At 70.2% G+C, this 57,671-nt stretch carries 41 protein-coding genes, 1 tRNA gene and 3 pseudogenes (1 of these 45 running past the window's edge); 29 read left to right on the plus strand and 16 right to left on the minus strand.

The annotated features are described in order from the left end of the window. Positions 1-177 precede the first annotated feature (177 nt). A complete protein-coding gene (locus ACFT7S_RS18510) occupies positions 178-1,518 on the minus strand; it encodes a LysR family transcriptional regulator (RefSeq protein WP_382732876.1) in 1,341 nt (446 codons plus the stop codon). Positions 1,519-1,799: 281 nt separating this feature from the next. Here ACFT7S_RS18510 and ACFT7S_RS18515 point away from each other — a divergent pair, with 281 nt between their 5' ends. The 6 genes and pseudogenes from ACFT7S_RS18515 to ACFT7S_RS18540 all read left to right on the plus strand — a co-directional run bounded on the left by ACFT7S_RS18515 (position 1,800) and on the right by ACFT7S_RS18540 (position 8,941). Further along, a complete protein-coding gene (locus tag ACFT7S_RS18515) occupies positions 1,800-3,518 on the plus strand; it encodes a thiamine pyrophosphate-binding protein (RefSeq protein WP_382732879.1) in 1,719 nt (572 codons plus the stop codon). 2 nt (positions 3,519-3,520) lie between these two features. Next, positions 3,521-5,035 (plus strand): annotated as a pseudogene (locus tag ACFT7S_RS18520) (asparagine synthase-related protein); the annotation flags it as partial. A 115-nt stretch (positions 5,036-5,150) separates the two neighbouring features. Next, on the plus strand, positions 5,151-6,110 hold the full coding sequence (gene speB / locus ACFT7S_RS18525; protein WP_382732881.1) for an agmatinase: 960 nt from the start codon (positions 5,151-5,153) through the stop codon (positions 6,108-6,110). Next, positions 6,107-7,087 (plus strand): clavaminate synthase Cs1, encoded by a 981-nt coding sequence (gene cs1, locus ACFT7S_RS18530; protein WP_382732884.1) that lies wholly within the window; start codon positions 6,107-6,109, stop codon positions 7,085-7,087. Before speB ends, cs1 begins: the two co-directional genes overlap by 4 nt. An 88-nt stretch (positions 7,088-7,175) precedes the next feature. Next, a complete protein-coding gene (locus ACFT7S_RS18535; RefSeq protein ID WP_382732887.1) occupies positions 7,176-8,150 on the plus strand; it encodes an RCC1 domain-containing protein in 975 nt (324 codons plus the stop codon). A 101-nt stretch (positions 8,151-8,251) separates the two neighbouring features. Further along, positions 8,252-8,941, plus strand: a complete 690-nt coding sequence (locus ACFT7S_RS18540) for a hypothetical protein (protein ID WP_382732890.1) — start codon at positions 8,252-8,254, stop codon at positions 8,939-8,941. A gap of 55 nt (positions 8,942-8,996) precedes the next feature. Here ACFT7S_RS18540 and ACFT7S_RS18545 read toward each other — a convergent pair whose 3' ends face one another. Continuing rightward, a complete protein-coding gene (locus ACFT7S_RS18545) occupies positions 8,997-13,151 on the minus strand; it encodes a NocE (protein WP_382732892.1) in 4,155 nt (1,384 codons plus the stop codon). A gap of 295 nt (positions 13,152-13,446) precedes the next feature. On the opposite strand from ACFT7S_RS18545, the gene ACFT7S_RS18550 reads away from it, so the two are divergent. Both ACFT7S_RS18550 and ACFT7S_RS18555 read left to right on the plus strand, forming a co-directional pair. Then, positions 13,447-14,028: a hypothetical protein gene (locus tag ACFT7S_RS18550; RefSeq protein WP_382732895.1), complete on the plus strand. Its 582-nt coding sequence runs from the start codon at positions 13,447-13,449 to the stop codon at positions 14,026-14,028. A gap of 204 nt (positions 14,029-14,232) precedes the next feature. Beyond that, positions 14,233-14,305 (plus strand) — tRNA-Arg (locus ACFT7S_RS18555). Between the two features lie 405 nt (positions 14,306-14,710). On the opposite strand, the gene ACFT7S_RS18560 is transcribed toward ACFT7S_RS18555, so the two are convergent. Further along, positions 14,711-18,073 (minus strand): BTAD domain-containing putative transcriptional regulator, encoded by a 3,363-nt coding sequence (locus tag ACFT7S_RS18560; protein ID WP_382732898.1) that lies wholly within the window; start codon positions 18,071-18,073, stop codon positions 14,711-14,713. A 169-nt stretch (positions 18,074-18,242) separates the two neighbouring features. On the opposite strand from ACFT7S_RS18560, the gene ACFT7S_RS18565 reads away from it, so the two are divergent. The 5 genes from ACFT7S_RS18565 (at position 18,243) to ACFT7S_RS18585 (ending at position 23,828) form a co-directional block, all read left to right on the plus strand. Then, positions 18,243-19,004, plus strand: a complete 762-nt coding sequence (locus ACFT7S_RS18565) for an SDR family oxidoreductase (RefSeq protein WP_382732901.1) — start codon at positions 18,243-18,245, stop codon at positions 19,002-19,004. Between the two features lie 405 nt (positions 19,005-19,409). Beyond that, on the plus strand, positions 19,410-21,119 hold the full coding sequence (locus ACFT7S_RS18570; protein WP_382732903.1) for a right-handed parallel beta-helix repeat-containing protein: 1,710 nt from the start codon (positions 19,410-19,412) through the stop codon (positions 21,117-21,119). Then, complete coding sequence (locus tag ACFT7S_RS18575; protein WP_382732905.1) at positions 21,116-21,523, plus strand: hypothetical protein; 408 nt, start codon at positions 21,116-21,118, stop codon at positions 21,521-21,523. The genes ACFT7S_RS18570 and ACFT7S_RS18575 overlap by 4 nt, the downstream gene beginning before the upstream one ends. A 124-nt stretch (positions 21,524-21,647) precedes the next feature. Further along, positions 21,648-22,544: an alpha/beta hydrolase gene (locus ACFT7S_RS18580; protein WP_382732908.1), complete on the plus strand. Its 897-nt coding sequence runs from the start codon at positions 21,648-21,650 to the stop codon at positions 22,542-22,544. Positions 22,545-22,736: 192 nt separating this feature from the next. Beyond that, complete coding sequence (locus ACFT7S_RS18585; protein WP_382733229.1) at positions 22,737-23,828, plus strand: serine hydrolase domain-containing protein; 1,092 nt, start codon at positions 22,737-22,739, stop codon at positions 23,826-23,828. A 74-nt stretch (positions 23,829-23,902) separates the two neighbouring features. On the opposite strand, the gene ACFT7S_RS18590 is transcribed toward ACFT7S_RS18585, so the two are convergent. Continuing rightward, positions 23,903-24,784, minus strand: coding sequence for a (2Fe-2S)-binding protein (locus tag ACFT7S_RS18590; protein WP_382732911.1), 882 nt, complete (start codon positions 24,782-24,784; stop codon positions 23,903-23,905). Between the two features lie 163 nt (positions 24,785-24,947). On the opposite strand from ACFT7S_RS18590, the gene ACFT7S_RS18595 reads away from it, so the two are divergent. The 7 genes and pseudogenes from ACFT7S_RS18595 to ACFT7S_RS18625 all read left to right on the plus strand — a co-directional run bounded on the left by ACFT7S_RS18595 (position 24,948) and on the right by ACFT7S_RS18625 (position 32,413). After that, positions 24,948-25,178: a hypothetical protein gene (locus ACFT7S_RS18595; RefSeq protein WP_382732914.1), complete on the plus strand. Its 231-nt coding sequence runs from the start codon at positions 24,948-24,950 to the stop codon at positions 25,176-25,178. Positions 25,179-25,274: 96 nt separating this feature from the next. Continuing rightward, entirely contained in the window at positions 25,275-26,462 is a 1,188-nt protein-coding gene (locus tag ACFT7S_RS18600) for an acetyl-CoA carboxylase biotin carboxylase subunit family protein (RefSeq protein ID WP_382732916.1), read from the plus strand. Beyond that, positions 26,459-28,264 carry an IucA/IucC family protein gene (locus tag ACFT7S_RS18605; RefSeq protein ID WP_382732919.1) on the plus strand — a complete coding sequence of 602 codons (1,806 nt, stop codon included), beginning with the start codon at positions 26,459-26,461 and terminating at the stop codon, positions 28,262-28,264. Before ACFT7S_RS18600 ends, ACFT7S_RS18605 begins: the two co-directional genes overlap by 4 nt. Before the next feature lie 6 nt (positions 28,265-28,270). Beyond that, positions 28,271-28,468: pseudogene (locus ACFT7S_RS18610) on the plus strand (hypothetical protein); the annotation flags it as partial. Between the two features lie 163 nt (positions 28,469-28,631). Next, complete coding sequence (locus ACFT7S_RS18615) at positions 28,632-30,392, plus strand: IucA/IucC family protein (protein ID WP_382732921.1); 1,761 nt, start codon at positions 28,632-28,634, stop codon at positions 30,390-30,392. Then, complete coding sequence (locus ACFT7S_RS18620; protein ID WP_382732924.1) at positions 30,389-31,591, plus strand: type III PLP-dependent enzyme; 1,203 nt, start codon at positions 30,389-30,391, stop codon at positions 31,589-31,591. The genes ACFT7S_RS18615 and ACFT7S_RS18620 overlap by 4 nt, the downstream gene beginning before the upstream one ends. A gap of 24 nt (positions 31,592-31,615) precedes the next feature. Next, a complete protein-coding gene (locus tag ACFT7S_RS18625) occupies positions 31,616-32,413 on the plus strand; it encodes a helix-turn-helix domain-containing protein (protein ID WP_382732927.1) in 798 nt (265 codons plus the stop codon). Here the strand turns inward: ACFT7S_RS18625 and ACFT7S_RS18630 are convergent. The 5 genes and pseudogenes from ACFT7S_RS18630 to ACFT7S_RS18650 all read right to left on the minus strand — a co-directional run bounded on the left by ACFT7S_RS18630 (position 32,403) and on the right by ACFT7S_RS18650 (position 38,675). Then, positions 32,403-32,816, minus strand: a complete 414-nt coding sequence (locus tag ACFT7S_RS18630; protein WP_382732930.1) for a hypothetical protein — start codon at positions 32,814-32,816, stop codon at positions 32,403-32,405. The genes ACFT7S_RS18625 and ACFT7S_RS18630 overlap by 11 nt on opposite strands. A gap of 177 nt (positions 32,817-32,993) precedes the next feature. Next, positions 32,994-33,077: pseudogene (locus tag ACFT7S_RS18635) on the minus strand (transcriptional regulator); the annotation flags it as partial. Positions 33,078-33,155: 78 nt separating this feature from the next. Then, a complete protein-coding gene (locus ACFT7S_RS18640) occupies positions 33,156-34,103 on the minus strand; it encodes an adhesin (protein ID WP_382732933.1) in 948 nt (315 codons plus the stop codon). A 116-nt stretch (positions 34,104-34,219) separates the two neighbouring features. Continuing rightward, positions 34,220-36,091 carry an MFS transporter gene (locus ACFT7S_RS18645; protein ID WP_382732935.1) on the minus strand — a complete coding sequence of 624 codons (1,872 nt, stop codon included), beginning with the start codon at positions 36,089-36,091 and terminating at the stop codon, positions 34,220-34,222. A 169-nt stretch (positions 36,092-36,260) separates the two neighbouring features. Then, complete coding sequence (locus tag ACFT7S_RS18650) at positions 36,261-38,675, minus strand: serine hydrolase (protein ID WP_382732938.1); 2,415 nt, start codon at positions 38,673-38,675, stop codon at positions 36,261-36,263. Between the two features lie 194 nt (positions 38,676-38,869). On the opposite strand from ACFT7S_RS18650, the gene ACFT7S_RS18655 reads away from it, so the two are divergent. The 3 genes from ACFT7S_RS18655 (at position 38,870) to ACFT7S_RS18665 (ending at position 41,087) form a co-directional block, all read left to right on the plus strand. Beyond that, positions 38,870-39,589 carry a GPP34 family phosphoprotein gene (locus ACFT7S_RS18655; RefSeq protein ID WP_382732941.1) on the plus strand — a complete coding sequence of 240 codons (720 nt, stop codon included), beginning with the start codon at positions 38,870-38,872 and terminating at the stop codon, positions 39,587-39,589. Positions 39,590-39,798: 209 nt separating this feature from the next. Then, positions 39,799-40,656, plus strand: coding sequence for a helix-turn-helix domain-containing protein (locus ACFT7S_RS18660; protein ID WP_382732943.1), 858 nt, complete (start codon positions 39,799-39,801; stop codon positions 40,654-40,656). A gap of 224 nt (positions 40,657-40,880) precedes the next feature. After that, entirely contained in the window at positions 40,881-41,087 is a 207-nt protein-coding gene (locus ACFT7S_RS18665; RefSeq protein WP_382732946.1) for a DUF397 domain-containing protein, read from the plus strand. 136 nt (positions 41,088-41,223) lie between these two features. On the opposite strand, the gene ACFT7S_RS18670 is transcribed toward ACFT7S_RS18665, so the two are convergent. After that, a complete protein-coding gene (locus ACFT7S_RS18670) occupies positions 41,224-42,063 on the minus strand; it encodes a hypothetical protein (RefSeq protein ID WP_382732949.1) in 840 nt (279 codons plus the stop codon). Positions 42,064-42,142: 79 nt separating this feature from the next. Between ACFT7S_RS18670 and ACFT7S_RS18675 the strand changes: the two genes are divergently transcribed. Together ACFT7S_RS18675 and ACFT7S_RS18680 are read left to right on the plus strand one after the other, a co-directional pair. Beyond that, entirely contained in the window at positions 42,143-42,925 is a 783-nt protein-coding gene (locus ACFT7S_RS18675) for an SDR family oxidoreductase (RefSeq protein ID WP_382732951.1), read from the plus strand. Positions 42,926-43,276: 351 nt separating this feature from the next. Beyond that, positions 43,277-44,851 carry a sodium:solute symporter family protein gene (locus ACFT7S_RS18680; protein WP_382732954.1) on the plus strand — a complete coding sequence of 525 codons (1,575 nt, stop codon included), beginning with the start codon at positions 43,277-43,279 and terminating at the stop codon, positions 44,849-44,851. Positions 44,852-44,941: 90 nt separating this feature from the next. Here the strand turns inward: ACFT7S_RS18680 and ACFT7S_RS18685 are convergent, their stop codons facing one another. The 3 genes from ACFT7S_RS18685 to ACFT7S_RS18695 form a co-directional block, all read right to left on the minus strand. Then, positions 44,942-46,057 (minus strand): ADP-ribosylglycohydrolase family protein, encoded by a 1,116-nt coding sequence (locus ACFT7S_RS18685; protein ID WP_382732957.1) that lies wholly within the window; start codon positions 46,055-46,057, stop codon positions 44,942-44,944. Between the two features lie 239 nt (positions 46,058-46,296). After that, positions 46,297-46,770, minus strand: a complete 474-nt coding sequence (locus ACFT7S_RS18690) for a carboxymuconolactone decarboxylase family protein (protein ID WP_382732959.1) — start codon at positions 46,768-46,770, stop codon at positions 46,297-46,299. A 105-nt stretch (positions 46,771-46,875) separates the two neighbouring features. Next, complete coding sequence (locus ACFT7S_RS18695) at positions 46,876-49,458, minus strand: bifunctional FO biosynthesis protein CofGH (RefSeq protein ID WP_382732962.1); 2,583 nt, start codon at positions 49,456-49,458, stop codon at positions 46,876-46,878. Positions 49,459-49,576: 118 nt separating this feature from the next. Here ACFT7S_RS18695 and ACFT7S_RS18700 point away from each other — a divergent pair, with 118 nt between their 5' ends. Continuing rightward, positions 49,577-50,263 carry an HAD family hydrolase gene (locus ACFT7S_RS18700; RefSeq protein WP_382732965.1) on the plus strand — a complete coding sequence of 229 codons (687 nt, stop codon included), beginning with the start codon at positions 49,577-49,579 and terminating at the stop codon, positions 50,261-50,263. Between the two features lie 302 nt (positions 50,264-50,565). Here the strand turns inward: ACFT7S_RS18700 and ACFT7S_RS18705 are convergent, their stop codons facing one another. Beyond that, entirely contained in the window at positions 50,566-51,294 is a 729-nt protein-coding gene (locus tag ACFT7S_RS18705) for a class I SAM-dependent methyltransferase (RefSeq protein WP_382732968.1), read from the minus strand. A gap of 278 nt (positions 51,295-51,572) precedes the next feature. On the opposite strand from ACFT7S_RS18705, the gene ACFT7S_RS18710 reads away from it, so the two are divergent. Then, positions 51,573-52,421: a GNAT family N-acetyltransferase gene (locus tag ACFT7S_RS18710; protein ID WP_382732971.1), complete on the plus strand. Its 849-nt coding sequence runs from the start codon at positions 51,573-51,575 to the stop codon at positions 52,419-52,421. Positions 52,422-52,441: 20 nt separating this feature from the next. Here the strand turns inward: ACFT7S_RS18710 and ACFT7S_RS18715 are convergent, their stop codons facing one another. Further along, positions 52,442-53,035 carry a TetR/AcrR family transcriptional regulator gene (locus tag ACFT7S_RS18715; protein ID WP_382732973.1) on the minus strand — a complete coding sequence of 198 codons (594 nt, stop codon included), beginning with the start codon at positions 53,033-53,035 and terminating at the stop codon, positions 52,442-52,444. A 63-nt stretch (positions 53,036-53,098) separates the two neighbouring features. Between ACFT7S_RS18715 and ACFT7S_RS18720 the strand changes: the two genes are divergently transcribed. After that, positions 53,099-54,952 carry a protein kinase gene (locus ACFT7S_RS18720; protein WP_382732976.1) on the plus strand — a complete coding sequence of 618 codons (1,854 nt, stop codon included), beginning with the start codon at positions 53,099-53,101 and terminating at the stop codon, positions 54,950-54,952. A 158-nt stretch (positions 54,953-55,110) separates the two neighbouring features. Here the strand turns inward: ACFT7S_RS18720 and ACFT7S_RS18725 are convergent, their stop codons facing one another. Next, positions 55,111-56,595 carry a peptidoglycan D,D-transpeptidase FtsI family protein gene (locus ACFT7S_RS18725; RefSeq protein WP_382732978.1) on the minus strand — a complete coding sequence of 495 codons (1,485 nt, stop codon included), beginning with the start codon at positions 56,593-56,595 and terminating at the stop codon, positions 55,111-55,113. A 297-nt stretch (positions 56,596-56,892) separates the two neighbouring features. Between ACFT7S_RS18725 and ACFT7S_RS18730 the strand changes: the two genes are divergently transcribed. Then, positions 56,893-57,671: the 5' portion of a M4 family metallopeptidase gene (locus ACFT7S_RS18730; protein ID WP_382733231.1), read on the plus strand. The gene runs 733 nt beyond the window's last position; only the first 779 of its 1,512 coding nucleotides appear in the window; the start codon lies at positions 56,893-56,895; its stop codon lies off the right edge, out of view.

Below are 57,671 nucleotides of genomic sequence, written 5' to 3' on the forward strand. Positions count from 1 at the left end.
TCGAGCAGGGGAGGCCCCATTCGCCATGCCTCAATCCTCCGCCTTGCAGCTGCACGCACCAGACCCCGCTCCCTGATCCGGCCTGATCCAAACGAAAGACCCGAGCTGTGACGGCCGGCCGCGGCGGGGGAGGCTCCGCCGCGGCCGGCCCGTATCTCAGCGGCCGCCGGACAGGCCCTAGCCCGCCTTCGTCCACCGGCGGTGCGGCACCGGCCGGCCCGTGCTCCGGCGGGCCGCGATGCCCGCCCCGTGGAACTCCGTCTCGAACGCGTCCAGTTGGCGCAGGAACTGCCGGGTGGAGCTGGTCAGCGAAGTCCCACGGGAACTGCGCAGCAGCAGCCTGGCGCCCAGCCGGAATTCCAGCCGATGAATCCGGCGGGTCAGGGCGGACTGGCTGATGGACAGCACCGCCGCCGCCCGGTTGATGCTGCCGTGCTGGGCGACCGCGCGCAGCAGATGCAGATCCTCGACATCGAGCTGCCCGGATTCGGACCCGGATTCCGGCCCTGATTCCGCCCCGGCTTCCGACGACGACGCAGCGCCCGGTGACGTTTGCGCGGCCGGGGCGGCGCCCGCGTCCTGGCGGTCCAGCTGCGCCCCGTACCACTGGGCCCACCAGGGGTCGCGGAGCATGTCCTGATGGTGCTCGGCGAACCGCCCCAGATAGCGGGCCGTGAGCAGCGTGGCCAGTTGCTCGGCCAGCGCCCCCGGCACCACGGCCGGGTCGACGATCAGCGAGCAGGTGCGGCGGGGGCGTTCGACGACGGACCGGCGCACCAGGTTCGGCGTATGCAGGGCCGGTCCCGTGGGCGAACCGAGGCCGACGGCATCCCCCCGGTGCAGCATGCCCCGCACGACCGAGGCCCCGGCCACCTGGAGCCGCGCAGGCTTGGGCAGACCCGCGGCGTGGAAGACGCGCTCGACCAGCACCTCCGACCCGGGCCCCGCCTCGCTCACCCAGTTCTCGTCCAGCAGATCGGCCAGCGCGAGCGATTCCCGGTCGGCCAGCGGGTGACCGGACGGCAGCGTGACCCACAGCGCGTCGTCGAGCACGTCGTACACCCGTACCGCCCGGTCGACCGAGGCGTGCGGGGCGTGCGGGGCGTCGAAACCCCAGGTGTGCACGGCGTCCACGGAGAAGTCGGCCAGCTGCCGCAGCGCCCCGTGCGGGGTGTCGTGGCTGATGGACAGCAGCACCCCCAGCGTGGCCGCCGCGTCCTCGACCACGTCCTCCAGCAGCGGTTCGGCGGAGGCGATCGACAGTACGTCCGGGGCGTCCAGGGCCTCCGGTCCGCTGCCGAATATCTCCGTACGGGCGGCCAGGTCGACTTGTCGGAAGAAGCGGCGCCCGGCCACGAGCAGCCGGGAACCGGCCGCGGTCAGCTGCGCGGAATGACAGCCGCGCCGGGTCAGCGCCAGGTCCACGTCCTTGTCCAGCCGGTCCAGCCTCCGCTCGACCGATCCCTGGCGCAGACCGAGCCTCCGGGCCACCTCGGCGAGGTCTCCGCATCCCGCCACCGTGTCCAGAAGCCGCAGGTCCGCACGGGAAAAGGGAAACTGCGCCGGCGGAACGGGAACAGACGCCAAAACTCGCTCAAAAGGCACCGTGGACATCCTTTTTGATTGAGACCGACCGGCTCAGGGGGGCCGGCTTTCCGCATCAGAGTTCGGGGCGCGTCACTCCCGCCCGTCTCCGCCCTCTCTCCGTCCCCTCCTCGGATATCTGGAAGAGAGCGGGCGAAGAGCGGCGACCGTCACGGTTCTCAGGTCTTACCCATCGCTGAACGACCAGGAGACCCATGTCCCGCGTATCGACCGGCCCCAAGAACGAACCGACAGCTGCCCACGCACTGCTGACCCGGCTGCACGAGCACGGTGTGGACAAGGTCTTCGGCGTCGTCGGCCGCGAGGCCGCCTCGATCCTCTTCGACGAGGTCGAGGGGATCGAGTTCGTGCTCACCCGGCACGAGTTCACCGCCGGTGTCGCCGCCGATGTGCTCGCCCGTATCAGCGGCCGCCCGCAGGCATGCTGGGCGACGCTCGGCCCCGGAATGACGAACCTCTCCACGGGCATCGCCACATCGATCCTGGACCGCTCGCCGGTCATCGCGCTGGCCGCCCAGTCCGAGTCCCACGACATCTTCCCCAACGACACCCACCAGTGCCTCGACCTGGTCGCCATCGCGAAGCCGATGACGAAGTACGCCGTTGAGCTGGAGCGCCCGCACGAGATCACCGACCTGGTGGACTCCGCGGTGTCGGCGGCCATGACCGAGCCGGTCGGCCCCTCCTTCATCTCCCTGCCGGTCGACCTGCTGGGCTCCAGCGAGGGCATCGACCTCGAAGGCCGCCCGCCGGCCCGCACCCCGGCCAAGCCCACCGGCATGGTCGACGCCGACTGGAAGAGCGCCGCCGACGAGGCCGTCGAGCTGCTGCGCGGTGCCAAGCACCCGGTCCTGGCCGTCGGTGCTGCGGCCATCCGCTCCGGCGCCGTGGACGCCATCCGCGCCCTGGCCGAGCGGCTGAACATCCCGGTCATCACGACGTACATCGCCAAGGGCATCCTGCCGCACGAGCACGAGCTCAACTACGGTGCCGTCACCGGCTACATGGACGGCATCCTCGGCTTCCCGGCCCTGGAGACCCTGTTCGCCCCGGTGGACGTCGTCCTCACCGTCGGCTACGACTACGCCGAGGACCTGCGGCCCTCGATGTGGGCCCGCGGCCAGGAGAAGAAGACCGTCCGCATCTCCCCCACCCCGAACCCGATCCCCCGGGTGTACCGCCCGACCATCGACGTCGTCACCGACGTGCTGGCCTTCGTCGAGCACGTCGACGCGGCCACAGCCGACCTCGCCGCGAAGGACCGGCACGACATCGCCCCGCTGCGCGCACGGATCGCGGAGTTCCTCGCCGACCCGAGCGAGTACGAGGACGGCATGCGCGTCCACCAGGTCATGGACTCCATGAACGAGGTCATGGCCGAGGCAGCGGGTCCGGGCCGCGGCACGATCGTCTCCGACATCGGCTTCTTCCGTCACTACGGGGTGCTGTTCGCCCGCGCGGACCAGCCGTTCGGCTTCCTCACCTCGGCCGGCTGCTCCAGCTTCGGCTACGGCATCCCGGCGGCCATCGGCGCCCAGATGGCCCGCCCCGGCGAGCCCACCTTCCTCATCGCGGGCGACGGCGGCTTCCACTCCAACAGCGCCGACCTGGAGACGATCGCCCGTCTCAACCTGCCGATCGTCACCGTCGTCGTGAACAACGACACCAACGGTCTCATCGAGCTCTACCAGAACCTCGGCCACCGCCGCAGCCACGACCCGGCGGTCAAGTTCGGCAGCGTCGACTTCGTCGCCCTCGCGGAGGCGAACGGTGTCGACGCGACCCGTGCGACCTCGCGCGAGGAACTGCTCGCCGCGCTGCGCAAGGGAGCCGAGCTGGGCCGTCCCTTCCTCATCGAAGTACCGGTCAACTATGACTTCACGACCGGTGGCTTCGGGGCACTGAGCATCTGATCATGTCAGCGCAGGAGTCTCCTGCCGCCTACGGATTCCTGGTCTCCGCCCAGCTGGACGGAGACCGGGTCCTCGGTGCGGCCCACGCCACCCAGGGCACGAGCACCGGCGTCCGCGAACGTCTGCAGACGCAGACCGTCACCGCGTCGCTGGTCCATGCCCCCGCCATCTCCCCCGAGCCCGCGGTCGCCCGCGACACGGACATCGCCGTGCTGGCCGTCGGTGAGATCTACAACGGGGACGACCTCCGGTCCGTACTCCCGTCACTCCCGTCCTCCGAAGCCGACACCGGCGACGCGCAACTGCTGCTCCAACTGTTCCACCGGTACGGAATCCACGCGTTCCGCCTCGTCAACGGCCGGTTCGCCGCAGTCGTCGCCACCGGACAGTGCGTCTACCTGGCGACCGACCACGCCGGCTCCGTCCCCCTGTACATCCGGCCGGGACGCGGCGAGGTCTTCGCCTCGACCGAGGCCAAGACGCTGGCCGGACACGGCGGACCGATGGGCCTGCCGGTCCCGTCCGCCCGCCGGGTACGGCGTCTTGCCGGGGTCTACCAGGTACCGGCCGGCACGGTGCTGGCCATCGACCTCAAGACCGGCACCACCGACGCCCACCGCACATGGGCACCGACGCTGTCCCGCCGCATCGTCGACGAGGACGAGGCGGTCCAGTCGCTGCGCGACGTCCTGGACACCGCCGTCCGCTCCCGGCTGGGCCCGGACGGGCCTCCGCTCGTGGTGCTCTCCGGCGGCATCGACTCCTCCGGGGTCGCGGCGCTCGCGCACCGGGCCGCCGGCGCCCTGGACACGGTGTCGATGGGGACCGAGACCTCGGACGAGTTCCCGCAGGCCCGCGTCGTGGCGAACCACCTCGGCTCGCACCACCGCGAACTGACGCTGCAGACCTCGGACCTGCTCGGCCGGCTGCCGCACACCGTCTGGTCCGCGGAGTCGCTCGACCCGGACATCATCGAGTACCTGCTGCCCCTCAACTCCCTCTACGGGACGCTCAAGGGACCGCAGCGCCGCATCCTCACCGGGTACGGGGCCGACATCCCGCTCGCCGGAATGCACCGCGAGGACCGGCTGCCGGACCTGGACTCGGCGGTGGCGTACGACATGGCCACCTTCGACGGTCTCAACGAGATGTCGCCGGTGCTGTCGACGATGTACGGGCACTGGACCACGCACCCGTACTGGGACCGTGAGGTGCTCGACCACCTGGTCTCCCTGGAGGCCGGGCTCAAGCGCCGATACGGGCGTGACAAGTGGGTGCTGCGTGCCGCGATGACCGAGCTGCTGCCGCACGAGACCGTCACCCGGCCCAAGCTCGGTGTGCACGAGGGGTCCGGCACCACCTCCGCCTTCAGCCTGATCCTCACGGAGCACGGCGTACCGGAGGAGTCCATACCCAGCGCCAAACGGCAGGTCGTGCAGGAGCTGTTCGACCGCACCGTCGTCAACGGCGAGCACCCGGACCACGTCTCCACTTGGGACGTGGTCGGCGAGGTGGCGGCCCAGCTCGAGGAGCGCCGCTCCGTACCGTCCGCGCGACGGCCCGCGGGCTCTCCGCAGCTGCACGCCGCGCCCGTCCCCGGTCACCGGCCGGCTCCGGAAGGGGAGTGAACCAGTGCAGCGCATCGATTCGCATGTCTCGCCCCGTTACGCACAGATCCCCACCTTCATGCGGCTCCCGCACGACACCGAGCCGAGCGGTTACGACGTGGTGGTCATCGGCGCCCCCTACGACGGAGGCACCAGCTACCGTCCGGGCGCCCGCTTCGGCCCGCGCGCCATCCGCAACGAGTCGGGGCTCATCCACGGTGTCGGCATCGACCGGGGCCCGGGGACCTTCGATCTCATCCGGTGCGCGGACGCCGGGGACATCGACCTGACGCCGTTCAACATGCATATCGCCATGGAGACGGCCGAGCAGCACCTCAAGGCGGTGCTGGCGGACAACGCGGCGTTCCTGATGCTCGGCGGCGACCACTCGCTGACCCTGGCCGCACTCCGGGCGGTCGCCGACCAGCACGGTCCGGTGGCGGTGGTGCACCTGGACGCGCACTCCGACACCAACCCGGCGTTCTACGGCGGCGAGTTCCATCACGGGACCCCGTTCCGGCACGCCATCGACGAGAAGATCATCGATCCGTCGGCGATGGTCCAGATCGGCATCCGCGGCCACAACCCGAAGCCGGACTCGCTCGACTACGCCCGCGGGCACGGCGTCCGGATCGTCACCGCCGACGAGTTCGCCGACAACCCCGTGGCCCGGACGGCCGACCTCGTACGCGAACGGGTCGGCAAGCGTCCTGTGTACGTCTCGGTGGACATCGACGTACTCGACCCGGCGTTCGCCCCGGGCACCGGCACCCCGGCCCCGGGAGGACTGACCTCCCGCGAGGTCCTCGCGCTGCTGCGCTGCATCGGGGACCTCAAACCGGTCGGCTTCGACGTCATGGAGGTCTCCCCGCTCTACGACCACGCGGGGATCACCTCCGTCCTGGCCACCGAGATCGGCGCGGAACTGCTCTACCAGTACGCCCGCGCCCATCGCCCCAGAAGCGAAGGAGACAACGCACCATGACCGAACCGATCATCGACTGCACACGGGACGGCGATCAGCTCCGCGCGCTCGCCGCGCGGCTGCCGAAGGTCCCGCGCGCCGATCTGTACGCCTTCCTGGACACCGCGAAGCAGCATTCGGTGGAGCTGCCCCAGCATCTGGGCGCCACGCTCGACGCGTTCAACGCCGACGGCAACAACGACGGCTATCTGCTGCTGCGCGGGCTTCCGGTGGACCAGGGCGACGCCCTGCCCGCCACCCCGACCAGCACCCCCGCCCCGGTGGACCGTGGGCTGCTGTCCATGGAGGCGATGCTCGCGCTCGTCGGGCGCAGGCTCGGACTCCACACGGGCTACCAGGAGCTCCGCTCGGGCACCGTCTACCACGACGTGTATCCGTCGCCGGGTGCCCATCACCTGTCCTCGGAGACCTCCGAGACACTGTTGGAGTTCCACACGGAGATGGCGTACCACATCCTCCAGCCCAACTACGTGATGCTCGCCTGCTCCCGCGCCGACCACGAGCGCAAGGCCAAGACCCTGGTCGGTTCGGTCCGCAAGGCGCTGCCGCTGCTCTCGGACGAGGTGCGCACGCGCCTCTTCGACCGCAAGATGCCGTGCATGGTCGACGTGGCGTTCCGCGGCGGGGTGGAGGACCCGGGGGCCATCGCCGAGGTCAAGCCGCTGTACGGCGACGAGAAGGACCCGCTGCTGGGCTACGACCGTGAGCTCCTCGCCCCGGAGGACCCCGCGGACAAGGAAGCCGTGGCGGCGCTGTCCGCGGCTCTCGACGACGTGACCGAGGAAGTCAGCCTGGTCCCCGGTGACGTACTCATCATCGACAACTTCCGTACGACGCACGCCCGTACACCGTTCTCGCCGCGGTGGGACGGCAAGGACCGGTGGCTGCACCGCGTCTACATCCGCACCGACCGCAACGGCCAGCTCTCCGGCGGTGAGCGGGCGGGCGATGTGATCTCGTTCAGCCCGCGCCGCTGACCGAACCCCCCACGGGACGGGCCGGCCCCTTCTCCGGGGGCCGGCCTTCGCCACTTTTTGACACCCTTTATCTGACAAGGACCTTGATATGCCGAGTACTTCGCGCCCGCGCACGGGCGTCTCGCTGCGACTGGCGGCCGCCGTCGGGGCGGGCCTGCTGATCACCCTGGGCGCCGCACCGGCCCACGCGACGACCGGGAGCGCCGCCGCGACCGGCACCGTCCTGGCCTGGACCGCCGGCGAGAACAACTGGGGGGAGGCCACCGTTCCCGCCGAGGCGCAGTCGGGGGTCTCCGCCATCGACGCGGGCGATTACCACAGCCTCGCGATCAAGAACGGCAAGGTGCTCATGTGGGGCACCTGGGTCTGCTGGCAGGTCACCGACTGCACGACGAACAAGATCTACGTCCCCACCGAGGCCCAGTCCGGCGTGACCGCCGTCGCGGGCGGCTACGACCACAGCCTCGCGCTCAAGGACGGCAAGGTCATCGCCTGGGGCAGCAACGCCCGCGGCCAGCTGAACGTCCCGGTCGAGGCCCAGTCCGGTGTGACGTCCATCGCCGCCAGCGGTGACCGGAGCCTGGCACTGAAGAACGGCAAGGTCATCGCCTGGGGCGGCTCGAATCTTGGGGGCGACCTCAATGTGCCGGTGGAGGCCCAGTCCGGAGTGACCGCGATGTCCGCCGGGAACTTCCACAATCTGGCGGTCAAGAACGGCAAGGTCATCGCCTGGGGCGGTGACAACTACGCCGGTCAGAACACGGTCCCCACGGCGGCCACCACCGGGGTGACCGCTGTCGCGGCCGGGTTCTCGCAGAGCCTGGCACTCAAGAACGGCCAGGTCATCGCCTGGGGCGACAGCGACCACGTCGCCGTGCCGACCGCGGCCCAGTCGGGCGTGACAGCCATCGCCGCCGCCATGTCCCACAGCCTCGCGCTGAAGAACGGCAAGGTCATCGCCTGGGGCGGCACCGCGCCCGGAGCCAACTCCGTGCCGACCGCCGCCACTTCGGGCGTGACCGCGATCGCCACCGGATCGAACCACAGCCTGGCACTCAAGTAGCGGACACCCCACCCCGAACCCAGGGCGGCGGACCGGCCACCGGACCGGTCCGCCGCCCTGTCATGTTCCGGCCTGTTCCGGCCTTGGAGGAGACTCGTCTTATGACTTCACGCTTACGCCGGCGGTCCGGCCAGGCCGCATCCCTGCTCTTCGTGTTCCTGCTGGCCGGCGTCGGCGCCTGCTCCGGCGGCCCGAGCCAGAGCAAGCTCAAGGGAATCGCCACCTCCGACGAGGTACGCCAGAAGCGCGAGCGCACCGAGCGCGAACTGCGTGCCAGGGCCGAGGAGATCGGCAAGGCATCCCCATGGGGCCCCGCTCTGCGTACCACCGTGGTGGACACGTGCGCGCGGGGCGCGGGCAAGAACTACTTCGACCCGAATCCGCCGGAGCGGACCGCCATGAACTGTCTGATGCGGCTGCACCTGTACTTCGTCGTGGACCGCCCCGTACAGGAGGTGCTGCGGGAGCTGGGGACCATGAAGACCCCCACCGTCTGGAACTCGGAATCCATCCGGGGCGCCCTGCGCTACTACGAGGAGAAGACCTACGAGAGCCCGCACGCCTACCGGCCGTCGATCGCAAGCCTCACGGGTGGGGAGCAGCTGTCCTGGGACGTGGCCGGCAACAGCGAGAAGCTGAAGCACCCGGACCCCTGTGCCACGCGCCCGACGGTCTACAGCCGCTGTGTCTCGGAGCCCGCCGACGTCACCCTGCCCGACCTCCGGAAGCGCGGGGGCACGCTGTTCGAGTGGACGCTGAACGCGGGCTACCACACCGTCCCGGGCAAGTAGCCGCACGGAGAAGCCGACCGGGGACATCCCCGGCCGGCTCCCTTCAACTACTGGGCTAGACCCAGCCGTCGATCGTCCACTCCATGGCGTCCGCGTACAGCCGGGCGCCCCCGATCTTCGGGTGGAAGGACTGCGCGGAGAGGCCGTAGTCCCGCAGGATCGGCCAGTCCTTGATCGTGTTGTCGCTGTCGGTCAGCGTCTTGACCATGCCGTGAATGCTCTCCGGATCGCCGCAGACTCCCTTGCCCTCGAAGTTCGTCGTGGGGTCGGAGAACCGTGCGTCGATGCCCCTGCCCCGGGCCAGCAGCGCGGCGTCCTTCATCTCGCTGGTGAGATGCGCGGCGATGAAGTTGAGCCAGTCGTTGGACTCCTTGGAGAGTCCGAGCGGGCCGAGCCGCAAGCAGCCGGCGTCGGCCGAGATCAGCTTCGGGTAGCCCATGAGCATGATCTTGGCGTTGGGCGCCTTGCTGTGAATGCGGTCCATGACGGCGCCGATGTCCGTCTTCACCACCTGGGTGATCAGCAGAGGCAGCGCCTCCTGCATCTCGCGCCCCTGGTAGGGGCCGTCCCTGTTGGTCTCGATCGTGCCGTTCCCGTCGACGTCACGGTCGATCTTCGGCTCGTGCGACTCGAACGCCTTCGTCTCGCAGCTGCCCGATCCGAACGAGATCAGGCACTTCTGGATGACATCGGAGAACCGCGAGTCGTTACCGCCGATGGAGATCGTGACCAGGCTCGTGTTCTGGTCCAGATACCCCTTGTCGATCTGCGGCAGCTCGCCGTTCTCCGGGTGCTTCAGGATGTTGTACGTCCGCGCACCCGAGCAGGCGATCAGGTGGTAGTCCATGCTCGCGTCCCAGCTGTCCGCGAGCTCACCGACGGATGCGAACGCCCCCGGTGTCTTGGCCTGGCGCGACCACGCCTTCTTGGAGCGGTGGCAGGCGTTGCGGGTCTCCTCGTTCTGGGAGTCCCGGTAGTTGGTCTCCTTGTAGTAGTCCGCGTTGCCGTCGGATGCGCCCTCGCCCGAGGAGAAGGAGTCGCCCATGGCCACGATCTGGTGCTTCGGCTTTCCGGGCAGCTTCTGGAACGCGACGGAGTCCCAGGCCACGTCCTCCCCGCTGCCGCCGTCCGCGGTGTGCGTGGACAGGGAGACCGTGGGCGTGCCGGTGAAGCGGAAGACTCCCAGGCTCACCCAGCGGTTCTCACGGGTGCGCTGTGGCACCACGCGTACCGGCGAATCGGAGTCCGTACCGCCCACGACGTAGGCGGCCTGGCGGGTGTGCGCGCCATGGTCGGGCATATGGACCAGGACCCTGGTCCAGCCGATGGCCGACTCGTCCAGCGTCCACTTGCCGGTGGTGAACAGCCGGCTGCCGTCGGCGGTGGTCTTGTCCCTGGTGTGGGAGAACCAGAAGTGGTTGTTGTCGCCCGCCCCGATCTGGTGCAGGTCCATCTTTCCTGGATACGTGCCGTTCCACCCGGTGAAGCTGAACTCGAACTTCCCGGCCGATGTGGAGGCACCGCACGATCTGCTCGCACTCCCCGCCGGCATGGCGCCGTAGGGGATGTCCTCGACGATCTTGACCCCGGCCGGCAGACCGCCCATCCCGCACTGCGGCGGGTAGGAGTTCGCGTCCGGTTGTTCGACATACGTGTCGTTGAACCGATGGACGGCGTTGCCGCACATCGCGAAGGTGGTGCAGTCCTTCCACTCCACCGAGGTGTTCCACCAGCAGTGCAGCCAGTGCGGGTTGGTGTCCTTGTTCCCCTCGTCGAGGGTGCAGGCGCCCTGACCGGGGTCGTTGGAGTCACCGTCACCGATACGGCCCGCGTAGCAGTCGTTGTTCTCCATGGTGCAGAACAGGTCGATCGGCGGCTTGGCGGCCGTGCGGTAACCGTTGTTGGTCCACCACGCGGGGCGGTAGCCGGCCTGGATGTCACCGGGGCCGAACATCGCCGCGATGGGACGGGCGGCCCAGCCGATGACCTTCTCCTGGTACGGCCAGTCCTGCGGGTGCGCGGCGTGCGAGTAGTCGTCCGCGCCGTCCGCGTTCTCCAGGAACGGAGTCCGGTTGTACTTCCAGATCGGGTTGGCCGGGTTGTTGGTGAAGCCGACGCCCCAGTGCTCGTCGCCGCCCGCCGGGTCGCCGCCCTTCTCGTAGAAGCCCGAGTTGTAGGCCCACAGGGCGAAGAACCAGTTCTCGATGTACCGCGGGTGGCCGTTGTTGACGGTCAGCCCGGTCTTCGCGGTCTGGTTCCACTTGTCGATGAGGATGTTCGCACCGGCGGCGATGTTCGCCGTGTAGTCGAGCGCGACGGCCTCCTGCTGGGTCTTGCTCAGCTTGACGCCCTGGTCGGCGAGGCGCATGCCGTCGGTGACCTGGGAGATGCCGTAACCGCAGTCCGCGTCGGCCCAGTTGATGAGCCACGGGTCCGTCTGCTCCCCGTCGGGGGCGTAGTCGACACCGTAGAAGTTCCCGATCAGGGAGTTCGCTGTGACACCCGGAACGGCGAAGCGGGTGGCCTGCCACATGTTGGATTCCTGCGCGGTGATACCGAGCAGGACCTGCGACGGGACGTGCCAGTCGTCGGTACGGTCCGGTACGCCGTTGGTGTCCCCGTACATCAGGTCCAGCGGGAACAGGGACTGCGGCTGGTAGGCCGCCATGCCCGTGTTCTTCCAGTTGGACGCACGCGAGACGTGCTTGTTGAGCGTTCCGGCGACCGTCTGGTTCACGGCCCACTCCACCTGTCGCGGAGTCGGCTGGAACGCCTGCTTGCGGATGTCGTTACGCGGTACGGCGCAGGTGCGCTCGGCCTCGACCGGGTCGGTGGGCGAACCGGCGAGCACCGTGGCCGACGCCTTGGCCGCACCCGCGGTCTTCGCGCCGGACTTCGCGGCCTTTGCGCCCCCGGGCAGCGCGGGCGACGTGGCGGTCCCCGCGGCCTGCTCCTTCACACCTCCGAGCGGCTTGCCGCCCGGCAGCGCCTCCAGCTCCGCCGTCTTCCCCGTGCCGATCACGCGCAGCTCGGTGCGGACCGTACGGGCTTCGCCCTCGGCCTCGGCGCGCAGCGGCGCCTTCTTCCCCGCCGCCCAGGCGGTACCCACGGCGGCCTCGCCGCGGGTGGAGATCCGGGCGTCCTTGCCCAGGTCGCCCCGGTTCTTGACGCTGCCCGGCAGCTTGCCCTCGGTCCTGGCCTCGCCCGTGACGTAGACGGTACCGTCGGCGGAGGACGCCAGGTCCCAGTCCGTCAGGCCGCCGCGGACCAGGGTGGCCGGTTGGGCGCCGCCGTTCCTGATCTGCCCGGCGGTCACCCGCCGGGCCCGGCTGTCGCCCTCGTCGGACTTCTTCTTCGCGGAGCCCGGTATCCGTTCGATGAACGTGACGCCGCCGTTGCCGTCGGCCCGGAGCTGGAAGGGGACGCTGCCCGTGCGGGCGATCGTCTTCTTCTTGCCGTCCTTGCCGATCCTGATCAGCCGCGCCCCGTCGGCCGCCACGATGCCCTGCGCCGTCGGCACCGCGGAGGTCACCTGGCCGCCGAACAGCACCGGCTTCTCGGCCTTGCCACTGGCGAGGTCGACGGAGACGAGACGGGTCCCGGACTGCTTGTCCCCGTCGTGGGAGAGCTGAGTGAAGACCGCGTCCTCACCCGTACCGCAGCCGGGCGAGAAGTACGCCAGTGCCGCCTGGTACGGAAGCTTGGTGACCTTCCCCGACTCCAGGTCCACGACGGCGGTGAACGCCCCGCGCACCATCAGCTCGGGCTTGTTCGTGAACGTACGGGGCGCATAGGCCACCGCCGCCAGCTTCCCGGACTCCGAGACGCAGGCGTTCCCGATCCAGGCGTCGGCCTCGAAGCCGGGCTCCGACAGGGTGGCGGCGGTCTTCCACTCGTACCCCTTGGCCGCGTCGGCCACGAGCACATGGAAGCCCTCCGCGTCCCCGGAGGTGGTCCACGCCACGTCCTTGGAAGCGGCGAACCCCTTGCCCTGCACGGCGGCGCGCCGCTCCGGGGGAATGGCCGCGGCCGGCTGCTCGCCGTCCTTCGCGGCCTTGCCCGCCTGGTCGGCCGACCAGCCCTGGGCAGCGCCCTTCGGGATCTTGGGATCTACGGCAGCGGCCTGTGAGGGCAGGGTCGCCAGGAGCGCGACGGCGGTCGCGACGACCACCGGCCCCCGCGCCCGCCGCTGTCTGAGACTTCGTTTCAAGGTGCGTTCCTACTCTGCTCGGCAAGAGCCGGAGCACACACCGATCGCGGCCCCGGCCCGGCGGCGCACGAGGGCCGCCGCGGGCCAGTGCACACCTGCGATCTCTCTCCCAACTCTTCCTGGCGTCCCACCCTCCCCACCGCCCCGAGCCCGGGAATCCGCTTCCGGACATCTTTGACCCAACCCCGCAGGTGATCACGACAGAATTCGGCCTACTGATCATGCGCAGGTCATTTCCCTGCCCCCGCTTCTCTACTGTCACGGGACAACTCGGGTACGGGGAAAGGGACTTCACATGGTTCTCACGGCACACGCCCGCCTCTGGGCTTCGGTGGTCGCATGCACGGCCGGCACCCTGCTCATGGCCGCACCACAGGCCCAGGCGGCCACACCGGAAGCACCGCCCACCACCGCCTCCGCCGCCTCCGCCGCCTCCGCCGCCGTCGCCGTCGCGCCGGACTGTCAGGGCATCTGCGTACTCGGCGTACGCGCCGCGACCCACCCCGACTTCGACCGCTTCGTGATCGACCTGGGCGAGGGCACGATCCCCGAGTGGACGACGAGCACCCAGACGACCCCGCTGACGTGCTGCGGCGACGAGACGAACGAACACGTGGTCCCGATCCAGGGCAACAAGTACCTGAAGATCTACCTCTCCCCGGCGACCACGTTCGACTTCAACACCTCCACGGTGCTGTACACCAGCCCGATGTACGCCACGTACGACTTCCCCAGCCTCAAGGGCCAGGGCCGCACCGACATCTACGACCCCGAGGCACGGGCCTTCCACATCGGCCTCGCGCTGGACGACTACTCCTCGTACAAGATCTTCAAGCTCACGGCCCCGAACCGCATCGTGGTCGACATCAACCACTGACCCGGCACCCACCCCCGCGCCGCCCCCGCTCCCACCGCCGTATCCGGTGCACCCCTGTCTCCGCCTACGGATCAGCGACCACCCGCTACACTTACGGCGGTGGCACAGCCTTCGCCGGCCGCGCCGCCACGACCTGTCGCCAGACAAGCCCGAAGTCGTCCGCCCACCCGGCAGACGTTCGGAAACACTCTCCGACAGAACCCCGCCTTCGTAGCTCAGGGGATAGAGCACCGCTCTCCTAAAGCGGGTGTCGCAGGTTCGAATCCTGCCGGGGGCACAGAGAAGTAGCAGGTCAGAGGCCCTGTCGTCCGAGTGGGTGGCAGGGCCTCCGGTCTTGCCGCCCATATCTGGCGCACATGGCGTGCGTTCAAAGGGTGAGGAGCGGCGACGAGGCCAAAGCAGCCAGGCCTCGCCCAGCGTCCGTACTGGAACGTGACCGACCGCCCAGAGCGCTGATTCACGCCACCCTCGGGCCCCGGAGCGAACCCGGCGACGGGTCACGCGTGATCAACGGTTCGAACCTGGCCGAGAAAGTCAATGCCCTCAAGGACGAGCAGGGCAAGAACCCGTTCCCGACTGGCGACGCCGCCCGCGGAGTATTCAGCGGATGGGGCGCCGCTCAGAACAAGCCGAGGACTCCGCCCGGATTTCGTGCGGTCGGGCCCTCGTCGTGTTCGCGGCGCTACGGCACTTCCGCGTCTCTCGCGAACGCGGCCGCGAAGTCGGCATCGCCCATGGCGTTCCGTACGGCGGCTGTGATGCGGCTGACGTCGCCGCGTTCGGCGGGTGGCAACGGTGCGCCCACCCAGGCTCGCGACCGGGCGGCGGTACCCAGCAGACCGGCGGCGAGTTCGGGACGGCCCGCGAGCTGCCACACGCCTGCCAGCCCTTCCAACGCCAGGGCGATCGCCCTTGGATCACCCGTGCTCCGAGCCGCGTTCAGGCCCTCCATGTGCAGGTTCAGAGCCGCTTCGGTGTCACCCTGCTGCTCGGCGATGAATCCGAGTTCGGCCAGGATCAGGGCGGCACCGTTCTCCGCGTCGAACTGGCGGTTCCACTCCAGCCAGGTACGCAGATACGCCTCGGCCACATCGAGCCGTCCCTGCCTCCGCGCCCCGAGCGCGAGCCCTGTCTCGGCGAACTCCTGTGCCCGCCGGTCCCCATGCTCGACGGCCACCCGTCGGCCCCGCTCGTGGAGCTCCTCGGCCCGTATGTGATCCCCGGCCAACAGGGCGATCCTGCCCAGTTCGGACCACCGGGTGGATACCTCGGTCCACAAACCCAGATCCTCGGCGATGCCCAGGGCCTCCTGATGCCCGGCCTCGGCCGCCCGGTAGTCGCCCTCGATCTCTGCCAGCCTGCCGAGCACGCCGGTGGCCTGGAGTTGACCCCATCGGTCGCCGGTCTCACGGAACAGCGAAAGACTCGTCTCGCCGTCGGCCCGGGACGCTGCCAATTCCCCGCGAACGTACCGTTGCACGCCCCGCACACTCAGCGCCGCCGCGATGCCCCAGCAGTCCCCCGCCGCACGGAACTCGTCCAGAGACCGGCGAACGAGCTCCTCCCCGACCTCCATGGCGCCGAACAGCGTCGCGGCGTAACCGAGGAACCAGCCGGCCCCCGCCCGGTCTCGCGGGTCGCGAATGTCCTCGTAGAACCGCAGCGGGGAACGGCTCTCTTCCCGGGAGCTGGTCCGGTCACCGCACAGCAGCGTCATCCCCGCGTGCCAGGCGGCGAGGGCCGCGCGGTCCGAGCCTTCCATCTTGCCCCCGAGGTCCGCCCCGGGCCGCTCCTCGACGGTCAGGGCCTCGGCCATCGAGCGTCTCGCCTCCGTGAACCGGCCGCGCAGAAACCAGTACCAGGCCATTGCCCGGACCAGCCGTCCGGCGAGCCGCGCATCGCCGTCCGCGGCCGCGGTGTCCAGCGCCGCGCGGATGTTCGCCGACTCGGCGTCGAGACGGCGCAGCCACCGCTGCTGGTCGCCACCGCGCAGGTGGATGTCGGCCCTCTCGGCCAGTGCGACGTAGTAAGAGGCGTGAGCACCGCGTAGCCGGTCGTACTCGGACGAGACCGCCCGGTCGTTCGAGGTGGTCCCGGTGGCGTGCGCGGTGCCGCCCGTGGCCGCCCGGAGCCGGTCCTGGCAGTACGCGGCCACCGACTCCAGAAGCCGGTAGCGAGGCCCGTCGGCGTGTTGGACGACGACCACCAGGGACCGGTCCACCAGTCGGGCCAGCAGGTCGACGACCTCGGCGGGCTTCACCCCACCCCCGGGGCAGAGCGCCTCGGCGGCCTCCAGGTCGCAGCCGTCAGAGTGGATTGCGAGGCGACGCAACACCGTCTGCTCGGCTGCGGTCAACAGCTCCCAACTCCAGTCGATCACCGCCCGCAAGGTCTGCTGGCGTGCCGGAGCATCGCGCCGCCCATCCGTCAGGAGCCCGAACCGGTCGTCGAGGCGCTCGGCGAGCCGAGACGCGCCGAGGACCCTGACCCGCGTCGACGCCAGCTCCAGAGCAAGCGGTATCCCGTCCATACGACGGCAGATCGTGGCCACGACCTCGGCGTTGTCGTCGGATACGGCAAATCCCGGTGACGCGGCGGCGGCCCTTGCCGCGAACAGTCGGACCGCGCTGGATCGCAACACGTCCGCCGACTCGGCTCCCGGCAGTGGTACGTCGAGCGGTGGCACCGGCCAGAGCTGCTCGCCCGAAACGCCCAGTGGCTCCCGGCTGGTGGTCAGGATGCGCACCCCCGGCGCAGCCCGCAACAGCAGCTGGGTCAGACCCGCCACCGTCTCGACGACGTGCTCGCAGTTGTCGAGCACCAGAAGAAGTTGGCGGCCGCGCAGGGCGTCGGCCAGCCTCTCTGCCAGGGGCTGGACACTTGTGGCCGACAACGCGCCGGCCCATGCGTCGTCCCGGATGCCCAAAGCAGCAGCCACCACCTCGGCAGGCCCGTCCACCGTCCAGGCAGCACCCGATGCCCATGCCGGAACTGGTTCGGCCGACTCCGCTTTGGTGGAACGTACCAGTCCGGAGAATTCCACCAGCCACACGCCATCTGCGAAGGACTCGGCCGCCCCGCTCGCGGCCTCCAGGGCAAGGCGAGTCTTGCCGACCCCTCCGGGCCCGGTCAGGGTCACGAGCCGCTCTACCGTCAGCAGCGCCCCCACCTCGGCCACGGCCCGCGACCGTCCGATCAGCGGCGTGACCGGGACAGGCAGGTTGGTGCGGCTGCGGGCCGTGTCGTCACGCGGACCGAGGCTCTCCGCACTCGGGCCGGAGCCGGTGACCGGGGCGGGCCGCAGGGCAGCCGGGTCCTGTCGGAGGATCTCCTGCTGCAGCGCGACCATTGCGGGGCCCGGTTCGAGGCCGAGCCCCTCGTCCAGTCGACGGCGCACATCCTGATAGGCGTCGAGGGCCTCGCCCGGCCGTCCGGCGCCGTACAAGGCTCGCATGTGGGCCTCGCGCAGCCGCTCCCGCAGGGGGTGCCGTTCCGCCAGTTCCTGGAGTTCCCCGGCCAGTCGGCCATGGTCTCCCAGCTGCAGCCGGGCCTCGGCAAACTCCTCCCAGACCAGCAGTCGTTGCTCGTCCAGACGCGTCACCGCCGCGCGGGCGAACGGCTCGTCCTCGAATCCCGCGAAGGCCGGCCCCCGCCACTGGGCAAGGGCCTGGGCGAACCGGTCGGCCCGCCCCCGGGGATCCGCGAAACGACGGGCCTGGTCGGCCAGCGAAAAGAACCGCTCCGCGTCCACCGCGCCGCCAGTCGCCTTCAGCAGATAGCCCGGAGGGCGGTGCGCCACCAGTTCGCGTCCACCGGCCGATGCCAGGGCTTTACGCAGCCGGGACACGAGAGTCTGCAGCGCGCTCACCGGGCGGGCCGGCAGCCCGTCACCCCAGAGGTCCTCGATCAGCCGGTCCGAGGACACCACCCGCCCCGGCTCCACCAGGAGGTCGGCCAGCAGCAGACGGACCTTCGCGTCAGGCACGACCACGAGATCACCGTTCGCGGTCCACACGGCCAAGGGGCCCAGCACTCCGAAGCGCATCGGACCAGCCTATTGCAGGCCACCGCCCGGTGGGCAGCAGCCCCGGCCCGCCGTACGCGTCCTAGACAGCAGCCGACAGCAGAGCGAAAGGCGACCGAATGCGTCGTCCCGCACGGTCTTCCCGTAACACCTCAGCACCCCACACCACTGCTAGGTACAGGGAGTCACGATGAGCAGGTTCGCGGGCAAGAAGGCTGTTGTCACCGGCGGGACCCACGGCATGGGTCTGGCGATCGTCAAGGCGCTCCTGGCCGAGGGAGCCGAGGTCGTCCTGACGGGCCGCAGCGAGAAGACTCTCGAAGAGGTACGGACGGAGCTGAAGAGCGAGACCGCGCACGTCGTGCGTTCCGACGCGGCGAGCATGGCCGACATCGCGGCCCTCGCCGAGTACGTCCGGGCAGAACTCGGCGGTATCGACCACCTCTTCATCAACCACGGCATCGCGGAGTTCGCCGAGCTCCGGGAGGTCACCGAGGCTTCCTGGGACCGGCACTTCGATATCAACACCAAGGGCGCCTTCTTCACTGTCCAAGCCCTCGACCCGCTGCTCAAGGACGGCGGATCGATGGTGTTCACCACGGTCGCCAACGACGTCGTGTTCCCCGGCCTGAGTGCCTACTCCGCATCGAAGGAAGCAATGCGCGCGTTCGCCCATGTCCTGGCGGCCGAGCTGCTGCCGCGCAAGATCCGGGTCAACGCCGTCGCCCCGGGATTCATCAAGACGCCGACGATGGGCGTGGCCGGCCTGAGCGAGGAGGAGCGCCGGGAGTTCGAGCGGCAGGGAGACGAGACGACCCCGCTCAAGCGCAACGGCACGGTCGAAGAGGTGGCCACCGCCGCCCTGTTCCTGGCCGCCGACGCGACCTTCACCACCAACGTGGAGTTCGCCGTTGACGGAGGCTTCGCCCAAGGCCTTGTCAGCACGCACTGAGACGATCAGGGGATCAGGAGGACCCTCATGTCCGCTCAAGAGACCGGAAACGCAAGGAACTCCCCGGAGTCCGCCTAGACCGCCCAGCAAGCGGCCGACAGTCCGGACCCCTCGGTCGCGGAACACGTGCGCCGATATCTCGCGACCGACGGCGCGAGCGGATACGCGAAGGAGGGATGACGAACCTCAAGGTGGGTTTCCCAGGCCGGCCGTCGCGTTCGCACAATGGCTCATCGAACCGGACCAGCAGGACTTCCCGGAACTGATCCAGGGCACGCTCGACGAACTGAGAGCCGTCACCGCGAACAAGTGACCGTCGGCGTCGGCTCGTCCTGAGCAGCCCGACCGCTCCCAACTGCTCGGGTAATATCGGCAGTTCCAGTGGGCCGCGCGTGGGGGGCGGGAATGGTCGCGAGGTACCTCGTCTCGCCGCACGGCGGTCGTCGCGCTTACCCCGACATCACGTCCGCTCTCGCTGCTGCGGCCGCACGGGGCCGAGCGGCGCTGGTCGAGATCTCGCCCGGTCGCTACGAGGAGTCGCTCACCGTCCAGGGCGAGGTCCAGTTGGTCGCGCTCGGCGATCCGGGCTCCGTGGTGGTGAGCCGGCCTCTCGGTACCGTCCTCGACGCCCACGGGTCGGTTCGTGTTCACGGCCTCGTGCTGATCGGCCGCGACGCCGACGTCGTGGGCTGCCATACGGGAACGCTCGTGCTCGAGCACTCGGAAATCCGGGCGCACAACGGCGTCAGCGTGCACGCGAGGCCGAACACCTCCGTGACGCTGCGGGACAGCGTGATCCTGCATGGCAGAGCCCTCTTCAGCGGGGCGCACGGGCTCGTCGAACGGTGCCGGTTCATCGACGCCACCGACAATGCGGTCGCGGTGATCAAAGGTGCGTACGTCTCGGTCCAGGGCAGTTGGATCGGGGGCAGCATGATCCACGGCGTGCGGGTCAGCGGTGCGCGTGCCCAGGTCAACGGATGCGAGCTGACCGGCACCGGCAAAGCGGCCGTCATCGCGGACTCGCAGGCGGAGCTCACCGTGACCGGCTGCACGATCAACGCTGTGCACGCGGAGGGAATCGCGTTCATCGAGCAGTCGAGAGGCTCCGTGGACGGCACGCGCGTCACCGATGCCCAACACGGGATCGCAGTGGCGAGTGGTGCCGACCCGGTGGTGCGTGGCTGTGTGTTCACCGAGTGCCGCGACACCGGCATCAACGTCCACACCTCGGGCCGTGGCAGGTTCGAGGACTGCGAGGTCTTCGACTCGGGCAACATCGCAGTGTTCTCGACCAACGGCGGCGCTCCTGAGGTTCACGGCTGCCGCATCTCGCGAGGCAACGTCGGCATAGCCGTCACCGACGCCGCCAGGGGCCGTTTCACCCGGGTCGAGATGGCGGACCTGACGAGCGTCGCACTGCGGGTCCACGACGGTGCCAGGGCTGTGTTCGAGCAGGTCCGTGTCGAGCGCTGCCCGTCGCACGTGGAGACCCGGGGTAGCGCCGGTACCACGGCAGACATTGCCGACGCGGTGTTCCGTGATTTCGACATGTCCGCCGTGGAGGTCCTGGGCCAGTCCCGGGTCACGTTGAAAGGTGTGTCGGCGGAGCGCGGAGCGCTGGGCTTCGGCGTCGGCGAGGAGGCTCAGCTGTTCGTGCATGACTGTGACGTCACAGCGGTGAGCTCCGGTGGGGCCATCGGGTTCGGCAAGGGGAGGCTCGTCGCGCGGAACCTCACTGTGACCGGTTCGGAGGGCTTCGGCCTCTGCGGGACGGACTCCGCCCGTCTGGATGTCGTGAACAGCGAGTTCGTCGACTGCGCGACAGCGGGTGCAGGCTTCTACGGCACGTGCAGCGGGCGGCTGGTGGACTGTTCCGTGACCGGAGCGCGGGGTGTGGCCGTACAGGACAACGGCCGCGTCGACCTGGTCTCCCTCCGCACGTCGCTGCCGGTAGTCAAGCTGACCGAAAAGCCGGTCGAGCCTCCGCCGACGATCATCAACAACTACGACGGCCCGGTGTTCAACGGCGACGTCCACGGGGTTCAAGTGGCGTGGAACAACAACAAAGTCATCCAGCAGCAGACCAACAACGAGGACGGTTCCAGCGCATGAACGAGCCGCAGAACGTCAACAACTACGACGGGCCGGTGTTCAACGCCGAGGTCTCCGGCGCCCAGTTCGCCTGGAACAACGACACGGTCGCCCAGAACCAGCAGAACAACAGTGCCGTGGCCCCGGGCTTCGAGAAGCTCGCCGAGCTGGTCACCGACCTGCTGCGGCAACTTCCCCAGGCGGGGCTCGCCGATCAGGACCGTGAGGATGCCGATTCGGCAGCCAGAGAGGTCCTCGCGACGATCAGCCGGCCGGAACCCCCTGAGCCGGGCAGGCTCCGCCGCGCAGTTGCCACGCTCAAGGGAGCGCTGGCCCCCGTCGCGACCGGAGTAGTGGCCGGTACGGCGGTAGGGGCGCAGGAGTGGGCGCGGACGGCGATCGAGGGTCTGACCGGCATCGTCTGATCAGCGGCGGCATCAGCAACTCCTGGGCGCGCCGAGGAAGGGCGCCAATCGGCGCGCGATCCGGGCGCGATACCCGACGGACGGCGGATGATCTCGGCGGGTGGCGGCCAGCAGGATGGCCGACATGGATCCCGAACTCGAAGCCTTCATCCCGTTGTTCCCCCGGGCCGATCTGACCGACCCGGTCACCGACCGCAAGAACTTCGCCGCCCTGGCCACCGCGATGCCACTACCGGACACCACCGGACTGGAAATCGAGAACCGCACGGTGCCCGCCGGTCCGGACGTGGCGGTGCGGATCTATCGCCCGCACCAGGCGCGGGGTGTCATCGTCTGGATGCACGGTGGCGGATACGTCATGGGTGACCTGGACACCGAGCACCCGTGGGCCGCCCGGCTCGCGGAGGGCTCCGGCGCGGTGGTGATCTCGGTGGGCTACCGCCTGGCCCCCGAGCACCGGTTCCCTGCCGCCCTCGACGACGCCTACGCCGTACTGACCTGGACGGCCGAGCACGCCGCCGAGCTCGGCATCGACCCGGAACGGATCGCGGTCGGAGGTCACAGTGCCGGCGGGGGCATCGCGGCCGCGGTTGCCTTGCGGGCGCGCGATGAGCAGGGGCCGCCGATCAGCTTCCAGCTGCTCAACCAGCCTCAGCTCGACGACCGGCAGGAGACCTGGTCGGCGCGGAACTTCACGGACACGCCCTGGATGACTCGCGACAAGCTCACCGCATCGTGGGGGCACTACCTGGGCGCCACGCCCGCCACGCCGTACGCCGCACCGGCACGGGCCGCCGACCTGTCCGGCCTGCCGCCCGCCTACATCTCCACCGCGGAGTTCTGTCCCAACCGCGACGAGGACATCACGTACGCGCTGCGCCTGCTCCAGGCGGGCGTATCGGTCGAACTGCACCAGTGGCCCGGCACGTTCCACGGATCGCAGGCGATCCTGTCCGCCGAGGTGTCGCAGCACCAGATCGCCGAACTCGGCGCGGCCCTGCACTGCGCTCTGGCCGGGTGAACCGTCGATGTCGAAGAGCACGGGAGGACGGGCGTCATGAAGATCCGACTGATCGTTTGTGGAAGCGTGGCCGCTCTCAGCATGAGTATGGGCATGGCAACGGGAGTTCCCGCACCCAACGAAACAAGAGCCGTGCCCGCCGGCAGCACGAGCCCCTCGACCGGCATCGATCCCGCGGAGCTGAAGTCCGCCATGGACGGTGTCCACCGCGCGGGGATGCCGGGTGTGTACGCCGAGGTGCGCGATGCCGGCCAGGTGTGGCGCGGTGCGTCCGGGGTCGCCGATGTCAGGACCGGCCGTCCCGTCAGGCCCGACATGCGGCAGCGTGTCGGCAGTATCACCAAGACCTTCGTCGCCGCCGCCGTGCTGCAGCAGGTCGAGCAGGGCCGCATCCGGCTCGACGCGCCGATCGGCGGCTACCTGCCGCGGCTGGTGCCGGGAGAGCGCGGGAAAAAGATCACGGTCCGGATGCTGCTCAACCACACCAGCGGCCTTCCCGAGTACCTCCCCTACGCATTCCCGTCGCTCAAGGAGTGGCCTTCTCTGCCGGATCTGTCGCCCAAGAGTCTGGACGACAACCGGTTCAAGCAGTTTCGCCCGGCGGAGCTGATCGAGATGGGGGTGAATGCGCCTGCCGCCGGTGAGCCGGGAAGCACTCCGGGGGTGTACTCCAACACCAATTACCTGCTCCTCGGCCAACTCCTGGAGCGGGTGACCGGCACCACGGCAGAGAACTACATCACCCGGAATGTCATTGAGCGCGCCGGGCTCCAGCACACCGAGTTCCCGGCCGGTCCGCGTATCAACGGGCCGCACTCGCGGATGTACGAGGGGCTGTTCGGGTTGATCGACCCGCCTCGCGACTACAGCGTCTACAACATGTCCTGGGTGATGACAGGGGCCGGCCTGGTCTCGACCACTGAGGATCTCAACCGTTTCTACGACACGCTGCTCGGCGGCAAGATCGTCAACCGGTCGTCGCTGGCGCAGATGCAGCGCACGGTCCCGGTCATCAACCTCGAAGGGCAGCAGATCGACTACGGCCTCGGTCTGCACACGGTCACGATCCCGGGGTGCGGCACCTTCTGGGGCCACGACGGATCGACCTGGGGAGCCCTGACGATGTCCTGGACCCGCGCCGACGGCAAGCGGCAGATGTCCCTCGCGATGAACCTCGCGAGGTGGAACAAGCTGGACTCCTCCGGGAACCCGCAGCACCACCCCATCGACGACGCGCTGGCGGCCCTCTACCAGCAGGCGATGTGCGGCAACCCGGTGGGCTGATTCCTCACGGTCGCGTTTGCGGATGCTGCGTAGCGCGATTCGCTACGCAGCATCCGCAATCGGGCACGCCGCCCTTACGGGAGCGGGAGCGGCGCCGGGCCCGGGTCACCCTCCAGTCGGCGGAGGCGTTCCTTGTCGCAGGTGCGGGGGCACGTGATGCAGGCCTCCGTGGGGCGGATCGTGTAGTAGAGGCAGCAGCCGAGCCGGGTGCGCGTCGGGTGTTGTGTTCCGTCTCGGGTGGTCAGGTGGCGGAAAGCGGCGCCGGCCGGGAACGGGGCGAGGGGGCCGGGCAGGAGCGCCTCGGTTGCCCTCAGGGCCTCTTCCTCCTCGCCGAGCATGCGGCCGAGGTACCAGATGGCGGAGACCAGGTCGTCGCCGACCATGCCCCACAAGGCCCTGGGGCCACGGCGCAGTTGTGGGGCGATCGCGGTCAGCAGGGGGCCGACGTGGTCGGCGACCGCCGTGCGGAGTTCGGTGCGCAGGTCCTCCTCGTCCGCCAGGACCCGGGTGCCGGGGAGTCCCGCGGCCGGGTCATCGGGGAGGCAGGCGAACGTGCCGGGAGTGATGTGCAACACGCCCGTGGCCAGGTCGATTTGTACGTCGTCGGGGTGGACGCGTGGCACTCGGCGGTCCAGGTGCCAGGCGCCGCCCATCAGCAGGCAGACCGACCAGAGGTAGTCGTGCAGGGCGCGGGACGCGGCCACGTGGGGGCGGGGGGTGTGGTCGTGGCGGGTGCGGATGCGCGCCGACTCCGCCTCGACGAAGGCGGCCAGGCGGGGCGGAGAAGTCGCCAAATCAGTGACCGTCGGCCCGAGTTGGGGGGTTGTCGTGCCTGGTGGGGTGAGGGATACCCGTAGCGTCTCGCAGTGCGCGACGAGGCGCATATAGGTCGCGGCGAGAGGGGTCGCACTCCGCGCGGCGGGGCCGGTCGGTGGGGCGGCCGGGGCCACGGTCATCGGCACTCCTTGGACGACAACACACGGTCTTCGACGGGAAGGTAAGGCTCACCTTATCCATGATTGCGCTGCTCGTGACCACACCGCGCGGCGACGCCGTCACGAAGTCGAGCCCCACAGCTGATTGACGGCATTAGGGTTGCCTAACCTAAAATCTCCTCACGTGTCCAAGAAAGAGCAGGCCGCCCTTTCGGGCCCGTCACTACTGCGGATTCCTCTACTCCTCGCCGGGGCAGGGGCGTTGGCGGTCTGTGTCGCGCTGAGCCTCGCCATGGGGTCACGCTCGATACCGCTGCCCACTGTTCTGGACGCGCTCTTCAGCGACGCCCACGGACGCGACGCCATGCTCGCCGATGTGGCGAAGGCCGTCGGCGTCGAGCTGCCGAAGCAGTAGCACCCGCCGTCACCACCGGGGCGGGCCGACGGGCGCACTGCCGACCCGCCCCCGTCGTCTCCCGCGCCCTCCTCGTCCTCCCGGAAGTGGTCCCCCATGCGGATGTACGTTCTCGCTCTCAACCCCACCGACTCGGTCACCGAGGGCTTCCTCCCCGCGGCCCGCAGGCTCGGCCTCGGTATCACCCTGCTCACCGACCGGCCCGAGCCCCATCTGCTCGCCCACCCGGACATCGAGACGCTCCCGTGCGACGTACGCGACTTCCGTGCCGTCATCACCCGGATCGCGACGCACCACGAACCCGCCGCCGTCTTCACCAACAGCGACCACCTCCAGACCCAGTCCGCCCTGGCCGCCGACTACTTCGGCCTGCCGGGCAAGAGCTGGCACGCCACGCTGCGCGCCAAGGACAAGGCGCAGATGCGCCGCCACCTCGCCGCCGCCGGAGCCGACGCCGTGTGGTCGGCCGAGCTGCCCGCGGGCGAGCCCGCCGGTGCCCTGGCCGCCGGTGCCCCGTACCCCTGCGTGGTCAAACCGCGGGAGGGCGTGGCCAGCGAGGACGTGGTGCTCGTCACCGGCCCCGAGGAACTGGCGCTGCACTGCAAGGAGATACAGGCGCGGCGGCCGGACGCGGCGCTGGTCGTCGAGGAGTATCTCGCCGGGGAGCTGTACACCCTGGAGACGCTGGGCGACGGGCACATACGCCATGTCCTGGGCGGTTTCCACACCGAGCTGTCCGCGCCCCCGCATTTCATCGAGGAGCGCATGCGGTTCGTACCCTCGCATCCGCAGGCCGTCCTCCAGCAGGTACTGGCCCAACTGGACGCCCTCGGCGTCGGGTTCGGCGCCTGTCACACCGAGTTCGTGGTGCAGGCGGGGCGGGCCAGGATCATCGAGGTCAACTACCGGGCGATCGGCGACCAGTGCGATCTGCTGCTGGAACAGCTGCTCGGCATCCCGCTCTTCGAGCACATCCTGCGTACGCACCTGGGTGAGCCGCTGCCCGCCGGCCTCGGTGCCCGTACCGACGGCTGCGCCCGGATCGACTACCCGTGCGCCGAGCGCGGCGGCACGCTCACGGCGGCGCCCGACGCGGCGGACCTGCGGGTCGACGGAGTCGGGCTGACGTACCGGCCGCTGCGCAGCACCGGGGAACGGCACGAGCTGTACCGCACCAACCGCGATTACCTCGGGGTCGTCCGTGCCACCGGCACCGACCAGAGAGCCGTGGACCGGGTCGTGGCGGACTTCCTCGCCGCGCGGCGCTGGGAGATCACGCCATGACGGCCCCCGTCACCACGGAACACAGCACCACTGAGCACGGCACCACTGAGCACGGCAGCGCCGAGGGCAAGCTCGTCGTGCGGGTGCTGAGCGCGCTGCTGCGCGAGGACGTGGTCGGCCTCCGGACCCGCAGCACCGTCGTGGAGCGGCCGGACGGCCGCTGGCTGCGCCTGCCGGTGGGAGCCGCGGACGGTGCTCCTGGCGACGACGACGCACTGTTGCTGCCCGTCGGCGACGACGGCTACCAGTGCGAGCTGGCCGCACGGCTCCCGCTGCTCCAACGGGAGTCCGACGGGGCTCGGTTCCTGACGTGCGATGCGATCCTCGCCACGCTCGCGCAGCTCGCCGACCCCACCGACCGGGCCGGATTCGACGCCTTCGCCGAGGAGTGCCGCCAGACCCTCGTCACGGTGCGACTGCACGACGCGACCCGCGACGAGGCCGCCACCGGGCTCACCGGCCGCTACGGCAGCAGCCCGGCCGCATGGACGGGACTGGCCGGCGGCCTGGCCCATGACACGCTCGCGGCCCGCCTCGACCACCCCGTCTACCCGACCGGCCGCGGCCGCTTGGGGCTCACCGACGACCAACTTCGCCTGTACGCACCCGAGTTCCACCCGACACTGGCTCTGCGGACGCTCGCCCTGCCCCGGGATGCCGTCACCGTGCAGGGACCGGACACCTGGCTGTCGCCCTCGGCGGCCGGGCTGCCCGAGCTCGAAGGCACCCATCTCGCCCTCCCCGTACACCCGTTGACCTTCGGCGCCCCGCTGATGGAGGCGCTGCGCGCCACCGGGCTCGAAGGGCGGGCGGTCCTGGCCGAACGGGCGCACCCGGAGGTCGTACCCACGCTGTCGATGCGCACCGTGGCCCTCACATCCGATCCCGCCCTGCACCTCAAACTGCCGCTGGCCACCGCCACCCTGGGCCTGCGCAACCGGCGCACCATCAAGCCGGGCACGCTGGTCGACGGCGCCGCAGGCCAGCGGCTGATCGAGACGGTGATCGCCCGCGAGCCCCGCTTCCGCGAAACGATCCTGCACGCCGACGAGACGCGTTACGCGCACGCCGGGCACGAGCTGCTCGCCGTCCTTTGCCGCCGCTACCCGGCCGGACTCGACAACGCCGTCGTCCTGCCCATGGCCGCGCTGCTGAGCCGGGCCCCCGACGGCCGGCTGCTCTGCGACCACCTCGCCGAGCGCTTCTACGGAGGCCGGACGACCACCCTCCTCGACGCCGTCCTCACCCTGCTCTTCGACTGGCAGACCACCCTCTTCGGGTACGGCATCGCCCTGGAGTCCCACCAGCAGAACATCTCCCTGGTGCTGGACGAGCACGCACACCGCCCCCGCCTGCGGCTGCTGCTCAAGGACAACGACGGCCCGCGCATCAACACGGCCCGGATGCGCAGCGCGCTCGGCCAACAGGCTCCCGATCCGGCCGAGTTCGACGACGCGAGGATCTTCGGCGACAGCGACGGCCCGGTCGTCGACCTGTTCACCACCATCACCGTCCACCTGTGCGCGGGCGCGTACGCCTTCGGGCTCGCCCGGCACGGCCGCGCCCCGCTCGACGTGCTCCTGCGACTCGTACGCGACCGGCTGGGCGAGGCTGTCGCGCGCCTCGGGACCGGGCCGGGCGAGCCCGGGAACGTACTGCGCCGGCAGGTGCTGGACGCGGCGCGGCTGCCGGTCAAGGCGATGGTGAGCGCCGGGACCCTGCTCACCAAGGAGCGCTCGGGCGCGGCCGACATCAACAAGCACTACACGACAGGACCCAACTACCTGCTGCCTGGGGTGTGAGCCGAGATGACGTCCGGAATCGGGACGACGACTACAGGGCCTGCGGACACCAGGCCGGAGTTCGGCCGCCGCCAGGTGCGTGCCGTGGCCGCCTGCTACTTCGTGGCGTCGTTCGCCGCACTGGGTCTGCCCCCGTACCTCACCGTGATCCTTCCCGAGCTCGGCGACGCCACCGCACGCTGGGCCGGGCTGCTCTACATCGTCCGCCGCCGGTGTCGCCGCCGCAGCCGGCAACAGCCGCGTTCGGACCGGCCGCACCCCTGCTCATCGGTACCGCCGTGGCCGTGGGAGCGGTGCTGACCGCTGCCCTCCCCGTCCTGGCCCGTCGCTCGCACCGCATCCACACCCGCACCCGCTGGAGCCGTTGATGTCACTGCCCACCGGCACCGCCCGCGCACACCCCCCGACGCCGACGGCACTGCCCGACGCCGACCGGGCCGTGGCGCACACCCTGCTGAACTGTCTGCTCCGCGAAGTGTCGGGACCCGAGCACCAGACGGCCGTCGTCGAAGGCCACCTGCTGCTGCGGCTGCCCCGGCGCGGTGTGCTGCTCCGCGTGGCCCTGCGCCGTACCTCGCTCCTGGGCGCCCACCGCTTCAGGGGCCCGGTCACCGAACAGCACGAAGGCGGCTGGAGGGAGGTGGACTGGCTCCGCCTCGCCGAGTACACCCACGCCGAACTCTCGCTCCGTACCGGTGTGGCCAACGACGAGTTCCTGGCCCAGGTCCGCTCCAGCCACGAGGGAGTCTCGGCCGCCCTCGCCGCGCCCCGGAACGCCCCTGCCCCCGCGAACGGCCCCCTCGCCACGTATCTGGCGTCGGAACAGTCCCTCCTGTTCGGCCACCGCTTCCACCCCACCCCCAAGGCCCGCAGCGGCGACCCGGCCGCCTGGTCCTCGTACGCCCCCGAGGCCGCCGCTTCCTTCCCGCTGCGGATGCTCGCCGTACGGGACCATCTGATCGCCGAGGAATCCACCGGCGCCGGGGCCACCGGAGCGCTCGACCGGCTCCACCCGGTGCCCGAGGGCTACCGCCTGCTGCCCGTGCACCCGTGGCAGTACGAGCTGCTGCACGAGCACCCCGCGCTCCGGGAACGCCTCGACGGGGGCGACATCCTCGACCTCGGTCCCGGCCTGGACCCGTTCACGGCGACAGCCTCCGTACGGACGCTGTACAACGGCGACACCTTCCTCAAGTTCAGCCTCAACATCCGCATCACCAACTGCCTGCGCAAGAACTCCAGTTACGAGCTCTCCGGCGCCGTGGCCCTGACGCGTGTCCTGGCACCGGCACTCGCCGACCTGGCCACCCGCTTCCCCGGCAGCGCCATGCTCCGTGAGCCCGCGTACCGCAGCCTGGCGGTGCCGGGACCGGACGGACGGCCCGATCTCGGGCTCCTGGAGGGCTTCGGCGTGATCGTCCGCGAGGGGCTGGCGGAGCGGCTGCTGCCCGGTACGACTCCGCTGCTCGCGGGCGCCGTCGCCGACGAGTTCCCCACCGGGCCCGGCCATATCTCCCGGCTGCTGGACGGCGGGGGCCCGCAGGCCGCACTCGGCTGGTGGTCGGCCTACCTCAAACTGCTCGTACCGCCCGTCCTCGCCGCGTACTTCGACCACGGCCTCGTACTGGAGCCGCACCTGCAGAACGTCCTCGTCTGCGTCGACGGCGACGGACTGCCCGTCCAGGTCCTCTTCCGTGACCTGGAGGGCACCAAGCTCGTCCCCGAATTCCACGCGGGAACGCTCGCCTCGCTCCCGCCGGAGGTCGCTGACCCGCTCACGTACGACGCGCAGCGCGGCTGGGACCGCGTCGTCTACTGCCTGCTGGTCAACCACGTCTCCGAGACGCTCGCCGCCCTCGCCGACCTCCACCCGCAGACCGAGACCGCGCTGTGGGCGCAGGTGCGCGCCACGCTCCGGGAGTACGCGGACGAGCACGGCTGCCCGCCCCGCCTGAGCGCCCTGCTGGCCGGTGTACCCCTGCCCGCCAAGGCCAATCTGCTCACCCGCTGGGGACGCAAGGCCGACCGCGAGGCCGCCTATGTCCGCCTCCCCTCCCCCCTCGCCGCGGAGCTGCTCTCCGGAGCGACCCGGCCCGACTGCCTCACCGCCCCCTGGAGTGACCGATGACGCCCCCGACCCCCATGGTGCGCGAACGCGCCCTGGCCCTTGCCCCCGACGAGCTGCCCGCCTACCTCTACGACCTGTCGGCCCTGCGCGCCCACGCCGCGGCGGTACGGGCGGCCCTGCCCGAGCGCGTCGAGCTGTACTACGCGGCGAAGGCCAACCCGGAGCCGGAGGTCCTGGTGGCCCTCAGGCCGTATGTGGACGGTTACGAGGTCTCCTCCGGCGGCGAGCTGGCCCATGTCGGCGAGGTCGTTCCCGGCCGTCCGCTGGCCTTCGGCGGACCCGGCAAGACACCGGCGGAGATCGCCGCGGCCCTGGATCTCGGTGTGGAGCGCTTCCACGTGGAGAGCGAGCACGAGCTGCACCTGCTGGCGCACCTCGCGGAGCTGCGGGCCCCGGACGCCCGTATCGCGGTCCTCCTGCGCTTCAACCTGCCGCTGGCTGCAGGCACGCTGGAAGGCAGCTCGCTGGCCATGGGCGGCCGCCCGACCCCCTTCGGCTTCGACCCAGACCAGGCGGACACGGCCGTCCGCCTGCTCACCGACGGCACCTGTCCGAACCTCGAACTGCGCGGCGTGCACGCCCACTTGGCGAGCGGTCTCGACGCACCCGAGCAGCTCGCAGTCGCCGAGTCCATCGTCACCTGGGCGCTCGCACTGGCCGGTCGCCACGGCATCCCCCTGCCCGAGGTGAACATCGGCGGCGGCATGAACGTCGACTACACCCGGCCGGGCGCCCGCTACGACTGGGCCGCGTACGGCAAGGGCCTCGGCGCCCTCACCGACGCCCACCCCGGCCTGCTGCTGCGGATCGAGCCGGGCCGGGCCCTCACCGCGTACTGCGGCTGGTACGCCACCGAGGTACTGGACGTGAAGCAGAGCCACGGCGAGGAGTTCGCGGTCGTACGCGGTGGCACCCACCATCTGCGCACCCCGGCGGCCAAGAGCCACGACCAGCCGTGCGCCGTCCTCCCGGTGAACGACTGGCCCCACCCCTGGCCGCGCCCCGAGGCACGGCAGGACACCGTGACGCTGACCGGCCAGCTCTGCACCCCGAAGGACGTGCTGTCCCGCTCCGTTCCCGCACCGGGGCTCCGGGCGGGCGACCGGGTGGCGTTCGCCCTGACCGGCGCGTATGCCTGGAACATCTCGCACCACGACTTCCTGATGCACCCGCGGCCCGGCTTCCACTTCCTGGAGTAGAAACCAGGAGGTTACGGTGGCCCCATGACCACAACTGTCGCGGTGGATACGGGAGTAGGACCCCTGCTGCGCGGCTGGCGTGAGCGCCGCCGCCTCAGCCAACTGGAGCTCGCGCTGCGCGCGGACTCCTCGGCCCGGCACATCAGCTTCGTCGAGACGGGCCGCTCGCGCCCCAGCCAGGACATGATCCTGCGGCTGGCCGAGCACCTGGACATCCCGGTGCGGGAGCGCAACTCCCTGCTGCTGGCCGCCGGTTACGCACCCACGTACCCGGAGACCCCGCTCGACGACCCGGCGCTGGACACCCTGCGCGCCGGCCTGCTGCAACTGCTCACCGGATACGAGCCGTACCCGGCGTTCGTGGTCGACGCGACCTACAACGTGGTCGCAGCCAACAACGGCATGACGATGATCCTTGAGGGCGTGCCGGAGCGGCTGCTCGCTCCCCCGCTCAACGTGATGCGCCTGTCCCTCCATCCGGAGGGCCTGGCGCCGAGGATTCGCAATCTGCGGGAGTGGCGGGGCCACCTCCTCGCCCAGATGGAACGGCAGATCGCCCTGGTCCGCTCGGACGCGCTGCGCGAGTTGTACGAGGAGGTGTCGGCGTATCCGGTGCGGGACGCGGGCGTGGAGCCGGCCGAGCCGGTCCCGCACTTCGCGCTGCCGCTCCAGATCGACCACGACGGCCGGGCGCTGTCGTTCATCTCGTCGATCTCGACCTTCAACACACCCATGGATGTGACGGTGGCCGAGCTCGCCATCGAGACCTTCCTGCCTGCGGACCAGGCGACGGCCACCTACCTCCGCTCGCTCAGCGCTTGAGACGCAGCGCGCCGAACTGCAGGGCGGCGAAGCCACCCACGGTGCCGGCCTGCATCAGCCCCCACACCGCACCGGCGGTGGTCGGCGTGAGCCAGAGGGCGAGTGCGGCGATGCTCGCCACCACCCAGACGATGTTCGTGTCGATCACGAGACGGGTGAGGAAGGCGGAGGGCTCGCGCCGGGAGGCGAGCCAGCCGACGTCGGCGGCGAACGCCAGGAGGAAGACGCCGAGCCAGAGGAGCAGCGTCGAGTCGACGCCCAGCAGGCGGCCGAGCGGCCCGGACGCGGCCACGTAGGCGAGACCGTTGGCCCCGGTGACCACGGCGTCGAAGGCGAGGAACCGACGGAGCATGGTGAGCGGCTCGGCGGTGCGGGCGACGGCGGAAAGGGTGGTCACGGACATCGGGAATCAGCCTCCATCGGGGACGTACACGCTGGTCGGGGGCCGAATCCCGAGGCGGGGTAAGCCGCCTCGGAACCCGGTGCGACCACCATGCCGCTCGCCGGGAGACGGGTCGATTACCCCGGAGGTAATGCACCGTTGGCCCACGTCGACCAGCGTCGGCCTCCCCGCTCCCTCGTCCTCCCCGTCCTCCTCCGCTTCCCACCGCAGCAGGTCTCCCGGCTGCCAGTCGAGCACCTCGCAGAGCGCGGCCGGCGTCGCGGCACCATCACCGCCTCCACGAACACCGAACCGGCGAACTCCCCGGCCACCACGCCAACCTTCGGCGAGTTGCACGGCTCAGCGACAGGAGACCTTCAGCTGGGCGGCTGCGTGATGCGCGCCGGCCAGTTCCTCGTCGCCCCAGTCGCGGCCCCGGTCGATCAACTGCACGGCAAAAACGGCGCCCTTGACCGGGAAGCTCTTCACGTCGACCGGGGTGCCGCGGTGCTCCGGCTGGCGCACCCCGAAGCCCGTATACGCGGAGTCCGGGTCGTCCGGGTCGGAGAGCACCCGGTAGAAGGTGGGGTCGCCCGCCACATCGCGGTCCCGGTCGCTGCTCGGGACGAAGACGGTGAGCGCGCACTCCCGGAAGCCCTTGCCGAGGTGCCAGGACCACACGGCGGTGTTGCCCCGGTCCTCGGTGGGGCTGCCTGACATCGGAACGGCGCTGAACCGCCCGTCGCACGAACTGCCCGTGAATCCACCGGAGTCGACGGTGTACCAGCCCGCGTCCCCGTTCTCGAAGCGCCCGTGTTCGCGGTACTCGCCCGTAGAGCAGCCGGGGCCCGCCCACGCCGTATAGCGGTAACGGGGCCTGTCCGGTGGTGACTTCGCCGTACTGGACGGAGTGGCGCCCGCGTCCGGCTTCCCCGACGGGCTCGCGGAGCCGGCGGGCGGCGTCCGCGGGACCTCGGTGCCCGGGCTGATCAGGCTCGGGGCCCCGCCCACCGGATCGGGCAGGGCGTCGGCACGGCCCACCGAGCCCGGGCGGCCTCCACGAAACCCGTCGCCGTCCGTCGACACGAGGAAGGAGACGACGGTGACCAGACCGCCGGCCGCCACCACGACGCCCGCCGCCAGCAGCGCCTTGCGCCGCCCCGGCAGGGTGGATATCCGGCCGGTCAGTGTCTCGCGCGCGATCCACGAACCGTCCCCGGCCGCCGACCGGGCCACGGAGCCGCAGCCGGGACAGACCATCCCCGGCAACGCGCCCCGCCGTTCACCACCGCAATGTTGGCACCTCATGGCAGCACACCTTGCCAGGGGCGCAGGCCCGGAGGGAGGCATCGCGCACGATTTACTTGCCCGATCGTCATCGCACCGGCCGGACGGCCGAGCTCACCGCACGTGGCGAGTGGCTGTCAGTCCAGTTCCTCGGGGCACGGGGTACCGGGCGGCAACTGGTACGGGGCAGCGAGCCGGTACACGCCCGGCCGGGGTGCGAGCAGTTCGGTCCACTCGTCGCCCTCGGGGTCCTCGTCCACCTTGATCAGGCAGCCGTGCAGATTCTCGAAGGACTTCTCGGCATCCCCGTCCTCCTCCGAACGGCGCTTGGACTCCTCGGTCTCCTGCGGCCGCTCCACGCTCTTGCCCTTGTCGTCGACGACGGCCAGCCAGCGCGAGTACGGAATCCGGATCAGCACCCGGCCCGCTTCCTGCACCCGGATGGTCAGCTTGTCGGGCCCCGCCCGCTCCACCGTCGCGGGCGAATCGGCCATCGGCACCGGGTCGAGGACGCGGTAGAGCGTCCAGTTGGCGTCGCCCCAGATCTCCTGCAGATACGGCTGGCCCTCCGCGACCAGCGCCGCTTCCTGCACCGCCCCGCTGGAGTCCGGTGCGCCCTCGGGCAGCACGACGTAGTGCACGGCCCAGCGATCCAGCCACTGCCGGTAGTTCACGGCGTTCAACGTGTCGTCGTAGAAGAGCGGATTGCGCTTCATATCGGCCTGCCGGTTCCAGCCGCGGGCCAGATTGACGTACGAAGGGAACGCGGACGCCTCCCGGTGGCTGCTCGCCGGCACCACTTCCACCCGGCCGCGTTCGGCCCCCACCCGCTGGAGCTGATTGACCAGCGGGGCGAGTTCCCGGGTCCAGGAGGCGGTCGGGGCGGTACGGACGATGTCGTCGACGCCCTTGAAGCCGATCCAGAAGTTCAGCCCGGCGAAGGCCAGGACCAGGGCGTACCAGCGGCGGCTGCGCGGCACCGTGTACGGCAACGCGGCGAGCAGCACGACTCCGGCGAAGAGCATCGCCATGCGCGACACGTTCGAGCCGATCTGCGAATCGACCACGTACGTCAGCAGGGTCCCCACGCCGTACACGGCGGCGGCGGTGCGGACCGAGCTCCAGTCCTTCGGCACCAGCACGAAGACGAGAAGCGCGAAGAGGAACGGCAGCGACAGGGTCCCGAGCGACATCGGCTGCGTACCGGAGAACGGGAACAGCCACGAGGACAGCGCCACCACGGCGACCGGCGCGAGACCCAGTGCGTACGCGCCGGGGCGCCGCTTGTTCAGGAACAGGGCGGCCGCGACCACTCCGAGGAACAGCCCGGCGACCGGGCTGCCCGCGGTCGCGAGTCCGGCCAGGGGCGCGGCGACGGCCGCCTTCGCCCAGCGTTTGTACCGCCAGCGGTGCGGCCAGCAGAAGACGGCGGCGACCGCTCCCAGCGCGAACATCATGCCGAGACCGAACGTCACCCGCCCCGAGAGGGCGTTGCACAGATACGCGAAGGCTCCGGCGAGCGAGCACGCGAGGGGGTTACGGACGGCCCGCACCCGCACGAGGATCAGCGCGGTGAGCCCCGCCGACACCGTGCCGACGATCATCATCGTCGTACGGACGCCGAGGACGGACATCAGATACGGCGACACCACGCTGTACGAGACGGGGTGCATGCCCCCGTACCAGGCGAGGTTGTACGCGGTTCCCGGATGCCGGCCGACGAATTCGGCCCAGGCGTCCTGGGCCGCGATGTCGCCGCCACTGTTCGCGAAGAAGAAGAACCACAGGACGTGGGTGACCGCGGCGGCTGCTGTCGCCAGGGTCACGGGGTGCCGGAGCAGGCGCTGCCGGCGGCTCCGGGTCGGCGGGGTGGCTACGGATTCGGGGGTGCGCGGGGCAGGCAGCGGTATTCGCGTGCTGCCGCTGCTGCTCGCACCGCTTCCGCCGGCACCGTTCTTTCCGGTGACTCGGTCCGTCGCACGGCCGGGTCTCGGCTCCGCGGTGGTCACTACGGCTGTCTCCCCGTCCTCCGCCGGCCCGTACTTCCTCAAGGACGCCGTCCCGGGGCCTCAAGTTGCCTGGGGACGCTAGCACGTGCCCCATCAGGAAGGAGGCGCCGATGGCGGCGCCTCCTTCTTCGCGTCGTGCGCGTCAGCTGAACGTCTCAGCTGATGCGCGTCAGCTGATGCGCGTCAGCTTGTCGCCGAAGGCCGGCTCCGTCAGATCGCCCTGGAGCGCGACGGGTGCACTGACCTTTCCGGCACCGGTGCCGACGGTCACCATGCCGACCTCCGTACCGGCAGGCGCGGTGTGGGAGATCTCCTTGCCGCTGTCCGTGACGGACAGTTCGACCTTCAGTCCCGACCAGCCGACGGCCTTCAGATTCTTGGTGGCGACGACGGGCGTGCTGCGGCCGAAGCCGTCGTCCACGTATCCGACGACGTCACCCTTCTTCACGACGGTGGCCGAGGTGACGGCCTTCTGGGAGTCCTGGATCAGCTTGAGGCCGTTGGTCAGCGACAGCGTGAGGCTGTCGTAGAGCCGGCCCGTGCCTGCCTGCTGGCCCATGACGACCCCGTAGATCCGGTGCGTCTTGCCGTCCACGACCGTGTTCGCGGACCAGAGCAGGCATCCGCCCGCAGGGGTGGAGGAACCCGTCTTGATGCCGCTCACACCGGGCTCCAGCAGGAGCGTGTTGTTGTTGTAGATCTTGGTGTCGACGCCTTCGATCTGGACCTCGGGCATGTCCACGATCTCGCGGAACACCTCGTTCTGCATGACCGCCTGGGCCAGCTTCAGCTGGTCGGCCGCGGTGGAGACCGTGGTCTTCTCCAGCCCGCTGGGGTCCGTGTACGTGGTCCCGGTCATCCCGAGATCCTTGGCCGCGTCGTTCATCTTGTCGACGAACTCCCCGTCGGTCGGGGAGTCCCAGCGTGCGAACAGCCGGGCGGCATTGTTGCCCGACGGGATCATCAGCAGCTGGAGCAGGTCGCGCTGGCTGAGCTTCTGGCCCTTCTTCAGTGGGGCCGTCGACTCGTCCGTCAGTTTGGACTCGTCCTCCGCGCGCTGGTCCACCGTGATCATCTCGCCCGGCTCGTCACCCTTGAGCGGGTGCTCGCGCAGGATCACGTACGCCGTCATGACCTTCGCGACGCTGGCGATCGGCGCGGGCTTCTGCGCCCCTTCGGAGCCGAGCGAGCCGACGCCGTCCACGGTCACGGCGGACTGCCCCTGGCCTGGCCAGGAGAGGCCCAGCGGGTCGCCCTGGAAGGTGTACGTCGGCTCCGCCGTCAGCCTGAGTTCGGGGGTCGGCAGCGGGCGCACCATCTGCGCGATCGCAAAGATGACCACCACGAGCAGGAGTAGCGGGGTCCAGATCTTGACCCGGCGGACTGCGTTGCGGACCGGGGTCTCCTCCGGCGGAGGAGTGTTCGTCAGCTCGGCGAGCAGGTCGAGCGGCGGCCTGGGCGGCAACGGCTGCTGCCGGGTCCGCTCGGCCCCGCTGAGCGCCGGGGCGGGAGCCTCGGCGGACACGAGTGAGGCCGCCCAGCTGGGGGCCGCGGGCCGTCCGGGACCGTCGCCCCGGCCCGGCGTGACGTCCGGGGTGACCGTGGGCCCGATGGCGGGCGCGGAAACCGGCCGCACGTCGTCGGAGCGCAACGGCACGAACTTGCTGGTCCGCTCCGCGGGCGTCTCCGGCTTCGGCGTCTCCGGCTTCGGCTTCGGCTTCGGCGCGGGGATCTTCAACGCGGTCGTCGGCTGGTCGACCCGGGCGGGCTCGACCGCCTTGAAGACAGCAGTGGGCTGATCGATTCCGCGCTGATCCCCCACGGGATCGGCGGGATCGGCAAGATCGGCGGGCTTGTCGGCGTCGGTGGACTTGGCCGACTCGGTCGGCTCGGCAGACTTCGGCGACTCGGTGGACTCTGCGGGCTCGGCGTCGTCGGCAGGCTCCGAGGAGTCGGCAGGGTCGGCAGCCGCAGGCTCGGACGGCTTGTCGGCCTCTGCGACCTCGGCCGGCTCAGCCGCCTCCGCCGTCCCGGCAGACGTGGCCGAATCCGTCGGCTCGACGGCATCCGCAGACGCGGCCGGCTCCGCCGGCTCCTCGTGCGCCTCACCGTCACCGTCACCGTCGCCGGAAGCCGCGCCGTCGTCGTCGCCGCTCGCGACCCACGCCGCGACCGCCGCACGCAACCTCGCGTCACCCGGCTCCGAGCCGGCATCCGCGTCCGATTCCGTGTCCGATTCCGCGTCCGGCTCCGCATCGGCGTCCGCCTCAGCCGTCACCGCAGCCTCAGCGGCCTCAGCAGCCTCAGCGGCCCCGTCGGCGCCGGAAGGCTCCCCGGCCCCACCGGAAGGCGTGGAGCCGTCCTCAGGGCCGCCCACGGCGTCTCCCGAACCCGCGGAATCCTCCGCAGTGCTCTCCGCGACGTCGTCCGCCGCCTCCTTGGGGGTCAGCGTACGAAAGACCGCCGTCGCGTCGTCCGTCGAAGCGGCCGGTTCTCGGAACACGGCAAGCCGCGGATCACGTTCCTCCGCAGCCGTCCCCGACGACTTCCGCTGCTCCGATTTGTCGGGGGACTCGCCCGCCACCGATGCCTCCTCCATGCGCTGCGGGAGCAACCCCGCGCTGTCCGAACCATCTACCAGTGTCCTGTGTGAACCCCTGGCCGGGCTGCTAGACGAGAACGACATACCTACTGGTTCCCGAACAAAGCACCCAGGCGCTCTCGACAGACCAATGTGAGAGGGGTCACCCTGTCACTCATCCACGCGGGGAGGCATGGATGGGCAGGAGCCGCAGAACAATTCCGGAGGAGCTTCTGTTGCTCGCTCTGGACCCGACCACGGGTACCACAGCGCAGCCGCAGTCGCTCGACCTCGGCCTCGCCGGGGCACAGCTAGTAGAGCTGGCTCTGGCAGGACGGATAGCCCCTGACGGGGATCGTATCGCCGTGGTGATGCCACGGCCGACAGGAGATCCGACTCTGGACTCCGCACTGGAACTGCTGCGCCGTCGCGGCAGCCCGGTTCGGGCCGTCCACTGGATTGGCGGGCCCCGACTGGGGCTGCGCCAGATCTACCTCGCTCATCTGGAGCGGTGCGGCATGGTGCATGCCGTATCGGGCCAGATGTGCGGAGTGCTGCCGACGACTCGCTACCAGGCGACGGACACGGCAATCAGCCGGGACATCAGAAACCGGCTGGACAGTGCGATCCGCACCGGCGTACCGCCGGACCCGCGGACCGCGGCGCTCGCCGCACTGGCCCACGCGGTCGGACTCGGCAAGCACCTGTACCCCGGAAACGAGGGGCGCTCATCGCGCTCCCGGCTCCGGGACCTGATCAGACACGACCCCATGGGCGGACTCGTGGCGCATGCCGTGATGGACGTCCAGAACGGGGTGGCCGTACAGCCACGCCGTAATCAGCAGGCGGCAGGCGTGCCGTTGCAGCCCGGGGCGCAAGCGCGCCGCGGCAGCATGGCGCACACCTCCGTCCACTGACCGCGCAGACGACCGCGCGGAGAACCGAATACCGCCGCACCGACGTCCCCAAAGACCCGGTTCGGGAGCCGCACCACGCGCGGGGCAGCCGGGTCCACCGGCTGCCCCGCGCGCCTGCGTGTGGCCATTTCCCAGCGCGCCCATGGTCATGGGTGGCAATCTGCTGAGCAGTAGATACGCACAGCTACATAGCCGGAGGTGCACTTTCCGTGCCGTCCAACGTCAATCCCACCGTCAGGCGACGCCGGTTGGGCCAGGAACTGCGCCGCCTGCGCGAGATCAAGGGCATGACGGCCGAGGAGGTGGCGGAGCGCCTGCTGGTCTCGCAGTCGAAGATCAGCCGCCTGGAGAACGGCCGCCGCTCCATCAGCCAGCGTGACGTCCGCGACCTCTGCGGGGTGTACGAGGTCGAGGACCACCGCATCGTCGACTCGCTCATGCAGATGGCCAAGGACTCCCGCCAGCAGGGCTGGTGGCATGCCTTCGGCGACATCCCGTACAGCGTCTACATCGGTCTGGAGACCGATGCGGAGTCCTTGCGGGTGTACGAGCCCCAGGTCGTACCGGGCCTGCTGCAGACCCGGCAGTATGCCGAGGCGCTGATCAACGGCGCGCTGCCGGAATCCGCCGCCACCGACATCGAGAAGCGGGTCAGCGTCCGGGCGCGCCGCCAGGACCGGATCAACGCACCGGAGCATCCACTGCGCCTCTGGGCCGTCATCGACGAATCCGCGCTGCACCGGATGGTCGGCAGCAAGCAGGTGATGACCGACCAGCTGGAGCACCTCGTCGAGCAGTCGAATCTGCCCCATGTGACCGTGCAGGTGCTGCCGTTCAGCATGGGAGCGCATCCCGGCATCAACGGGCAGTACGCCATTCTGGAATTCCCGGATGCCGCGGACTCCAGCGTGGTCTACATCGAGGGCGTCACCAGCGACCTCTACCTGGAGAAAGCCAATGATGTGCAGCGATACAGCGTCATGTACGAGCACTTGCGGGCACAGGCGCTGAATGTGGAACAGACCCGGGAGTTCATCAGCGGCATCGCCAAGGGTTACACCAGCTGATTCCAGTCACCCCGTGACGTCTGTTTTGTGAGTAATACAGTGATGTCAGGTGAGAGGTGGCGGCAGAGTACACCGCCGCCACCTCTCGACGGAAGACTCACAGGGGATATGCCATCCGGTCGAGTGAATGGCCCCGTCACGCGGGGAAGTTGGCTAGTAGCGTCGATCACGCCAACAGGAACGCGGTTTGTTCCGCTCGCACAACTCTCTGAACCGGAGTGAAAATGGCTATTCTTCAGGGCGCTACGGACATGTGGACGAAGTCCTCGTACTCGGGCGGCAACGGCGCGTGCGTCGAGGTCAAGTCCCCGCTTGCGCAGGCCATTGCCGTGCGTGACTCGAAGGCCCCCGAGGGTCCCTCGCTCACCTTCGTGTCCGGTGCGTGGAATACGTTCGTGCGGGATGTCGCAACGGGCACCGTCGACGCCTAACCGGTGCTGCCCTTAGAACACAGGCGCATCAACGACTGGAGCCCTCTCGACTGGTCCGCCGTCCTGGCCGAGGGGGCTCAACCCGAGCCGACCGGTGGTCGAAGCGCCTGAAGAGCGTCACAGGGCCAGCGCACGGTCAGCGCAACTGATCGACGTACCGGTCCGTCCCGGGCACGGTAGGGATGAACGGCGCCACCAGTTCGACCCGCCCCAGGCCCGATGCGGCGACCGCCCCGTCGAGCCCCGTGAAGTGCTTCGCCCAGCAGGCACGCGGGTCCTCCTGGAGAAACCACAGCAGGGTCAGCCGGGTGTCCACTCCCTCGACCTGCTTCACATAGGTCATCCGGTCCCCGGGCAACGGGGTGGGCCGGAAGACCGTGACCATCGCCGCCGGTGATCCGGCGAGCCGCTTCGGCAGATGCCGGGAGCGCAGCCATTCCAGCAGCTCCGCGCGCTGCTCCGGCCCGTCGGCGTCGACGACCTGGAGCACGAGCCCCGCGTACGGATGGTCGAGCGCGTGGAAGTCCCGCGGGCCCGCGGCCCCGTCGCGGTAGACCGTCGCCTCGTGGTCCTGGAATGCCGTGAAGACGTGGGTGCGGTCCTGGTAGACCCGGCCGTCCCGGTTGAGCCGCTTGTTGATCCCGACGGTCCACTTCATGTGGTCGTCGTAACGCCCGTCCGTCACCCAGTACGTGGACAGATAGCACCCGGCGCCGACCGGCTGGGCCACCGCGGACTTCTCCGGGTAGCGGAGCGCCTGGAGCTCGCGGGTGGCGACCCAGCGGCGGCCGGCGAACATCCAGGGCATCGCCATCGCGCCCGCGTAGTAGTGATCGTCTTCATACCATCGATGGTAGGCATGCTCATGACCAGGGTGAGGCTCAACCATCGTGATCAGCGCGTGCCCGGGGTGGACTCCGTACGGTCCCACCGCCGCCAGCTCCGCGTACAGGTCGCTCCGTGTCTCTTCGCTCATGCCGTTCCCCTTCCGTGCTTCGCCACGGCGTCCTACTCTGACGCTCCGTCAGAAGAACTGCCAGGGCCGGGAGGCGCCGATGTTGCTCGCGGGGAAGACCGTCATCGTGTCGGGTGTCGGTGCCGGTCTCGGGCATCAGGTCGCGGCGGCCGTCGTACGGGACGGGGGCCGTGCGGTCCTCGGGGCGCGTACGGAGGCGAACCTCGCCAGGACGGCCACCGGGATCGACCCCGAGGGCCTGCACACGGCCCTCCTGCCGACCGACATCACCGACGAGGCCCAGTGCGAGGCGCTCGCCGCGCTCGCGCTCGCACGGTTCGGGGGGATCGACGCGGTGGTCCATGTGGCCGCCCTGGACACCCACTTCGGCGGTCTGGAGGATGCCGACTTCACCGCCTGGCAGTCGGTGCTCGACGTCAATCTGCTCGGGACGCTGCGGATGACGAGGGCCTGTCTGCCCGCGCTGAAGGAGCGCGGCGGTTCGGTGGTCATCATCGGTACACAGTCCTCGGTGGCGGCCCCGACGCAGGTGCGGCAGGCGGCGTACGCAGCCTCGAAGGGCGCGCTGACCTCCGCGATGTACTCACTGGCACAGGAGCTGGGGCCGCACCGGATCCGGGTGAACACGGTGCTGCCCGGCTGGATGTGGGGGCCGCCGGTGCAGGCGTACGTGAAGTTCGCCGCGCACACCGACGGCGTACCCGAGGAGGAGGTGCTGGCCGGGCTCACCGCACGGATGGCGCTGCCGGAGCCGGCCACCGACGGGGACGTGGCGGAGGCCGTGGTGTTCCTGGCCTCCGACCGGGCCCGGGCGATCACCGGGCAGTCGCTTCTGGTCAACGCCGGAGAACTGATGCGCTGACAGCAGGGACAGTTCTCCTCCTTGACCGGCCGCACGGGACCCGCATCCCGTGCGGCCTCGTCGTACCTGCTCACCCAAGACGGGCTTCCGGTCTCTGCACAGCCTGACGAAGTGCCCGCCCATCGTGTGGCCGCCGTCACGTTCGCGACAACGCCCCACAAGGTCAAGAACAAGCAAAATCGTTCGGCTTACTGATTCACGTTCATATCCCTGATCGTGGGCATACCTTGACCGGGGACCCGGACAGGCGGTTCAATCCCCGAAGTCCCCGCTCCCGCACGGGGTCACCGCTGAACGGCCGTACTGACGAAGTGCGTACCCGTTCACAAGGCGGACCCCTGGAGGGGGCACATGAACAGTCTCGACTGGGCCGTGCTCATCGGCTACTTCGGTGTGATGGTCGCGATCGGACTCTGGTCGCACAAGCGCGTGGACAATGTCAGCGACTTCTTCACCGCCGGCGGCAAGATGCCGTGGTGGCTGTCGGGCATCTCGCACCACATGTCGGGCTACAGCGCGGTGATGTTCACCGGTTACGCCGGCATCGCGTACCAGTACGGCGTCACGTCCTTCGTGACCTGGTCACTGCCGATCGCCATCGGTATCGGTATCGGCGCCAAACTCTTCGCACCCCGGCTCAACCGGCTGCGCTCGCGGCTGCACGTCGCGTCCCCGCTCGAATATCTCAAGAACCGCTACAACATCCAGACCCAGCAGGCGCTGGCCTGGTCCGGGCTGCTCCTGAAGATCGTGGACGTCGGTGCCAAGTGGGCGGCCATCGCGACGCTGCTCTCCGTCTTCACCGGCATCACCCTCACCCAGGGCATCTTCATCACCGGCGCCATCACGGCCGTCTACTGCACGGTCGGCGGACTGTGGGCCGATGCGCTCACCGAACTGGGCCAGTTCGTCATCCAGCTCTTCGCCGGGATCGCGATGCTGGTCATCGTCCTGCGCGAACTGGGCGGCTTCAGCTCGCTGTGGACGGTCTGGGACAAGCTGCCCGAGGGCCACACGGACCCGACGGCCGGTCCGTACACGGTGACGTTCCTGCTGGCGTACCTGTTCATCAAGACGTTCGAGTACAACGGCGGCATGTGGAACCAGGCCCAGCGCTACATGGCCACGGACTCCGCGCGATCCGCGACCCGTTCGGCCCGGCTCTCCGCGATCCTGTGGCTGATCTGGCCGGTCGTCCTCTTCTTCCCGATGTGGGTCGCCCCGCTGCTCGTCGACGCGAAGAAGCCGGACGCCTCGGACTCGTACGCCCTGATGACCGAACAGCTGCTGCCGCACGGTCTGCTGGGCCTGGTGGTCGTCGGGTTCTTCTCGCACACGATGGCCATGTGCTCCTCGGACGCCAACGCCATCGCGGCGGTCTTCACCCGCGACATCGCACCGGTCTTCTCCAAGGCGGCGCGCACCTGGAGCAACCGCAGCGGTCTGCTGGCGGCGCGGCTCTCCACACTCGCCTTCCTCGTCCTGTCGATGGCGCTGGCGACGCAGATCAACTCGCCCACGTTCAAGGACATCATCTCGGTCGTCATCAAGTGGGTGGCCGGTCTGATGGGCCCGATCGCGATCCCGTTCATGCTGGGCCTGCTGCGAAGGTTCCGGAAGTCGGGGCCGACGGCGGCGCTCACCAGCTGGGCGGCGGGACTGCTCGCGTTCTTCTTCACCAACTACAACTTCGACGGTTCGGTCAAGACGGATGTGGCGCTCCAGTACCAGGTGGCGCTGCCGCTGGCGATCTCGCTGGTGCTCTACATCGCCATCGGCTTCATCAAGCCGGAGGACACCCCGGAGCGCGACGCGATCATCGAGCAGATCAACACGGACGGCGACGGAGGCGCGGCCGATGGTGCGGGGATTCCCGCACAGGCCGGACCCGGGGACGCGGCGGTCCGTGAGGGCGTGAAGGACTGACCTTCGTACGGCCGGGCGGGGATGGCAGGGCGGGGGTGGCGGGCCGGGGGGCCGCCACCCCCTCTCTCATGCCCGTGCTCATGCACGCTCTCATCCCCGCGGGTAGCGGGCGAGCCAGCCGGCGGCGACGGCGGTCGGGCTGTGCAGGGCGGGGCCCTGCGTCATCTCCATCGCGAAGTCGTCGGCCAGTTCGAGGAGGGTGGACCGGCCCTCCAGTTCTGCGAGCCAGGCGGGCGGCAGGGCCGTCTCGCCGTGCAGCGCGCCGAGCAGGGCCCCGCAGACCGCCCCGGTGGAGGCGGAAGGGCCTCCGTGGTTCACGGCGAGGCGCAGTCCGTGCCGGACGTCCTCGCCGACCAGGGCGCAGTACAGGGCCACGGCGAGGACCTCCTCGGCGGAGTCCGTGGCTCCGAGTGCCTCGATGAGGGCCGGACCCGGGATGCCCTGGCGTACGGAGCCGAGGGCCTGCTTGAGGGCTTCGGTGACCGGTTCCTGGCCCGGGCGCCCGGCGAGCAGAGCCAGGGCGTGCTGCACGGAGCCGTCCAGCGTCTCGCCGCGGGCCAGCCCGTGCACCATGACGGCGAGGGCTCCGGCGGCGAGCTGGGCGGTCGCGTGGCCATGGGTCTGGGCGGCGCACTCGACGGCCAGCTGGAGGACGAGCTGCGGCTCCCAGCCGACCAGGAGTCCGAAGGGTGCGGAGCGGGTGAGAGCGGCCGAGTCCCGTGCGGTGGGGTTCTTCGGCTGGTCGAGCGTGCCCATCACGCTGTCGCCGAAGCCGGTGAGGCATTCGCGGGCGGGGGCGCGGCGGGTGTACAGCCACTCCTCGCGGGCGAGCCAGCCGTCTTCCGTGCGGCGTTCGTCGGGGCCCCAGTCGCGCTGGGTCGCGGCCCAGCGCAGATGGGCACGGTGCACGTCGGTGGGCGGGTGCCAGGCACCGGTGTCGCGGCGGACCTGGGCGCGAATCAGTCCGTCGACGGTGAACAGGGTGAGCTGCGTGACGGCGGTGACGGCGCCGCGTCTGCCGTGCGCGGGTGCGAAGTCGGTGACCGCTTCGGCGCCGTGGGCCTCGCGGATCTCTTCCAGCGTGAGCCCCGTGACGCCCGCGCCGAGCGCGTCACCGATGGCGCCGCCCAACAGGGCGCCGCGTACCCGGCTGCGGAAGTCCTGCTGTTCGACACGGCCCCAGACAGCTGTGGTCCCTGTGCTCACCGTGCCCCTTCCCTCCGAATACCGGCGTGCGACTGCGCAAGCACTGTAATCGAACCGGAAGGACCGGATCAGGAGCGGAACGGTATGTACGGAGTAGCTCGCGAGAGCACTTTTGAACGGCATTCCTCACGGTTTTCCGGGGTGGGTGCCGTGCTCGGCATTCCGGGGTGGGTGCCGTGCTCGGCCGGGACGGTATCCGCGTTCCCGGCCGGGCACTTCCCGGTATCCGTTCCGGCCGATTATCCGAACTGGCCCACCTTGTAGTCGCCCGCGGGCTGCTGAATGATGACATTCAGCCGGTTATAGGCGTTGATGACGGCGATGAGGGACACCAGAGCGACGAGCTGGTCCTCGTCGTAGTGCTTGGCGGCGTTCGCCCACACCTCGTCCGAGACACCACCGGCCGCATCGGCGATGCGCGTTCCCTGTTCCGTGAGCTCCAGTGCGGCGCGCTCGGCGTCGGTGAAGACGTTGGCCTCCCGCCAGGCCGCGACCAGGTTGAGGCGCGTCGAGGTCTCCCCGTGGTGCGCGGCGTCCTTGGTGTGCATGTCGGTGCAGAAGCCGCAGCCGTTGATCTGGCTGGCGCGGATCTTCACCAGCTCCTGTGTCGTGGACGGCAGCCCCGAATCCGTGACTGCCTTCCCCGCCATGTTGAAGTGCTTCATGAGGGTGGTGGCGACCGGGTTGGCGAAGACGTTCAGACGAGCGTTCATGAAGGGCTCCTGTGTCCGTTGCTGATGCCTGTACCTCCTTGACGGATCAGCTCGGCAGAATGTGACAGGGTCGGAGATCGTCCGAGGTCGAACGCTCGGCCCGGATCAGCTCGGCAGCACCGGCAGCAGCTCCGGCAGGTGCCCGTCCGAGGCGGCGGCCGCCGTGATGCGCTCGGCCGGGACCTCCCCGTACAGCGTCGTACGCGGCTTCGCCGGGCGGCCCGCGAGGTCGGCGATGGCGACGAGGTCCTGGACGGACCGGTACGAGCCGTAACTCGATCCGGCCATCCGGGAGATGGTCTCCTCCATCAGGGTGCCGCCCACATCGTTGGCGCCCGAGCGCAGCATCTCCGCCGCGCCCTCCGTGCCGAGCTTCACCCAGCTGGTCTGGATGTTGGTGATGTGCGGGTGCAGGAGGAGCCGGGCCATCGCGGTGACCGCACGGTTGTCGCGGTCGGTCGGGCCGGGGCGGGCGATGCCCGCCAGGTAGACCGGGGCGTTGGTGTGGATGAACGGGAGCGTCACGAACTCCGTGAAACCGCCCGTCTCCTGCTGGAGGCCGGCCAGCGTCCGCAGGTGGCCGAGCCAGTGGCGGGGCTGGTCGACATGCCCGTACATCATGGTCGAGGAGGAGCGCAGGCCCACCTCGTGCGCGGTCCTGATGACCTCCAGCCAGGTGGCCGTCGGCAGCTTGCCCTTGGTGAGGACCCAGCGGACCTCGTCGTCGAGGATCTCGGCGGCGGTACCGGGAATCGAGTCCAGGCCGGCTTCCTTCGCTGCGGTCAGCCAGTCGCGGATGGACAGGCCGGTGCGGGTGGCCCCGTTGACGACCTCCATCGGTGAGAAGGCGTGCACATGCATGCCGGGGACGCGTTCCTTCACGGCCCGCGCGATGTCGAAGTAGGCCGTGCCCGGCAGGTCGGGGTGGATGCCACCCTGCATGCAGACCTCGACCGCGCCGACGTCCCACGCCTGCGCGGCACGGTCGGCGACCTGGTCCAGCGAGAGGGTGTACGCGTCGGCGTCCGTACGCCGCTGGGCGAAGGCACAGAACCGGCAGCCGGTGTAGCAGACGTTGGTGAAGTTGATGTTCCGCGTGACGATGTACGTGATGTCGTCACCGACCACGTCCCGGCGCAGCGCGTCCGCGATCCGGCACAGCTCGTCCAGCGCCTGGCCGTCCGCGTGCAGCAGGGCGAGCGCCTGGTCGTCGGTGAGCTTCGTCGGGTCGCCGGCGGCCTGGCTCAGGGCCTCGCGCACATCGCCGTCGATGCGGGAGGGCACCATGCCGGGGGCCGCCGCCTCGCGGAGGGCTTCCCAGTCCCCGTACACCTCGTCGAAGTCGTCGCGCCGGTCGCCGGTACGGCCCTCGGTGTCGATGGTGCGGTGCAGGTCGGTGCGGCCGGAGGCGTTGAAGCCCTCGTCGGGCTCCTGCCAGGGCAGACCGGCCGGGATCGTCCCCTCTTTCGCGAGTCCCGTCTCCGGGTCGGCGAGGGCCCGCACGTGCGGGAGGAGCCGGGGGTCGAGCCACGGCTCGCCGCGCTGGATGAACTCCGGGTAGATGGTGAGACGTTCACGGAGATGGAAGCCCGACTCCGCTGTCTTCGCAGCCAGTTCGTCGATGTGCGGCCAGGGGCGCTCGGGGTTCACATGGTCGGGGGTGAGCGGCGAGACGCCGCCCCAGTCGTCGATCCCGGCGCCGATGAGGAGGGCGTACTCGGCGTCGACGAGGTTCGGCGGGGCCTGAATGCGGGCGGACGGGCCGAGGATGTGGCGGGCGACGGCGATCGCCGCGGCCAGCTCCTCCAGCTCGGCGTCCGGCATACCGCGCATCGCCGTGTCCGGCTTCGCGCGGAAGTTCTGCACGATGACTTCCTGGATGCCGTGGTAGGCGCGGGCCGTCTTGCGCAGTTCGAAGAGGGAGTCGGCGCGCTCCTCGTACGACTCGCCGATCCCGATCAGGATGCCGGTGGTGAACGGGACGTTGGAGCGGCCCGCGTCCTCCAGCACCCGCAGCCGTACGGCGGGCTCCTTGTCCGGGGAGCCGTGGTGCGGGCCGCCGGGCTCGGACCACAGGCGGGTCGCCGTCGTCTCCAGCATCATGCCCATGGACGGGGCAACGGGCTTGAGACGCTGGAGGTCGGTCCAGGTCAGCACGCCCGGATTGAGGTGCGGAAGGAGACCTGTCTCCTCCAGGACCCGGATCGCCATCGCCCGTACGTACGCGAGCGTGTCGTCGTACCCCTCGGCCTCCAGCCACTCGCGCGCCTCGGGCCAGCGGTCCTCGGGCCGGTCGCCGAGCGTGAACAGCGCTTCCTTGCAGCCCATTTCGGCACCCTTGCGGGCGATGTCGAGGACCTCGTCGGGCGACAGGAACATCCCGTGCCCCTCGCGCCGCAGCTTCCCCGGCACGGTCACGAACGTGCAGTAGTGGCACATGTCCCGGCACAGCCGCGTCAACGGGATGAAGACCTTGCGGGAGTACGTGATGACGCCCGGCCGGCCCGCCGCGTCGAGCCCGGCGTCCCGCACCCGGGCTGCGGACCCGGCGAGGTCCGTCAGATCGTCGCCGCGCGCCTGGAGCAGCACGGCGGCCTCGGTCACATCGAGGGCCACGCCGTCCCGGGCACGCTTGAGGGCGCGCCGCATGGCGTTGGTGGTCGGGCGTCCGCGCTGAGGATCGGTCATGACCCGAGCATACGAGCGAGGCACCCGCCCCGAACCAGCACTCCGGCGGGTCGGACCTCCCCCGCACCCCTGGCGCCTGGACCGTTATGCCCCGCTTGCCCCGTAGGCTCGCATGGTGATGGAAACGATCGTGTTCGGCATCGGCGAAACACTCATCCGCGACGACCGGTACTGGGCGTCCTGGGCCAACTGGCTGGGCATTCCGCCGCACACACTCAGCGCCGTGGTCGGCGCCGCGGTCGTCCAGGGCGGCGACGGCGACGACGCACTGCGGCTGCTGCGCCCCGGCATGGACGTCGCCGAGGCCGCGCTCGCCCGCTCGGCGGCCGGCCGGGGCGAGCACCTGGGCGAGTCGGACCTCTACCCCGACGTCCGCCCCGCACTCGCCGAACTGCGCGCGCTGGGCCTGCGGGTCGTGATCGCGGGCAACCGGACCGCACGCGCGGGCGAACTGCTGCGCGCCCTGGACCTGCCGGCGGACCTGGTCGTCACCTCGGAGGAGTGGGGCGTCGCCAAACCGGACCCGGGCTTCTTCGAGCGCGTACTGGACGCGGCGGAAGCCGACCCCCGGGCCACGCTGTACGTGGGCGACCACCCGGCCAACGACCTGTTCCCGGCCAGGTCCGCGGGCCTGCGCACGGCCCACATCCGCCGCGGCCCGTACGGCCACTGGTGGGCGGAGCACCCGGACGTGACGGAGACGGCGGACTGGCACATCACGACCCTGACAGAACTCCCGTCGCTGCTGGGCAAACCCGCCACGGACAAGACTCCGGCCCCGGCACGGGCGCTCAGGTCGGTGTAGGGCCCGCATTCAGCCCGTCCGGCGTTCGAGGGAGGACGGAACCCTCGTCCGAGTGACCGGGCACCCCCCACCGATGGGGACACGCCACTGCTGGCGCAACGACGGCAGGGGCAAGACGCCCCCACTTCTCCCGTCCCCGCGAAAACGCTCTCATCGCCACAGCGACACCCCGCACTACCCGCGACTCCTCGACCGGTTCGCCCAGGAGCTTCCTGGTCCGGCGGGTCCTCCATTGCGAGTGGTCCATGACCGTTCTCCTCGTTCCGGTCTCCATGGTGCACGGGGAGGCAGTGAGTCCGCAGCTACCCCCGACGGAACAGGCCCGTCCACAGGAACGCTTCGCCGAACAGTGAGGACTCGGACGGCTCGTCGTTCATGCGGCGTAGTTCGACCTCCGTCAGGTCGGAGAAGATCCAGCGCAACGACTCCGCCGTGTACGCGAGCCCTCCCTTGAGGCCCGCCTCACGGTAGAAGTCCTCGTCGGGGAGTTCCGAGCCCATGCCTCCCGACGCGAAGCACGTGAGGGCGAGGTGGCCGCCGGGGGCGAGGACGCGGTCCAGGAGGGCGAGGTAGCTGATGCGGCGGTGGGGCGGCAGGTGGTGGAAGCAGCCCGAGTCGTAGACCAGGTCGTACGGTCCGCCCAGCTCCGCGGCCGTCAGCGCGAACGCGTCGCCGCAGTGGAACCGGACGTCGGCCCCCGCCTCGCTCGCCCGCTCCTCGGCCCAGGCGATGGCCGCCGGGGACAGGTCGACCGCGTCCACCTCGAAGCCCAGGGCATCCAGGTGGAGGGCGTTGCGGCCGGGGCCGCAGCCCAGGTCGAGGGCGCGGCCCGGGGTGATCAGGCCACGGTCGGCGTACGAGACCAGGTTCTCGTCCGGCTTCGCCACGAAGAACGGCACCGCCTTCGACCGGTCCGCGTAGAACCCGTCCCACCACGACGCCCCGCCCGCCGTCCAGCGGTCGGCCTCCGGTGCGAACAGGCCGTCCAGGAGTCTCAGCACGTCGTCCACACTGCGTATGTTCCGGTCCATCAACTGCCCCTTTCTCAGGGGTACACGATATGCCGTAGGTGCATGAAAACCCAGGTCAGAGGGGGTAGGCGAAGGGTGCTCGCAGTCGCCTGCCGGGTTGTCGCGGAGGGTGGAGGCCGGGGAGTAGGCGTGTCGGCCGGGGCCCCGTCATCCGGCCCTCGGTGGCCGTCACGGGGCCGTTCCGGTCCGCGCGCGGCCAGGTGATTCCGGGAGGTTTTCGGAACGGCCTGCACCGGCCCCGATCGGGTGTCGCGCCGCGTCGTGATGGGATGCGGCACATGACAGAGCCGTCGCTTCGCGCCCGTATAGAGCACTACTACGCCACCGTGCCCCTGGTGTTCGCCGAGGCCGAGGCGTACGGGCCGTTGCGGTTGTTCGTACGGAGGGCGGCGGGTGCCCCGTATTACGGCGGCCCGAGCCATGCCCAGCCCACCCCCGCCGGCGCCGCCGCCGTCACGGGCGCCGACATCGCCCTCGTACGGGCCCGGCAGCGGGAGCTCGGTGTGCCGGAGGCGTTCGAGTGGCTGGACGAGGTGGCACCCGCGATGCGCGGTCTGGTCGAGGCGGCGGGCCTGCCCGTGCTGGAACGCCCGTTGATGGTCATCGACCCGCACCACCCGCTGCTGCCGCCACCCCTGCCGGACGGTGTCACGCTGCGCGTCCTGGACGCCGATGACCCGGCCCTGCCCGCCGCCCTCGCCCTCCCCCGCCTGGCCTTCGCCGACGTGGGGACGGCGGTGGGGAGCACGGGGCGCGCGGAACTGGCTGTGGTGGCGGAGAAGTTGACGGGTGACGGCACGCTCGCGACCGTTCGTCCGACCCTCCGCGCCGGCCGCAAGGTCCTCGTGGCCGCCCTCGCACCCGACGGCACACCGCTCGCCGTGGGCCACTACCACCCGTCGGACGGCATCACCGAGATCGGCGGCATCGGGACCCTTCCCACGGCCCGCCGCCAGGGACTGGGCGCGGCCGTCATGGCGGCCCTGGCCGCCCACGCACACGACCACGGCGTGCACACCGTCTTCCTCGCCTACGCCGAGGACGCGGTCGCCCGCATCTATGCCCGCCTGGGCTTCCGGCCGGCTGGCACCACCTTGCTGATCGCCAACCAGCCCGCCCGTTCGTAGGGCCTCCTACGCGGCACCGGTCACGGGGCCAGTGACCGCCAGATCCGGTCCGGCAGAATGCGGGCCGCCTCGTCGAGGTCGACGTCGTCGATGCCCGAGAGCCAGCGGCGGGCGACGGCGACGACCGGGCCGAGGACCAGGGACTCGATCAACGCAAGGGGCAGCGGGGCGAGTTCGCCGGATTCGACGCGGGGCCGGAGCCACTCGGCGAACGGCGAAAGCCGGGCCTCCTGGGCATCGCGGAGCTCCTTGCCCTTGGCCATGCCGTAACGGTCGGCCGTGGCGGAGTGCAGGAGCAGGGCGGCATCCCGGTGTTCCTGGACGAAGGCCAGGTAGGTCCGTACGAGGGCGTGGACAGCGGCACGCGTGGTGCGGGCGTCCTGGAGGGCCATCGCCAGCTCGCCCAGCAACCGGCTCAGCCAGCGGTGCATCAGCTCGGCCGCGAGGCCGTCGATGCTGCCGAAGTGGTGGTACAGGCTGCCCAGGCTGACCCCGCTGGCCTTGGTGACCGCGCCGACCGTGATACCCCGCTCGCCCTCGGCGCCGTAGAGACGCAGCGCGGCGTCGAGGAGCAAGTCGGCGGTCACCGCGCCGCGTTGTTGTTTTGGGCTCATGGAGATCCTTACCAGCTCTAGAGTAGGTTTCTAGAAACTGATTCCAATTCTAACGGGGTTGACGTGTTCGAGCTGGAGGGAAGCGGGGCCGAGCCCCTGGAGGCGGAGGACCCGCTCCGGATCGGATCTATTCCGCTTGCGGGGCGGCTCGGGGCCGGTGGCATGGGCCGGGTGTACCTCGGCGTACACGAGGGCCGTTACGTGGCCGTCAAACAGCTGCTCTCCTCCGTCGTCGGCGAGGACCCCGACTTCCTGCGCCGGTTCGGCCACGAGCTGGACAACCTGTCCCGGCTGCCCGAGGAGGCCACCGCGCCGCTGCTCGCCAGCGACCGCACCGCGATGCCTCCGTGGTTCGCCACCGCGTACGTTCCCGGGCTCACCCTGAGCCAGGCCGTCGAGCTGCACGGCGGCTCTCTGCCCGCCCCTGCGCTCTGGCTGCTGCTGTGGGAGACGGCGGCCGCCCTGGCGTCGGTGCACGCACTGGGCATGGTGCACCGGGACATCAAGCCGTCCAACGTCATGCTGACCCTCGACGGGCTCACCCTCATCGACTTCGGCGTCGCCCGGGCCGCCGAGCAGAGCCAGTTGACCAGAACCGGCATGGTCGTGGGTACGCCCCCCTATATGGCTCCCGAACAGGCCTCGGGCTCCCGTGGGTTGAGCGGCGCCACCGATGTGTTCGCTCTCGCCTCGGCGCTCACATACGCCGCGTGCGGCCGGCCGCCCTTCGGCGACGAATCGGGCCACGGCGTGCTCTACCGCATCGTCCACGAACAGCCCGACCTGGAGCCGTTGCGGGAGCTGGACGCGGACCTCGCAGAGCTCGTCGCGGCCTGCCTGGACAAGGACCCGGACGGCCGTCCGACCGCCGTCGAGATCCTCGAACGCGTGGCGCGGCAAGGGCCGTTCACCGGGCCGCTGTGGCCCACTGCCATCACGGAGCGCCTGGCCGAGCGGGCCGCCTTCGCCGCGAGCACACAGAAGATCGACACACCGACCATCCCGCTCACCGGCGGAAACCCGGAGCCGGAGGAGGGCGCCGACCCGGAGCGGAAGCCGGAGCCGAAGCCGGAGCCTGAACGCGCCGAACGCCCCGCGCGCCGCCGCCGTAAGCGCGCCTTCCTCGCCGTCGTCCCCGTCGTCGTCACCGTGGGCGGCACGACCCTCGCCCTCCAGCTCCTGCCGTACATCTCCTCGCCGGAGGCCACCGAGAAGGCCGGCCCTTCGGCCTCGGTCTCGGCACCGGCCGACCCCGCAGCGGCATCGGGCGGGAGCCCGTCGGGCACGGCGTCACCGGCGAAGTCGCCGGGCAAGGACAAGGCCGGGGACAAGGACAAGGCCGACGAGAACGACGCCGATGGCGACGGAGGCAAGGAGCAGGGCAGGGCAGGCGGAGCAGACGGCTCCCAGGCCGCGGCCGGCGTCGGCACCGGGACCGGCGCCGACGACACGGACGGGAACGACGACTCCGGCGACTCGGGCGCCGCCGATTCCGGCGGGGCCGCCGCGTCCGGCGCGGGCGGCTCCGGGCCGTCCTCGGCCGCCCCTCCCCCCTCCTCCGGCACCTACCGCTACCGCAACGGCGACAACGGCGGCTGCATCACCCAGACGTACGGCGGCTCGGATCTCGGTTCCTGCTCGGACTCGACCGCCCGGTGGACCGTGCGGAGCCAGTCCGGCGGCGGCTTCAAGCTCGTCAACCAGCAGACCGGCCAGTGCCTGTACGCCAACATGCTCGGCCAGGCCGTCTTCGTGGGCGACTGCGCCCAGGAGGCCGGCCGGATCTGGCGTACCGGTTCAGGCGGCAGCCTCCTGAGCGACTACAACGGCGGCTGCCTCGACCTGGGCACGACCAGTTTCCTGGTGACGTCGACGTGCGCCGGGGAGTCGTCGCAGCGCTGGACAAGGGAGACCTAGGGGGCACCGACGGGGAAGGCCTGGAGCCTGTCGTCCGGGTCAGGCCTGGCCTGGCCTGACCCGGACGAGAGGTCCTAGGGCGGTGCCGACGAGGAAGACCTCGTCGGCGCCATACGAGGGAGGCCCTGGGCCCTCGCTGGGGGAGTAGGCCGGGGGGCCTACTCCCCCAGCACCGCCTTCATCACGTTCTTCGCGATCGGGGCACCCAGCCCACCACCGGAGATGTCCTCGCGGGAGATGTCCATCGCCGTCGGGTCGATGAATACCGCGACCGCGACCGACTGCCCGTCGGGCTTCTTGCCGTACGAGACGAACCAGCCGTACGGGACTTCCTTGCGCACGTCCACGCCCCGCTGCGCGGTGCCGGTCTTGCCGCCGACCGTCACGCCGTCGATCAGGGCCTTCTGGGCGCTGCCCTCCTTGGCGGTGAACTCCATCATCTCCTGGACCTTCTTCGCGGTCTCCTCGGAGACCGCCTGGCTCATGAGCTGCGGCTCGTTCTGCTCCAGCGAGGAGAGATCGGGGCCCTTGAGTTCGTCGACGATGTACGGCTGCATCAACTTGCCGTTGTTTGCCATGGCCGCCGTGATCATCGCCATCTGCATCGGGGTGCTCGTGAGGGAGCCCTGTCCCATACCGGTCAGCGCGGTGCCCGGCCTGTCCAGTTCCTCCGGATAGAGGCTCTTCGTGGCGAGCATGTCGCCGAAGTCCTCCGAGTACACGTCGGAGTTGAAGCCGAACTTCTCCGCCGTCTCCCGCATCTTGTCGTCGCCCAGCTTGGCCGCCATGTCGAGGAAGACGTTGTTGCAGGAGAACTGCATGGCCGTCTTCAGGGACGCCTTGTTGCAGGCCGCGTCGCCCGCCTCGCTGCTGATCTTGTTCGTGGAGAGCGGGAGGGGGTACGGCGAGACCGCGTCGGTCTTCGCGTCGACGTCGCTGACGACGCCGTGCTCCAGGGCGGCGGCGGCCGTGAGGATCTTGAAGGTGGAGCCGGGCGGGAAGGTCTCGCGCAGGGGACGGTTGGCAAGCGGCTTGCCCTTGTCCTTCACGAGCGCCTGGAACTTGTCGCCCTCCTTGAAGGAGTTGCCGGCGAAGACCGCGGGGTCGTACGAGGGGGTGGAGGCGAGCGCGAGGACCTTGCCGGTGGCCGGGTCGAGGGCGACCACCGCGCCCCGGGCGTCGATGTCCGTCAGACCCTTGTACGCGGCCTCCTGCGCCTTCGGGTCGATGGTCGTGATCACATCGCCGCCGCGCCGCGGCTCGCCCATGAGGATGTCCTTGGCGTGCCGGAAGGCGAACCGTTCGTCCTGGCCGCTGAGCACCTCGTCGTACGTCTTCTCCAGGAGGGACATGCCCTGCGCCTGGGAGGCGTAGCCGGTGATCGGTGCGTACATCGGCCCGTCCTTGAACGTGCGCTGGTACTTGAATTCGGCGCCGGACACGGCCTTCGAGCCGGTCACCTCATTGCCGCCGACGATGATGTCGCCGCGCGGGGTGGCGAACTGCGTGATCTTGACGCGCCGGTTGTGCTCGTGGTTCGCGAGCTCCTCGCGCTGGGCGAACTGCAGCCAGTTCGAGCGCAGCAGCAGGGCAAGCATCAACAGCCCGCAGAAAATGGCGATGTGCCGCAGCGGCCTGTTCATGGCTCCCCCAACTCCCAGGCGGCCGCACACGTCGGTGGTGGCGGTCCGCGCTTCGATCTCCAGTGTTGAAGGATGCCACTTCGGCTCACCCGGTTGCAGCGGGAGGGGTTAGCCCGGTCACGGGATACCGGACTTTGTCCGGCTATGGACGAGCCGACAAGGTCAAAAGTCTGTCAGGTCTCTGTCACGAACGTTCATTCGGTGCCATTCTCACCGGCGCACCCCCCACGAACCGAGTGAAGGAGAGACCGCGTGAGAACCACGCTGCGTGCCGCGGCACTTGTCGCCTCTGCTGCCATGGCTGTTGTCGCCGTACAGGGCGCACCCGCCAGCGCCGACTCCACGGCCGCCGACCGCGAGGCCGGGGCCACCGCCCTTCCGCTCAGCGCCTCCGCCAGGGCAGCCGCCATCAAGGATGCGCAGGCCGGGGCCGACGCCACGGCGCGGAAGATCGGGCTCGGGGCTCAGGAGAAGCTGGCCGTCCGCGATGTGGTCAAGGATGCCGACGGCACCGTGCACACCCGGTACGAGCGGACCTACGACGGTCTTCCGGTACTCGGTGGCGACCTGGTCGCCCACACCCGCAAGGACGGCTCGCTCAAGGGCGTCTCCCGCGCGCACGCCGAGAAGATATCCCTCGCGACGACGACCGCCGCCGTAGCGGCGGCCCCGGGTGCGCGCAAGGTGGTCTGGGCTGCGGACGGCAAGCCGGTCCTCGCGTACGAGACCGTCGTCACCGGTACGCAGGCCGACGGCACGCCCCGCGAGCTGCACGTCATCACCGATGCGACGAGCGGCAAGAAGCTCTACTCGTACGAGGGCATCCACAACGGGACGGGCACGAGCCAGTACAGCGGCTCCGTCTCCCTGGGCACCACCCTCAGCGGCTCCTCCTACAGCCTCACCGACGGAGGCCGCGGCGGGCACAAGACGTACGACCTGAACGGCGGCACGTCGGGCACCGGCACCCTCTTCACCGACGCGGACGACGTCTGGGGCGGCGGCACCCCGACGAACCGCCAGACGGCCGCGGTCGACGCCGCCTACGGCGCCGGCGTCACCTGGGACTTCTACAA

The sequence above is a fragment of the Streptomyces sp. NPDC057136 genome (genome assembly GCF_042670885.1).
GTDB lineage: Bacteria > Actinomycetota > Actinomycetes > Streptomycetales > Streptomycetaceae > Streptomyces.

What these genes read in the sequence shown, in the direction of transcription:
- ACFT7S_RS18670 (WP_382732949.1), bottom strand. Translation starts at nt 42,063, where the DNA reads ATGAGCGAAGAGACACGGAGCGACCTGTACGCGGAGCTGGCGGCGGTG.
- ACFT7S_RS18605 (WP_382732919.1), top strand. Translation starts at nt 26,459, where the DNA reads ATGACGGCCCCCGTCACCACGGAACACAGCACCACTGAGCACGGCACC.
- ACFT7S_RS18665 (WP_382732946.1), top strand. Translation starts at nt 40,881, where the DNA reads ATGGCTATTCTTCAGGGCGCTACGGACATGTGGACGAAGTCCTCGTAC.
- ACFT7S_RS18620 (WP_382732924.1), top strand. Translation starts at nt 30,389, where the DNA reads ATGACGCCCCCGACCCCCATGGTGCGCGAACGCGCCCTGGCCCTTGCC.
- ACFT7S_RS18580 (WP_382732908.1), top strand. Translation starts at nt 21,648, where the DNA reads ATGGATCCCGAACTCGAAGCCTTCATCCCGTTGTTCCCCCGGGCCGAT.
- ACFT7S_RS18690 (WP_382732959.1), bottom strand. Translation starts at nt 46,770, where the DNA reads ATGAACGCTCGTCTGAACGTCTTCGCCAACCCGGTCGCCACCACCCTC.
- ACFT7S_RS18575 (WP_382732905.1), top strand. Translation starts at nt 21,116, where the DNA reads ATGAACGAGCCGCAGAACGTCAACAACTACGACGGGCCGGTGTTCAAC.
- ACFT7S_RS18540 (WP_382732890.1), top strand. Translation starts at nt 8,252, where the DNA reads ATGACTTCACGCTTACGCCGGCGGTCCGGCCAGGCCGCATCCCTGCTC.
- ACFT7S_RS18725 (WP_382732978.1), bottom strand. Translation starts at nt 56,595, where the DNA reads ATGAACAGGCCGCTGCGGCACATCGCCATTTTCTGCGGGCTGTTGATG.
- ACFT7S_RS18590 (WP_382732911.1), bottom strand. Translation starts at nt 24,784, where the DNA reads ATGACCGTGGCCCCGGCCGCCCCACCGACCGGCCCCGCCGCGCGGAGT.
- ACFT7S_RS18705 (WP_382732968.1), bottom strand. Translation starts at nt 51,294, where the DNA reads ATGGACCGGAACATACGCAGTGTGGACGACGTGCTGAGACTCCTGGAC.
- ACFT7S_RS18680 (WP_382732954.1), top strand. Translation starts at nt 43,277, where the DNA reads ATGAACAGTCTCGACTGGGCCGTGCTCATCGGCTACTTCGGTGTGATG.
- ACFT7S_RS18655 (WP_382732941.1), top strand. Translation starts at nt 38,870, where the DNA reads ATGGGCAGGAGCCGCAGAACAATTCCGGAGGAGCTTCTGTTGCTCGCT.
- ACFT7S_RS18515 (WP_382732879.1), top strand. Translation starts at nt 1,800, where the DNA reads ATGTCCCGCGTATCGACCGGCCCCAAGAACGAACCGACAGCTGCCCAC.
- ACFT7S_RS18550 (WP_382732895.1), top strand. Translation starts at nt 13,447, where the DNA reads ATGGTTCTCACGGCACACGCCCGCCTCTGGGCTTCGGTGGTCGCATGC.
- ACFT7S_RS18615 (WP_382732921.1), top strand. Translation starts at nt 28,632, where the DNA reads ATGTCACTGCCCACCGGCACCGCCCGCGCACACCCCCCGACGCCGACG.
- ACFT7S_RS18535 (WP_382732887.1), top strand. Translation starts at nt 7,176, where the DNA reads ATGCCGAGTACTTCGCGCCCGCGCACGGGCGTCTCGCTGCGACTGGCG.
- ACFT7S_RS18700 (WP_382732965.1), top strand. Translation starts at nt 49,577, where the DNA reads ATGGAAACGATCGTGTTCGGCATCGGCGAAACACTCATCCGCGACGAC.
- ACFT7S_RS18570 (WP_382732903.1), top strand. Translation starts at nt 19,410, where the DNA reads ATGGTCGCGAGGTACCTCGTCTCGCCGCACGGCGGTCGTCGCGCTTAC.
- ACFT7S_RS18630 (WP_382732930.1), bottom strand. Translation starts at nt 32,816, where the DNA reads ATGTCCGTGACCACCCTTTCCGCCGTCGCCCGCACCGCCGAGCCGCTC.
- ACFT7S_RS18695 (WP_382732962.1), bottom strand. Translation starts at nt 49,458, where the DNA reads ATGACCGATCCTCAGCGCGGACGCCCGACCACCAACGCCATGCGGCGC.
- ACFT7S_RS18625 (WP_382732927.1), top strand. Translation starts at nt 31,616, where the DNA reads ATGACCACAACTGTCGCGGTGGATACGGGAGTAGGACCCCTGCTGCGC.
- ACFT7S_RS18560 (WP_382732898.1), bottom strand. Translation starts at nt 18,073, where the DNA reads ATGCGCTTCGGAGTGCTGGGCCCCTTGGCCGTGTGGACCGCGAACGGT.
- ACFT7S_RS18640 (WP_382732933.1), bottom strand. Translation starts at nt 34,103, where the DNA reads ATGAGGTGCCAACATTGCGGTGGTGAACGGCGGGGCGCGTTGCCGGGG.
- ACFT7S_RS18585 (WP_382733229.1), top strand. Translation starts at nt 22,737, where the DNA reads ATGGACGGTGTCCACCGCGCGGGGATGCCGGGTGTGTACGCCGAGGTG.
- ACFT7S_RS18565 (WP_382732901.1), top strand. Translation starts at nt 18,243, where the DNA reads ATGAGCAGGTTCGCGGGCAAGAAGGCTGTTGTCACCGGCGGGACCCAC.
- ACFT7S_RS18600 (WP_382732916.1), top strand. Translation starts at nt 25,275, where the DNA reads ATGCGGATGTACGTTCTCGCTCTCAACCCCACCGACTCGGTCACCGAG.
- ACFT7S_RS18715 (WP_382732973.1), bottom strand. Translation starts at nt 53,035, where the DNA reads ATGAGCCCAAAACAACAACGCGGCGCGGTGACCGCCGACTTGCTCCTC.
- ACFT7S_RS18675 (WP_382732951.1), top strand. Translation starts at nt 42,143, where the DNA reads ATGTTGCTCGCGGGGAAGACCGTCATCGTGTCGGGTGTCGGTGCCGGT.
- cs1 (WP_382732884.1), top strand. Translation starts at nt 6,107, where the DNA reads ATGACCGAACCGATCATCGACTGCACACGGGACGGCGATCAGCTCCGC.
- ACFT7S_RS18710 (WP_382732971.1), top strand. Translation starts at nt 51,573, where the DNA reads ATGACAGAGCCGTCGCTTCGCGCCCGTATAGAGCACTACTACGCCACC.